The following is a 49,555-nucleotide window of genomic DNA, read 5'->3' as shown; positions in this document are numbered from 1 at the left end:
CAGAAACAGCTGATCCAGATCCCCGGAACGCACATTCACACCCACACCTAATTATCCCCTGACCAGGGAATAAACCGGCTCGACTCACCGAAACGAGACCCAGATTCATGCGACAGCCTGCGCTCTGCTGGTACCACCACCACTACGTCGACACCGGCGGCTGGGCCATCCGCATGATCCACGGCGCACCACACGTCCGAGCACCAGCATGGATCGACCCCACCGGGCAATGGCGACCCACCAGAACCTGGCGACCCACCAGCACCGCACGCGGCAAACCGAGACGACGCGAATGAACACGCGCCCGGGGCAACGGCCGCACGGCACGGCGGGCGCGCAGGACGTTCCCGCGTCATCCGAACGCGAACCTCGAAGCACTGTGACGTGCTGATCAAGAATCTCAAGCTGCACGGCGCCGGCCGGCCAACCCTTCGGAGCGCTCCCGCAGGGAGAACTCCGCCGATTTCGCACGCTCGACGGGGAGGTGCTGGGCGCGCGATCGCACCAACGAGGTCCATCCGATGATGAGGGCCTCTGGATCCATGAACGCCACCGCTCGCACGGTCAAGGCGACGAAGAGCACCGCGCCGGCAGCCCGAGCGCGATTCCGAATGCAGAGAGGGCCGCACCTCGCGGAGCGATGCCGGGTCAGAGCTCGAGGCCGACCAGCACCGGCTCCGGCTGCAGCAGCACACCGAACTCCGCCTGCACCCTGCCTTGTACGAACGATGCGAGTTGCGCGATCTCGAGCGCGGATGCCCCGCCGCGGTTCGTGATCGCCAGGGTGTGCTTGCTCGAGATGGCGGCTGCCGATCCGGGCAGCGCGAACCCTCGCGAGATGCCTGCCTGCTCGATGAGCCACGCGGCGCTGAGCTTTACGCCGGGACCTTCGGCCGATTCGGCCCGGGCCCGGTGACGTTCACGGTCGGCCGCCGCTTCAGCTAGCAGCCCGACCGTCGTGCTCTCATCCGCCGTCGAGCCGTCGAGCGCCGCCACCAGATCAGGCTCCTCGGGCGCGAGCGGCCAGCGCGGAGCACCCGCCGGCAACGTCCGTGCGAATCGCGCGGAGACGATCGGGTTCGTGAAGAAGGAGCCGGCGCTCACCGAGTCCGGATCGTCCGGATCGAGCACCATTCCCTTCGATGCCCGGAGCGAGAGCACGGTGCGCCGTACCTCACCCAGCGACACCCGCGAGCCGACATCCACCGCAAGGGCGTTCGCGAGCTGCCCGTACGCGATCGGCTCGCCAAGCGCTGCGCCGACGTCGGGTCGCTGCAAGAGCTCGAGCTCCACCGCGATCACGACGCCTTCCAGCCCGCGCTTGAGTACAGACGTGCGGTAGCCGAGCTCGAGGTCGGCGGCGGTGAGACGGCGGACGTCCCCGGTGACGGCATCCAGGAAGTCGACCGCGACCAGCACCGACGACAGCTCCTGTCCGTAAGCGCCGATGTTCTGCACGGGTGCGGCGCCGACACTGCCCGGGATGCCCGACAGCGCCTCAATACCCGCCCACCTGTTGCGCACCGCGAGCGCCACGAGCGAGTCCCAGTTCTCGCCTGCCTGCACGCGCAGCCGCACCGCATCCGGGTCTCCGCCGTCGCCGGCCTTCACCCGCTGCACTCCGCTGGTTGCGATGCGGATGACGGTGCCGTCGAATCCCTCATCGGCCACGACGGTATTCGAACCACCGCCGAGCAGGAGCACGGGTTCGCCCGATGCATAGGCATCCGCGGCGAGTTCGATGAGTTCGGCCTCCGTCGCCGCGGTTGTCAGGTGCGGAACGGGACCACCCACCCGCATGGTGGTGAGCGAGGCGAAGGTGGTAACGGCTTCCGTCACGCGAATGAGACCCACGCCTGCGCCTTGCCGAGTACGGTGCGGCCGTCGACCGTCGCGATGACGTCGATGCGTGCCCGGTTATTCTCGGCCTCGACAACGGCCGCCTTCGCCGAAACCGTCAGGGTGGTGCCGTCGTTGCGGTCGACGACTACGGGCCGGGTGAACCGCACCTGATAGTCCACGACCCGCGAAGGATCGCCCACCCAGTCGACCACGGTCTGAATCGCGATGCCCATGGTGAGCATGCCGTGGGCGAGCACGCCGGGCAGGCCGACGAACTCTGCGATGTCGTCCCGATAGTGGATCGGGTTGAAGTCTCCGGATGCGCCGGCGTAGCGCACGAGGGAATCCCGCGTGATGAGATGCTCAGCGTGCGCCACCTCGTCGCCGACGACGAGTGCGTTCAGGTCGGGTGTCGTGGTGGGCATCAGTCCTCTCCTCTCACTACGAGGGTGGACGTGGCCGTGACGACGTGCTGCCCGGATGCGTCGCTGATCGCGGTCGCAGCCGTCACCATCGAGTTGCCGCCGAGCGTCTTCACCTCGGTGACGGTGAGCTGCGCGGTCAGCTCGTCGCCGGCGACGATCGCGCGCGAGTACTCGAATCGCTGGTCGCCGTGCACCACTCGCCCGAAGTCGATTCCGGCATCCGAGTCGCTGAGAAGCTGCGCCAGCGTGCGCTCCTGCACCACGATCGGGAACGTCGGCGGCGCCACGACGTCAGCGTGGCCGGCGGCTCTGGCTGCCACAGGATCAAGGTTGATCGGGTTCGTCGCAAACACCGCTCGTGCGAACTCCCGCACCTTCTCCCTTCCGACGAGATACGGCTCGGTCGGCGGGTAGGCGCGACCCTGAAGGGCGGGGTTCACTGGCACGCAGTTCATTGTACGGATGCCCTGCTTCCGCCCGGCGCGACCTGCGCGTGCGGAGGCAGAGCGCGTAACCGGCAAAGAAGAAGGACCCCGGCTGATGCGCCGGGGTCCTTCGAGGTCTGTCAGTGCGAGATGCCTACTGGCAGCTGTCGCACTGCAGAAGATCCATCGGGTCGACGGGAACTGCGTAACCGCCGACGCTGTCGTTTTCGTAGTCCATGATGACCTCCCCTGAAGTATGTCTTCCCGGGTTCGTCACCCGGCCGCTCGGTGCTTTCCCCCCGCGGTGTTCACCACTATATAACGTGAATCACACGATTGTCATTCCACTAGATGTTGTGTTTTCTCGATTCGGCCCGATTCAGTTCCCAGGCTAGCTCGGACCCCCGTCATTTCGCGGCGAAGCGTCGATTGCGAGGGTCGCGGACGAGCGGATTCGACGGCGTGTCGGCGTGGCGTGGCATGGCTCGAGCGACGGCCAGCCGCACATGGTCCGCCGAGTCCGTACCCCCCGGTTAGGGGCATCACGAAGGCTGTCGGCCCGTTCACAGGCCGCGTACATTTCTAGACAACGTTCTGGATTCGGGAAGAGCCGTGGAGACTGTCGAGGCACAAAAGCCCGCACGATTCCTCCGCCTGCTGCTATGCGGGCTCGGGGTCGCGGGTGGTCTCGTGCTGCTCGGGCTCGCGTTCGGTTCGCACTCCGCCTCTGCGGATGAGCCCGGCACAACGCCCTCATCACCTGCAGCTACCAGTACGAGTTCCGGTTCCGGTTTGCTGGGCACCGTCGGCTCTGTTCTCGGCGCAGTCACCGCTCCCGTCTCCGACACGGTCGGCGCCGTGACCTCCACCGTCTCGAACGTCGTGGACCCGGTGACGCAGTCGCTTCCGGCTCCCGTGCAGCAGGTCGCGCAGCCCGTGACGGATGCCGTAACCACCGTGACGCAGTCCGTCTCGGTCACGCAGATCGTCGCCCCTGTCACCGGCGCAGTCGACCAGGTGGTCGGCTCGGTCCCGGTCGTCGGACCCACGCTCAGCGCGACGCTCGGTTCGCTCACCGGTGCGACGGCACCCGTGACGGGAACCGTCGACGGCACGGTCGGGGATGTGGGCGCGGTGACCGGTACGGTTTTCGGCCCACCTGCTCCCGGCTCCGGCCAGGGCGTTCCCCCAGTCAGCACCGTCGGCTCGTCCACCGGCTCCCAGACGGGTTCGCCGTCGGCTGTGACCACCCTTTCGGGCGCGGCGACGACCGGCACCTTGGCGACCTCGTCCAGCAACGCATTGCAGGCATCCTCCTCCTCGTCGTCGTTCGCGACGCAGCAGGCCGGCGCTTCCGCTTCCGGCACTGAGGCTTCTCGGCCGTCCACTCCAGGTGGCGATCCAGCCGCTCCAGGCGCTCCAGGCACTCCAGCTGGCGGCTCCGCGACAGGCAACGGCATCGCATCCGGCGGTGGTTCAGGGGGCGGCTCTGCCTTCAGCTCCGCGCCCGAGTTCGAGCTCTCCGGCCTCGAAGCGGGCTTGAGTTCTGCGCCCCCCGGCGACGATCGACTTCCTTCGACACCTACCTACGAGACCGACTCCACCCCTGATTGAGCGGATCCGCTCCGCCTTGCCCTTGCCCGGCATCCTGCCGATGCTGCGCGGGCGACCGGCGGAAGACGGCATCCTTTCGTTCCTGTCTTGACGTGTCTTCGACACACGTCGCCGGAACGAGTCACCCACTCTTTCAGGGAGTTTTCAACATGAACAAAATCGTGTCGAGAGGGCTGTGGTTCACAGTCATCCTCGGCGGACTTTCACTGGCGGGCATCGGAGCCGCGAACGCGGCAGAGCCCTCCACGAGCGGCAACGACGGAGCAGGCTCCGGCGACGTGCTCGGCATCAATCTCAGCGCTCCGATCACGCTGGCGGGCAACGCCATCAGCGGTGTCGGCGACGCACTCACCAACGCGGGGACGACCTCCGTCTCGACGGCACCGACCGCTCCTGCGCCGACGGCGCCGGCGGCCGCGACGGCGACGGCGACGGCGACGGCGACGAACTCATCCACCCCGCCCGCGTCCACGGCTCCGGCACCGGTGACGACCTCCGGGAACGGTGGCATCGCATCCGGTGACGTGGTCGGAGGCACGGTGAGCGTACCGGTCACGATCTCCGGCAACGCGATCAGCGGCGTCGGCGACTCCAGCACCACCGGCCCCGCCACGACCGTCCAGACGCCCACGTCCGCTCCGGATTCCACCGGTTCCTCCGGTGCGACCACGAGCGGCAACGGGAGCGTGCTGGGCGGCGCTGTGGCACCGGTGGCAGTGAACGCGCCGATCACGATCAGCGGCAACGCGATCAGCGTGCTGGGCGACTCGAGTTCCGACAAGGCGGATACGTCGACCAGTACCGGGGGCCCCGTTGTCACCGCCACGCCGAGCACCACGAGCGGCAACGACAGCCTGCTGGGCGGGCTGCTTCTGCCGATCGGGGTGAACGCGCCGATCACGGTCTCCGGCAACGCGATCAGCGTCGCCGGAGACTCCCGCACCGCGAACGCTGCGACGACCACGACGACCGGTCAGACTGCGGGAGCTGCCGGCTCCGGCGGAACCACGTCGGGCAATGACGGCGTGCTCAGCGGAATCCTCGGCGTTGTCGGGGCGAACGCTCCGATCACAGTGTCGGGTAACGCGATCAGCGGACTGGGCGACTCCACCACGACAGCTCCCACGACCACCGTGAACAGCGGCAGCGGGAGCAGCACGGGTCAGGCAACGGGCGGCACGACCTCCGGCAACGACAGCATCGGCGGCGGCCTTCTGGCCGACATCGGCGCGTCGGCACCGGTCACCGTGAGCGGCAACGCCATCAGCGGCTTCGGCGACTCCACGACGACCGATCCCGCCACCACGGTGAGTACCGGCAGCGGGTCGACGGCGCCGGCCGGTGACAGCACCTCCGGCAACGGAAGCCTGCTCGGCGGGCTGCTTGCCCCGATCGGTGCGAACGCACCGATCACTGTTGCAGGCAGCGCGATCAGCGTGATCGGGGACGCCACCAGCAACAATGCCAGCACCACCGTCTCAGGCGGCAGCGGAACCAGCGGGACCACCTCCGGTAACGGCGGCCTGCTGGGCGGCATCCTGGCACCGATCGGAATCAACATCCCGATCACGGTCAGCTGCAACGCCGTCAGCATCATCGGCGACGCCGGCACAACCGGATGCCAGACCGTTGTGAACCCCGGAACCCCGGGCACCCCCGGCACCCCGGGAACGCCTGGAACACCGGGCACCCCCGGCACCCCGGGTACCCCGGGTACCCCCGGCACTCCGGGCACCCCCGGCACGCCTGGCACCCCTGGAACCCCGGGCACGCCCGGCACCCCGGTGTCGTACGTGACGCCTGTGTCGTCGGTGCAGGCATCCGGTAACGCCATGAGCCCCAGCACACTGGCCGACACCGGATCCGATCTGCTGGGCGCTCTGGGCGCCGCGCTCCTTGCCCTGCTCGCGGGGCTCGGCGCGTTGCTGTTCACGCGCCGGCGCGCTGCCAGGGCATAACCGCAACTAACGAGAACACACGCGGCGTGCGCCGCCGCCCGGCCTACGTGCCGGGTGGTGGCGTCCGCCCGCCGTGTGCGCTCGACGTAGCCGGTGAGCCGGGCCGCTGCGCCGGAACGGCGCACCCGGCGTTATGCGTGAGCCGTCCAGACCGTGTTGCGACTCGCATCCGGCCGGTCACGCTGTGACGGTGATGCTTCAACGGCATCACCGTCGCCGTCATGCCTGGATGACCGCGAGAACGTTACCCGCCGGGTCGCGGAACCACGCGATATCGGGGCCCCACTCGGGGTTTCCCGGACGCGCGATGCCCTTGGAATCGGTGGGGAATTCCGCATCGGAGTAGATCTTGGTCTGCACGCCTGCCGCGTTCAGCTCGTCGACCGCGGCATCGATGTCGTAGACCACGAAGTTCAGGATGGTGAACGAGGCCGGCGTGTGGTTGGGCTTGGCGTAGACGAAGACCTCGGCACCGCTCGGAAGGGTGAGATGGATGCCCATGTCACCATCGCTCTCGACCTGGAGCCCCAGCGTGGTCGCGTAGAACTTCCGCGCCGCGTCGAGGTCGTCGACGCTGAATCCGCTGAACGAGTCGATCGCTGTGAACATGGCACGTCCTCAACACAAAGCCCGATGGGCCTTCAGTTGAGGCTCATCGGGCGGAAACGGGGTAAGCGGGCGAATTGTTTTCGAACGGGCCGCTTGCTCGCCGCCCCCACGGCGAGCAATGAACGACCCAAGAAGAGCTTGGTCCCGCGCCGCGAGCATTGTCAAGCATTGCTGAACGGAGCCGGCGTACCCAGTTCGGGTAGCTCGGAGACGTTCGCACCGATCGGTTGCGCGAACGGAAGCCCGACGTAGCCTGGAGTGGTCGTTAGCTCGTTGTGGAACGCGTCGAAGGAGATGGTGACCATGCGCGCATCGGTGGGCGAGCGCATCCTCATTCGCGGAACGACCGTCGAGGCACCCGATCGGCACGGCGAGATCGTCGAGGTACGCGGGGACGACGGGGCTCCGCCGTACCTGGTGCGCTTCGACGACGGGCACGAGACGCTCGTGTTCCCCGGCTCGGACGCGACGGTGGAGCACCAGGCGTCGTAGCCGGCTACGACCGAAGGTCCAACCAGCGCACCTGCTCGTCGGTGAGCGCGACATCCAGACCCGCCATCGACGTGCGGGTCTCCTCGATGCTGCGCGGACCGAAGAGCGGGAACGTGGGGAACGGCTGAGCGAGCACGTACGCGAGAGCGATCGCGGTCGGCGCGACACCGAGCTCCGTCGCCAGCTGCCTGGCGCGTGCGAGACGCTCGAAGTTGTCGTCGCTGTAATAGCAGCGCACCAGCTCGGCGTCCGAGGTGTCGGCACGGTCGGCCCGTGCGAAGAACCCACGAGCCTGCGACGACCACGGCAGCAACGTGGTGCCGGTGCGCTCGAGCCATTCGCGGTCAGCGACGTCGGTGACGTGCCGGCATCCGGCCCACGGCACATCGAGCGCGTGCGCGAGCCCGAAGTGGTCGCTCAGCGCCGAGAAGCGTTGCTTGCCGTGGGCATCCGCGTAGGCCAGTGCCTCTTCGTACCGCTCGATCGACCAGTTCGATCCGCCGAAGGCACGGATGCGCCCCGCTCGCGCCTGCTCGTCGAGCACGTCGACGAACTCCCCCACCGGGATCTGCTCGTTGTCGCGGTGCATGAGATAGAGGTCGACGTGGTCGGTCTGCAACCTCTCGAGCGTCTCGTCGAGCTGGCGCACGATCGACTCAGGGTCGCAGTGCGGGGTGTGCGCGCCCTTGCCGATGATCACGACCTCGTCGCGAAGCCCGCGATTGGCGACCCACTGACCGAGCAACCGCTCCATCGATCCGCCGCCGTAGATGTAGGCCGTGTCGAACGCGTTGCCGCCGCGCTCGACGAAATCGTCGAACATGGCCGAGGCGTGCCCGAGCGTGGTCTGGTTGTCGACCCCCATGACGAGACGCGACACGTCCTTGTCGAGGCCCGGGATGCGTCCGTAACGCATGGTGGCGTCCGATCGCCTGCTCGGAGCATGCCCGCTTGCCGGCGGGATATCTGCGGTCGGGGCCTCGAATGGATACTGCAGGCCGATCGCGGTGCGCCACTGATCGAGCACGCGCGCATTGCCGAGCGAGTCGGCCCATCCGATGTTCGGGCTCTGCCCTTCCGCGGCGTACTCGGCGACGGCATCCGCCTGCAGCGCGTACTGCCACGCCGGTTCGATGCGAATGGTCTCGGTGCCGTCCGTGCGGCTCAACTCGAGATAGCTCGGATCGGTAGGGCTGGGGATCCATGGCTGAGGCACCACGATGCGGCCCTTCGAGCCCGTGACCACGACTCTGTTCTCGTCTTCCAGGCGCACCCCGCACGTGACGTGCGCTGTGATGCCGGAGCCGAAGACGAGGGATGCCGTGGCCCATTCGTCCACGCCGGTCGCCCCGACCTCGCCCTTCGCCGTGAGCGACACCGGGTCGGCGAAGCGCTCCCCGATCGCTGCGCCCGCCACCCAGCGAGCGGCCGAAACCGGGTACCCGCCGACGTCGAGGATGCCGCCGCCCGCGAGCTCGGCGTTCAGAAGCCGGTGCTCGGGAGGCAGGTCGGCGCGGAACGCGAACGCGGCATCCACGTGCTGCACCTCGCCGATCGCACCCTGGGCGATGAGCTCGGCGAGCCGCACGGTCTGCGGGTGGAAGCGGTACATGTACGCCTCGGCCAGGTACCTGCCGTTGCGGCGTGCGGCCTCGACCACGGCCATGGCGCCGGCGTGGTCGACCGAGAGCGGCTTCTCGCAGACGACGTGCTTGCCGGCATCCAGAGCCTGGATCGCCAGGCGCACGTGCTGGGTGTGCACGGTCGAGATGTAGATGGCGTCGACGTCGGGGTCGGCGAACAGGGCGTCGTAGGACTCGTGGATGAGGATGCCGCCGGGCTCGCTCTCGAACTCGGCGGCGAACGCGCGCGCCCGCTCGGTGTCGCGGCTGGCTACTGCCACCAGGCGGCCCGTGGCGCTGTGCGGCAGTTGCTCGGCGAATCGGTGAGCGATGCCTCCCGGTCCCACGATTCCCCAGCGCACGTGCTGCAGGGCCTCAGCCATGAGTGTTCCTCCGTCGTTCACGATCGTGTTCGGGTGCGCCGGCAACCCGGCGAAGAGATGGCGGTGCACGTCCGTCGGCCAGCGCGGCCGTGAACGTTCACGGTGAGTGAGACTACCAGTACGATTCCGAGCATGGCAAGGGCCGGATCCGGCGATGTGAAGCCGGCGACGATCAACGACGTCGCTGCGGCGGCCGGCGTCTCGCGTCAGACGGTCACGCGTGCCATGAACGACCTGCCCGACGTCAGCCCGGCCACGAAGCGACGTGTGCAGGAGGCGGCAGCCGCGCTCCGCTATCGCCCCAACCGGGCAGCGCAACGGCTCGTGCGCGGCGGCGACGTGACGATCGGCTTCGTCGTCGGCGACCTGCGCAACCCGTATTACCCGGAGCTCGCGACCGAGCTCACACACCGGGCGGCCGAGCGGGACTGGGGTGTCGTCATGACGGATGTCAGCGGTCGCCGCGGCACCGAACGCGTCGAGTCGATCGTGGGCCGCGTCGACGCCGTCGTCGGCCACCTCGCTCGGCGGCACCGGGACCTCGTGACCTCGCGGGTGCCGACCGTGCTGCTCTCCGACGACCCCGTGGAGTCCGGGGCGGGCGTGCGGTTCGAGTACGCGAGCGCCATGAACGACGCCGTCTCCCACCTGGTCGCGAGCGGGCGGCAACGCATCGCGATGATCGACGCCAGCCACGGCCCGTCGCTGCGTTACCGCTTGCTCGTTTCGGCGCTGGAGGATCACGGGCTGAGCGCACAAGCCGTGGTGCCTGCCGCCGACACCCATCAGGGCGGCGTCGCCGCGGTGGCGCAGTTGATGGAGCGCGCACCACAGGTGGACGCCGTGCTGTGCTTCAACGACGTGCTCGCGGTGGGTGCGCTGAAGGGATTCGCGCTGGCAGGCATCCGGGTGCCTGACGACGTCGCCGTGATCGGAGTGGACGGCCTCGACATCGGCACGCTCGTCACACCCGAGCTCACCACCCTCGCGCTCGACACCGCAGAGCTCGCCGCGCACGCGATCGACCTGGTGGACGCCGTGCTCCGGGGGGACACGGGCGAGAGGTTGCACCGGTCGATCGCGCACACGCTGCTCGTACGCGAGTCGGCGTAGCGCGACACATATCGGCCTCGCCTAGTGCGTTACTGCACCGACCAGCCGCCGTCGGACGGCAGCACCGCACCGTTGATGTTCACGCCGTCGTCGCTGAGCAGGAAGGTGATCGACGCCGCGAGCTGCTCCGCGGTCGCCACGGTGGGGATCGCCGCCTGGAACGGCTGCAGGCGCGCGGAGCCCGCCTGGGAAACGTTCGGCGGGAACGGGATACCCGTTGCGACTCCGCCGGGGGCCACCGCGTTGACGCGGATGCCCTGCGGTCCGTACATGAACGCCGCACTACGCGTCAGGCCGATCACGCCGTGCTTCGAGACGGTGTACGCGTTGCCAGAGGCGTTGCCGCGGATGCCCGCCTCCGAGGCGATGTTGACGACGGATCCGCTGCCTGCGGCGATCATCGCCGGCAGCACCGCGCGGGTCAGCTTGAACGCGCCGGTCAGGTTGATCCCGATCACGCGCTCCCACGTGGCATCCGTCGTCTCGTGCAGCGGAGAGAAGTCGTCGTTGACCCCCGCGACGTTGGCGAGGGCGTCGATGCGTTCCCCCGCCGCCGCGACGATGGCATCCACGTCGTCCTGCTTCGTGATGTCACCGACCACACTGATCACCTGAGCCTCGGGCAGCGATCGGGCGAACTCCTCCAGTCGCTCGTCCGACACGTCGACGGCGACAACGCGGCCGCCCTCGCGGGCGACGCGGGACGCCGTCGCACGACCGATGCCCGATGCAGCGCCGGTGACGATGACGGTCGTGCCCGCGAACCGGCCCGGCGTGATCTTCTCCGCCCATCCCGTGCTGTCGGTCTCTTCCGGCATCACGCCGCCGTTGACCTTCAGCACGAGATCGTCGACCACGGACTGCGGCAGCTGACCCTGGCTCAACGCCACGAGCTGCTGAAGCGGCAGGCCCTTGATCGGCGCCAGCGCGGACTCGTCCGCGCCACTGGCGGCGAGCAGCCCGCGCACCAGCGGACCGCCCTCCGGATGATCCAGCCATCGCCCGATCGGGCTGTTCGCGGTCAGCGGTTCGCGGGCTTCTGCCATGGGTTTCTCCTCTTTCATACGGTGGACGGGCGGCAACCCGAGGGTTGAAAGGTCACCCAGCGGTGACGGGCTCTCTCGGCTTCGGAGCGGGTGTGCTCGTCGCCGGCACCCCGTGCAGCGGATGGCTGCGCTCGAGCTTCGCGCCCTCCACGTCGACATCGGGGAGGATGCGGTTCAGCCAGCGCGGCAGCCACCAGGCGGCCCGTCCGAGCAGGTGCATGAGCCCAGGCACGAGCAGCATGCGCACGACGAACGCGTCGAACAGCACCCCGAACGCCAGACCGAAGCCGAGCGGACGCACCATCGAGAGCTCGGAGAACACGAAGCCGCCGAACACCGAGATCATGATGATCGCTGCCGCGGTGACGACGGCTCGGCCGCCCCGCAGCCCGGACACTACGGCTTCGCGCGCGGGCAGTCCGTGCACATACGCCTCGCGCATGCCGGTGACCAGGAACAGCTGGTAGTCCATGGCGAGTCCGAAGAGCACGCCCATCACGATGATCGGAGCGAAGCTCAGCACCGGACCAGGATCGTGCACCCCGAACACCGGGCTCAGCCAGCCCCACTGATATACGGCCGTCATGCCGCCGAACGCGGCGAACAGCGAGAGCACGTACCCGCCCGTGGCGATGATGGGCACGAGCAGCGAGCGGAACACGATGATCATGATGATCAGCGACAGACCGACGACGACCGCGAGGTAGAGCGGGAGCACCCCGGCGAGCTTGTCGGAGATGTCGATGTTGGCACTCGCCTGCCCGGCCACGCCAAGCGTCACTCCCCCGGCGAGCTCGTCGTGGTCGCGCAGCTCGTGCACGAGCTTCTCGGTGGATGCACTGCTCGGGCCGTCCTTCGGAACCACCTCGAAGGCCATGAAGTCGTTCGCCTTCGACGTGCCGATCGGCGCCACCGCCACGACGTCGCTGCGGCCCATCAGGTCGCCGGCGATGCTCGCCTGCGTCGTCGTGACATCCGCCGAGCTCACCGGCTTAGGCAGCGTCGCCGTCACGATTAGCGGCCCGTTCTGCCCTGCACCGAACTCGTGCGCGACCGCCTCGTACGCCTTGTACTGCGTCGAGCTCGTCGACTCGGACGATCCATCCGGTAGGCCAAGACGCATCGAGAGCGCCGGCAGTGCGATGATCAAGAGCCCGACGACGGCCACCACGACGCTCAGCACGGCACGGCCGGTACTCATCGGCCGCACGACAGGGGCGCGGTGCGACTCCTGCCCGACCTGCGCACGCGCCTTCCTGCCCAGCACGCGCAGTCCGAGCATCCCGAGCAACGCGGGCGTGAGCGAGACCGCGACGAGAACGGCAACGAGCACGCACACAGCACCCACGGTTCCCATGACGCTGAGGAACTGGATGCCGCTCACGTTCAGCGCAAGCAGCGCGACGAGCACTGTGGCGCCGGCGAACACGACGGCGTTGCCCGCCGTGCCGTTGGCGAGGCCGATGGACTCGCGCACATCCATGCCGGCCAGCAGCTGCCGTCGATGCCGGTTCAGGATGAACAGGGCGTAGTCGATGCCAACGGCCAGCCCGAGCATGACACCGAGCACCGGGGTGACGGACGACATGTCGACGACACCGGAGAGCGCCATCGAGCCGGCCACACCGACGCCGACCCCGATCAGCGACGAGATCAGCGGCATCACGGCCGGCATCAGGGCGCGCATCATCACGATGAGCACGATCAGCGCGATCACCACGCCGGTGATCTCGCCCGGTCCGATCAGTCCGCTGATCGAGGTGGCGATCTCGGACGAGTAGTTGATGGTCACGCCAGGGATGCTCGCGGCATCCAGTTTGTGCGCGACGGCGGTCTTCACGTCGGCGGGCAGGTTGAACAGGCTGTCCTTGAACTGCACCATGCCGATCGCGGTGCTGCCGTTGCTCGACACGGTCTTGATGTCGGCGGCGGCGTCGAGCAGCCTCTGACCGGCATCCACCTGCTTCTTGGACGCGGCGAGCTTTGCTTCGCCCGCATCCAGCTGTGCCTGTTGCGCCGCGAACCGGGCGGATGCCTGGTCGTATGCGCCCGCCGCTTTCGCCTGGGCGATCGCCGCGTCGAGTTGCTGGGTGCCGGTAGCCAACTGCGCCTGCGCCTGCTGCAGCTGAGCTCGCCCGTCAGCCAGCTTCTGCTGCTGCGCCTCGCGCTGCTGCTGCGTCTGGAACGGATCGACGGTGCTGTCGACGCCCTTCATCCCGCCGACGGACGTCAGCAGCGAACTGATCTGCTGCTTCTGGCCGGCGTCGAGGGATCCCTTCGTGGCCTGGAACACGACAGTGCCGGTGGCGCCTCCGCTTTGGTCCAGCTGCTTCTGCAGCTGGTCGGTGACTCTCGAGGTCTCGGTTCCGGGGATGTTGAAGCTCGTGGCGAGCGTTCCGCCGAACGCGAGGAACGCGCCTCCGGCGAGCACGAGTGCGACTATCCAGCCGATCAGCACGGTCCACGGTCGCCGGGCGGAGAAGAGTCCGAGGCGATTGAGCAGGTTGGCCACGGCGAGCCTTTCTTGTCTCGGGTGCAGGGAGGCGCGCAGCTCAACGATGAACGGTGCGAACGGAATCCACGCTATCCAACACATGTTGGAAAACCGGCAGCTGTTGGAGAACTCTCAGTGAATGCAGGAGTTCTCCGCAGGTCGCGCCGGAAGTCACCGTGGCGAACTCTCATGGCAGAATCGCGGATCATGGATGCCCGCATCGCCCGAACCCGCGCGAGCCTGCAGGACGCGCTGATGGAGCTCGCACGCGAGAAGCCCCTCGACGAGATCACGGTGGCCGACATCGCCGACCGGGCGGGCGTCAACCGCAGCAGCTTCTATCAGCACTACGCGGACAAGGACGTGCTGCTGGCGGATGCGCTCGACGCGGCGTTCGAAGAGACGGGCGCGCGGCTCGCGATGCTGACCGGGCCGGTGTCGGGACCACCGGATGAGATGCGGATCTACCTCAACCACATCGAGAAGCACGCGGCCCTGTACTCGCGGGTGCTCGGCGACCGGGGTTCCGCCGTCGTGACTGCCCGGGTGCGGGACCGGATCGAGCAGGTGGCGATGGAGGGCATCAGCCGCACCGCGTCGTCGGCGTACGGAGGCGTGCCGCTCGAGGTCGTCGCTGCCGGCATCACCGGCGCTGCACTCGGCGTCGTTCGGGCCTGGTTGGAGCGCGATCCGCGGCCGTCGGTGGAGACCGCGGCCGACTGGCTGTGGCAGGTGCTGCTGGGCCCAGGCGGCGCCTGGACGAAGACGGACTAACACTCTCCCGTCGATCGAGGGCCACGCCGCCAGAGTTTCGAGGGCCACCAGATCGCCCGGCCGATGTCGTATGACACTGCGGGCACGAGCAGCGAGCGCACGATCAGCGTGTCCACGAGCACCCCGAACGCGACGATGAACGCGATCTGGGCGAGGAACAAGATCGGGATAACACCGAGCGCGGCGAATGTGGATGCGAGAACGAGTCCTGCCGACGTGATGACGCCGCCGGTGACGGCGAGTCCACGCAGGATCCCTTGCCGGGTGCCGTGCAGTTGCGTCTCCTCCCGCACCCTGGTCATGAGGAAGATGTTGTAGTCGATGCCGAGGGCGACGAGGAACACGAACCCGTACAGAGGTACGGCGGGGTCGGCGCCCGGAAAGTGGAAGATGCCGTCGAACACGTAAGCCGAGACGCCGAGGGAGGCGGCGAACGACACCACGACCGAGAGCACGAGCAGCACTGGTGCGAGGATCGCCCGCAGCAGCAGCATCAGGATGAGCAGGATCACGACGAGCACGATCGGGATGATCGTGTTCCGGTCGTGGATCGACGCGCCGTTCGAGTCGATGGCCACCGCCGTCACTCCCCCGACCAGGATGCCGCCGTCAAGCCGGGTGAGATCGGTCCGCAGCGACCGCACCGTCGACTCGGCGGCATCCGAGTCGGCAGGATGCGTGAGGGTCGCCTGCAGCATCACGTCGCCGTCGACGACGCTCGGCGCAGGTGTCGCGGTGCCGGGCGGGCCGAGCGGCTGCACGCCGTCCTTCGTGACCGGCGCCGTGCCGCTCGGCGAGTCCCCCGCGACAACGGTCACGGACGACACTCCGGAGTGATCGAGCAGGAGGTCCGCCATCGGTTGCAGCTGGGACTCCGGGCCGACCACCATGGCAGGGCTGCCGGATCCGCCCGGGAAGTGGTCCGCGAGCACGCCCTGGCCGTCGCGGGCCTGCGAGTGTCCCAGGATGAGATCGCTCTGCGGAACGCCCTCCGCCTTCAGCTGCAGCAGGCCGGTCGCCACGGCGAGCAGCGCGATCGTGCAGAGGATCCAGATCGTCCGGGGCGCCCGGCGGATCCATCCGGCGACCCGCGCCCAGAGCCCGTGCGCATCCGGCCCGACGACCTGCGGATGCTCTGAGCCGAGCTTCGGCCGCACCGGCCAGAACGCCGCCCGGCCGAACGCGAGCAACAGCGACGGCAGCAGCGTCATGGCCGCGAGGAATGCGAACACGATGCCGATCGCCGCCACCGGCCCGAGCGCCTTGTTCGAGCTGAGGTCGCTGAAGAGCAGGCACAGCAGGCCCACGATCACGGTGCCGGCCGAGGCGACGACGGGACCGAACGCGCCCCGGATGGCCGTCCACGTCGCCCTCCATCTGCTCGTGAACTCGCGCAACGCCTCGCGGTATCGCGAGACGTAGAGCAGGGAGTAGTCGGTGGCCGCACCGATCACGAGGATGAACAGGATGCCCTGTACCTGCCCGTTCAGCTGTACGACGCCCCACTTCGCCAGCCACCACACCACGAGCAGCGCGACGCAGAGCGCGAACATCGAGGTGGCGAGCACAAGCACCGGCAGCAGTGGTGACCGGTAGACGATGACCAGGATGACGAACACGGCAGCCAGTGCCACCGCGAGCAGGATGCCGTCGATGCCGCCGAACGCGGCGACGAGGTCGGCGGTGAACCCGGCGGGACCCGTGATGTACGAGTCCACGCCTTCCGGCGTGCTCGAGTCGAGGTGGGTGCGAAGCCCAGCGACGTGTGCGTCGAGGTCTGAGTCGTCCGCGATCGGCACGAAGACCTCGGCGGCCTTGCCGTCCTTCGACGACACCGGTGGCGACACGCCGCCGTGCACGCCCGGCAGGTCGGCGATCTTCTTCGAGTCGTCCTTGATGGATGCCAGGTCGCCCGTCGTCAGGCCCGACGAACGCTGGTAGACGACGATGGCGGGTACCGCGCTGCTGCCGCTGAACTTCGGCTGCAGGTCGGCGACCTTGGTGGCATCCGCGCTGGCCGGCAGATAGCTGGACTGATCGTTGCTCGAGACCTCGGAGACGCGCCCGAAGTACGGGCCGCCCACACCGGCCAGCGCGAGCCACACCACGATGAGAACAGCCGGCAGCAGGGCCCGGAACCAGCGCGGCGTCCGTCTGTTCTCATCAGTGCTCATAGTCGAGCAATATAGCTAGCGTATCTAGTTATAAGCAAGGCTAGAGCCCTCCGGCTCAACGTGGTACGTCGCCGCGCCATCCTCCCGTCGCCGTACCCTGGGCCTCGATGAGGCGCTTGAAGTTCTCGAGATCCTTCTTCACCGCGTGGCTCGCGACGCCGAGCTTCGCGCCGGCCTGCTCGACCACGCCGTCCGGCTGCCAGTCGATCTGCACGGTCACCCTCGACGTGTCGTCGCTGAGTTTGTGGAAGGTCACCACGCCCGCGTTCGGCGTCTCACCGCCGACACTCGTCCAGGCGATCCGCTCGTCGGGATGCTGTTCCGTGATCTCCGCGTCGAACTCGCGCGTTGCGCCGCCGACCGATACCCGCCAATGCTGGTGCGTGTCGTCGAGCTGGGTGATCTGATCGACTTCGTCGAGGAAGTGCGGGAATGATTCGAACTGCGTCCATTGGTCGTAGGCCGTCGTGACCGGCACCGAAACATCGATGCTCTCCGTGATCTGCGCCATGTTTCCTCCTTTGCGAAGCCTCTAGCCAACGGAATGGATTCAAGACTCGATAGGGGTTGTCAGACGACTGGTCGCCCCCGATGATCCGGGTGGATGCTCGGTGCACGTAAGAGTGGATGGCTAGCCTGGCATGCATCAAGCCCGCCCCTACACTGGCGATATGGGCCAGCCGCGAGACCGTCGGGACGTCGGGTCCGACGCCGTGCTCGACCCGCGCGTGATCGATCCCGACCAGGAACTCGTGAGCCTTGAAGGGCTCGGCGACGAGGAGATCGCTCAGATCGTGCATGTCCTCGCCGCCATGCGCAACTGGCGCGAGGCGGAGCAGGAGCTCAGCTTCCGGTCCAGGAACGAGATGAAGCTGAACGAGACCGACATGAAGGCCCTGCGGTTCCTGGTGGCTGCGAAGAACCAGGACGTCCTCGTCACGCCGAGCGTCCTTGCGGATCACCTGCACATCTCGACGGCGTCGACGACGAAGCTCCTCGACCGCCTCGAACAGGCGGGGCACATCCAGCGAGGCCCCCACCCCACCGACCGTCGCGCTCTTGTCATCAGGATCACGCAGCAGACCCACGAACGGGTCCGCGACAGCGTGGGGCGCATGCATGCACACCGGTTCGACGTCGCCGCGAGCCTCACGTCTCGAGAACGTGAGGTGGTCATCCGCTTTCTGCAACGCCTCGTCGACACGGAGCCTGACCCCACAGGCGATGGCGGGACCGGGCCTGGATAGCCGCTCTCCGCGTTACTACAGCGCCCGCCGGAGCGCCTCGCCCGGCGTGGGCGCGGAGGGAATATACGTGCAGCCGTCGTAGAGCGGCCACACGGCCCAGGCGCCGGCGTCGTTGCGGTACAGGTAACCGAGCACGGTGTCGTGACGCACGATGTTCCACGGCTCGCCCTCTTCGGACTGCACGAGCGTGAACGGCGTGTTGTTCACGATGACGACTTGCGACCCGGGCTGCGGCTGGAAGTTCTCGAGCATGGTGAATCGCATCTTATGCGGTCCACTGGCCCGGGGTGCGCCGAGCCTCAGTCCTCGAAGTCGCCGTACACTCCGCCCCACCCGGGCTCGAGCTCCGCGATGCGAGCCCTGAGCTGCGCCAGCGCGACGCCATCCATCAGCTCGGCACCGTCGGGTTCGACGCTCGAGGTCCAGATCGGACATCCGTCCCCGAGCACGAGTTGTGCGCACTGACGGGTGCCGTCTTCGTCGATGAACGGCACTTCGGCGACTTCGAATCGGTGCAACCGGGCCAGTGATACCGCGTAGGCCAGGACCGCATCGGCGAGTGCGGTTCCGGTGAGTAGTGATCTTCCTGCGATGTTGATGCGCTTCATGATTTCCCAGACGACCGTGCTGTGGGGGCTCGCCGGGGTCTGGGGCGACCTTGCGAATACGTTACGCGCCATCCGCGCGGCCAGTACCCCCTTTACAGATCGAGATCGCGGCTTACGATGCCCCGCGACTCGTCGACACCGGCTCCTCACCGGCTCGCGCTCCCTACACTGTCGATATGCGATCGAAGCGGATGCCGGCGTGAGCGCGCATCACAACCACGGCGCGGATCCCGGGCATGGCGCACGCGAGCACGGCGCACGCGAGCACGGCAGTCGCGCCGCTGTCGTCACCGTTTCGGACCGCGCCGCGGCCGGAACGCGAGCCGACGAGTCCGGGCCGCTGGCCGCGGCGCTGCTGGCCGACGCCGGCTGGCACGCCGAGGTGCACATCGTGCCGGACGAGCTTGACGCCATCGCGGGCAGCATCCGCTCCGCGATCGCAGGAGGCGCGCAGCTCGTGGTCACGACCGGCGGAACGGGACTCGCGCCGCGCGATGTGACGCCCGAGGCGACAACGCCGCTGTTGGATCGCGCGCTGCCCGGTATCGCTGAGGAGCTTCGCCGAGTGGGCTCGGCCGCACTGCCCAACGCTCTGCTTTCGCGAGGCGTCGCCGGGGTGCGGGAGAACGCGCTGGTCGTCAACCTGGCCGGTTCGCCGGGAGCCGTGCGCGATGGAATCCCGGTCGTGCTCTCGGTCGCCGCCCACGTCGTTCAGCAGCTGAGCGGCGGCGAGCACGCCTCGACAGGGCCGACAGATGGTGACCACTCGTGATCGTGCGCGCTGGGCTGTCGGACCAACCGCTCGACGCGACCCTGATCCTGGCAGAGGTCGCCGCGACGGATGCCGGCGCCACCGCCCTGTTCGTCGGAACAGTGCGCGACCACGATCCGGGCGCGGCCGGCGAGGTGGTGCGACTGGAGTACACGGCGCATCCGGATGCCACCGCCGTGCTCGAAGAGCTCGTTCGGGCCCTCGACGCCGAGGGTGTGCGCATCTCGGTCAGCCATCGGATCGGAACGCTCGCGGTGGGCGATGTCGCCATCGTGTGTGCCGTCTCGACGGCGCACAGGGCGCAGGCGTTCGAGATCTGCCGCGAGCTCGTCGAACGCGTGAAGGCCGAGCTGCCGGTGTGGAAGAAGCAGGTCGAAGCGGACGGCTCGTCGTCGTGGGTGGGCCTCGGCCGAACCCTCTGACGCCACGGGTTCCTCCGCGCGAGGGTGCGGGTTCCTCCGCGAACTCAGCCGCCGGCGAACGGCGGGAGCACGTCGACGGTCGCGTCGGCCGGCACGAGATCGTCGTCCGCGAGGCGTGCGCCGTCGACACGGACGGCGCACCGTTCGAGCACGCGCGCGAACTCAGCACCGTGCTCGTCGGCGAGCGCCGCACGCAACTCGCCGAATGTCATGCTCGCGTCGACCTGCTGCTCGTCGAGGCCGGCGGCCTCCGCAGCGCCGGCGAAGAAGCGCACCCTCATGACTCGTCAGCAGCCGCAGCGTGGCGCTGGATCGCGGCGCGCGTCGCGGCGGCAGCGTCGTCCATGGTCATGCCGCCGGCGACGGCGAGGCCGACCAGGTAGGTGGTCAACGGTCCGGCCGGCCGCGTCACGCCGTGTGCGGCGTCGCGGGTGAGGTCGAGCAGCTGCCCGGTCGGCACCCGGGAAGGGTCGAGGCCTAGCGCTCCGGCCAGCTCCGTCACCCACGCATCGAGGTCTGCCGGCGATTCGTTCATTCTTCGATAGTGCTCGATGGCCGGCCAGGTATCAAGGTCGATCGAGGCGCCTACGCGGTCCGGAACGACGCTCAGTCGGCAGGCGGCAAGCATCCGCCGCACGGATGCTCCGGCGACCTCGGGCAGTGCCCCGACGGCTGCCCGCAGCGACTGCGTGCTGTACCGCCCGGCGAGCCACTGCTCGCTTCCGCCGGCATCGCCGAGAATCACGCCGTCGGCGTCGCCGAGCGCTTCCGTCCGCAGGAGCGCGACGATGCGATGGGCCAGTGGAAGGTCGCACGCGAGAACCCAGGTCTCGGCGGGCGCCGGCTCGGGAAGGGCGTTCAGCCCCGCGGCGAGCGCAGCGACCGGCCCGCCGAACGGAGGATCCTCGCGCACCACCGTGACGCCGTCTCGCGCGAGCGCGGACGGGCCGACGACGATGAGGGGCGAGCATCCCTCGACGGCATCGAGCACGTGGTCGAGCAGGGCGCGGCCATCCACCTCCACCGATGCCTTGTCGGCGCCGCCGAGCCGGGACGCCCGGCCCCCCGCGAGGATGATCGCGGCTGTGCTCACGGCGCCGCTTCTCCGGGCGCTGTGTCTCTGGGCGCCGCGTCTGCGGGCGCCGTGTCTGCGGGCGGAGTGCTTCCGGCTACGGCTGGGCGCAGCCATTCGCCGCTCTTGCCGCCCGTCTTGCGCTCCAGCCGGACGCGCTCGATCGAGACCGACTTGTCCAAGCCCTTCACCATGTCGATGACGGCGAGCGCCGCCACGGAGACGGCCGTGAGCGCCTCCATCTCCACTCCGGTGCGGTCGGCCGTGCGCACGGTCGCCTCGATGCGCACGCCGTCGTTCACGATCTCGAGCTCGACCGCAGCCCCGTGCACGCCGATCACGTGGGCGAGCGGAAGCAGTTCCGGGGTGCGTTTGGCACCCTGGATGCCCGCGATGCGCGCGACCGCGAGCACGTCACCCTTCGGCGTCGAGCCATCCCGCAACGCGGTCACGACCGTCTCGGAGCAACGCACGAATCCGGACGCGGTCGCACTGCGCACCGTCGGCTGCTTCTCGGTGACGTCGACCATGCGGGCGGCGCCCCCGGCATCCAGATGCGTGAACGGCTGTGCAGCTGCGCCGCTGGGCTCGGTCATGTCAGCACCATCACGGTCACGGAGTCTCCTTCTTCCACACGCCCGACGTGCGCGGGCACGACGGCGAGTCCCTCGGCTGCGGCGAGCGAGCTCACCAGGTGGGATCCGCTGCCGCCCGCGGATGCCGGCCGCACCGTCTGCTCGTCGTACACGACGGGCAGCACCTGGGTTCGAGCCGGCGGACAGGTCCAGGTCGCACCGGCCGTGCGGGTGACCAGCGGGCGGTCGATGATCGGATGCCCGCCGAGCTTCCGCAGCGCCGGTCGCACGAACATCTCGAACGAGACCGCGACGCTGACCGGATTGCCGGGCAGGCAGAAGACGAGGATGCCGTCATCCATCGTGCCGAAGCCCTGCGGCTTGCCCGGCTGCATCGCGACCGGCTCGAATCCGATCGATCCGACGCCGTCGAGCACGGCTTTCACCACATCGAACGCGCCGACACTGGCCCCGCCCGACAGCACAACGACGTCCGGTCGGGCTTCGCGCCGCAGGTCGTCGAGCACGCGACGCAACTCCGACTCCTTGTCGGGAACGCTGCGCACGCCAACGACGTCGGCACCGGCGGCCCGCAGAGCGGAGGAAAGGAGTACGGAGTTCGACTCCGGGATCTGGCCGCGGCGGGGCGCCTCGGAAGGCGGCACGAGCTCGGATCCGGTGGAGATCACGGCGACCCGCGGCCTGCGGTAGGCGATCACGTGATCGTGCCCGGCCGAGGCGATCGACGACAGCTGCCATGGCCCCAGTTCGGCGCCGGCGGGCACCGAGATCGCGCCGGGCGGTGCATCCTCTCCGGAGTGCCGGATGTGCGCACCGGCAGACGGCTGCGTCGTCACGATCACCCACTCGGGAGCCGTGGCGGAGATCGCGGTGCCGAGGTCGGTGTGTTCGAGCGGCACGATGGCATCCGCATCGCTCGGCACAGGGGCGCCGGTCATGATGCGCGCCGCCTCTCCCGCGCCCAGCGGCGGGTTCAGTTCGGAGCCCGCCGGCACGTCGGCGACGACACGCAGGCGGGCGCCGACCGCGGCATCCGCGCGTCGCACGGCGTAACCGTCCATGGCGGAGTTGTCGAACAGCGGGACCGGCCAGCGCGTGTGCACCGGTTCAGCCAGCACGAGTCCCAGCGCATCCGCCAGGGGGACGCGCTCGGCCGGCAGCGGCCGCGCGGCCGCCAGCACGCGCTCCTTGTGCGCCTCGACGGTGATCACGCTCGCACCTGCGCTCGCATCCACGCGTCGTATCCGCCGTCGAGGATGCGGATGTCGGCATCCGGATGCTCCGCCAGCAGCATGCGCGCAGCGATGCGAGCGCGGGGGCCGGTCTGGCAGAACACGACGACCGGATGGTCGAGCGCGAGCAGGGGGGCATCCGTCGCCACGTGCGACAGGGGCACGGACCGGGCGCCGGGGATGGTGCCTGCGGCAAACTCGTCCGGCTCGCGTACGTCGATGAGGGTGGGGTCGCTCAGTGCGCGGAGGTCGTCCGCCCTGACCCGTCGCACGGCGTCCGGTCGGGCAAAGGTCGGTCGCGGCGTGTCTCTCTCGGGCGTCGTCTGCGGCGTTCCACGTTGAGGGGCGCTCTCGGCGCGCGGCGCGGGCACCAGGGGTACCTCCCGCGTCGTGGCGGTGAGCGCGTCGATGACGAGCATGCGGCCGAGCAGCGTCTCGCCGACTCCGCAGATCAGCTTCACGACCTCGGCGGAGAGGATGCCGCCGAGCTGTCCGCAGAGCGCGCCGAGCACGCCGGCGTCAGCGCATGACGGCGCATCCTCGGGCGCGGGCGGCTCGGGGAACACGTCGCGGAGGTTCACGGGCTGGGTCGCGTCGGCGCTCGTTGAGCCGGACGCGTTCGTCCCCGCTGGTTTGGCGAGTCCGTTCGGCGGGCGCGACCAGAACACGGTGGCCTGCGCATCGAATCGCAGCACCGACCCCCAGACCAGCGGGATGCCGAGTGCGGCGCAGGCATCCGTGACGGCATAGCGCGTCTCGAACGTGTCGCTGCCGTCGACGACGACGTCGTATCCGGTGAGGAGCCGCTGCGCGTTCGCGGCATCCAGATGCTCGCGGATCTCGATGACCGCGGTGTGCGGCGACAGGCCGCGCACGCGCTCGGCCGCGACGGTCGCTTTCGCACGACCCACGTCGGTCGTGCCGAACGCGATCTGGCGCTGGAGGTTCGTGGTATCCACGACGTCGTCGTCGACGATGCCCAGTGTCCCGACGCCCGCGGACGCCAAATAGAGGAGGACAGGCGAACCGAGGCCACCCGCCCCGATCACGGCGACCTTTGCCGCCGCCAGCCGGCGCTGCCCGACGTCGCCGATCTCGAACAGCCGCAACTGCCGCGCCGCGCGCACGCGCTCGTCGGGCGCGAGCACGTCGACGGGCTGCACGAGCGGAGGCAGGACCATGCCTCAACGGTAGCTGTTCGGCTCCGCGCCGACGGCGGTCCGCCGAGCCGCCTTCGACGCTTCGCGTCGTTACGAGCACCCGAGACGACGTCACGGGTCCAGAAGTTCGGAGATCGAGCCATCGGTCTCCGCATTTGCGGAACTAGAATCCAAATCATGACGCGTTTTCGGATCAGCGAGGCCGCCGCCCTGCTCGGAGTCAGCGACGACACCGTGCGTCGATGGGTCGACGCGGGCGAGTTGACGGCCGGCACGGATGACGTGGGCCGGGCGGTCGTCGAAGGTGCGGATCTCGCGCGTCGGCTGACGACATCCGCGAACGGTCCCGGCGACCCGCTGGAGCGTGGCACGAGCGCCCGGAACCGCTTCGTCGGACTGGTGACCGGGGTGACCAGCGACACTGTGATGTCCGAGGTGGAGCTGCAGTGCGGGCCGCACCGCGTCGTCTCGCTCATGTCGACCGAGGCGGTGCGGGAGCTCGGACTCGAGATCGGCTCGCTCGCGACCGCCGTGGTGAAGGCGACCATGGTGATCGTCGAGACACCGCCCGCCACCGAGGCGAAGCCGCGCGGCGCCACGGGCGCGAAGGGCGGCCGGCGATGAGGCTGCCCCGACGAGCGGCGACCGCGACCGCGGCAGTCCTGACGGCTCTCGCGCTTCTCCTGACCGGATGTTCGGCATCCTCCGGTTCCGCCGCCACCGTGAGCGGCGCCTCCACCGGCAAGGCGAGTCCGGGCAAGGCGCTGATCGTGTTCGCCGCGGCGTCGCTGCAGGGCTCTTTCGATGCGCTGGCGAAGAGCTTTCAGAAGGCGAACCCGGAGTATCCGGTCGCGCCGATCCGCTACGACGGATCGCAGGCGCTCGCCACCCAGATCGTGGGCGGCGCGAGCGTGGACGTGATCGCGTTCGCCGATCAGCAGTCACTGGGTCCCGTCACGAAGGCCGGACTTGCAGGCAGGGGCACGAGCTTCGCGACCAACACCCTGCGGATCGCCGTCCCGCCGGGCAACCCGAAGGGCATCCGCGACCTGTCCGATCTGACCAGGCCAGGGCTGAAGGTCGTGATCTGCGCACCCCAGGTGCCGTGCGGAACGGCGTCGCAGACCCTTCTCTCCAACGCCGGCGTGCAGCTCACTCCGGCCAGCGAGGAGACCAATGTCACGAGCGTCGTGACCCGGGTGGAGAACGGCGAGGCGGATGCCGGGCTCGTCTACGCGACAGATGTTGCGGCATCCGGCGGCAAGCTCGACGGCATCACACCGGCCGGCGCGGGCAAGGTCGTGAACAGCTACCCGATCGCCGTCGCGAACAAGGCGCCCTCGCCGAAGGCCGCCCACGCGTTCGTCTCGTTCGTTCTCTCGAGTGCCGGCCAGCGCATCCTCGCGAGGTTCGGCTTCGGAAAGCCATGACTCTGCCGCGCGGTCTCTACGTCGCCGCGCTCGTCGCCCTGGCGTTCCTCGTGCTCCCGGTCGTGGGACTGGTGACGCGCGCGCATTGGTCGACGCTGTGGAGCGACCTCTTCGCACCCGCCTCGCTGACCGCGCTGTGGCTTTCGCTGTGGACGGCCGCCTGCGCCACGATCGTGTGTCTCGTGCTCGGCCTTCCGCTGGCGGTCGTGATCGCCCGGTCGACCACGCGTCTCGCCGGCGTGCTGCGCACCATCGTGCTCATCCCTCTGGTGCTGCCGCCCATGGTCGGCGGTCTCGCCCTGCTGTCGCTGCTCGGCCGGGTGGGGCTGCTCGGCAAGCCGATCTTCCAGTTCAGCGGCTTCAGCCTTCCATATACCAGCGCGGCGGTCGTCGTCGCCCAGGCGTTCGTCGCCCTGCCGTTCCTCGTCATCACCGTGGAGGGCACCCTGCGCACTTCGGGCATCGGACACGAACAGATCGCCTCGACGCTCGGCGCGGGTCGCTGGCGCGTGCTCGGAACGGTGACGATCCCGCTCATCGCCCCCGGCATCGCTGCAGGCACCGCGCTGTGCTTCGCCCGCGCGCTCGGCGAGTTCGGGGCGACCGCGCTGTTCGCCGGCAACGCGCCGGGCGTGACGCAGACCATGCCGCTCGCGATCTACACCGCGTTCAACGGCGTCGGCATCACCCAGGACTCCGCCGTGGCGCTCTCGCTGCTGCTGCTGGTCAGCGCCGCCGTCATCGTGGGCGGGCTGCGCGCCTGGCGAGAAGACGCCGTGCGATGACCGAGCCGCACGGCGCATCCCTCTTCGCCGACCTCGGCGCCTCACGGGGCGGGTTCGCCGTCGACCTGCGGTTCGAGGTGCCAGCCGGCGGATGCCTGGCCGTCTTCGGTCCGAACGGCGCAGGCAAGTCGACCCTGCTTGCCGCACTCGCGGGCCTGCTCCCTCTGCGACGCGGCGAGGTGCGGCTGGATGATCGCGTGCTCGAGCGGGCCGGACGGCTCCGCGAGCGGCCCGAGCACCGGCGCATCACCCTTCTGGAACAGAAGCCTCGGCTGTTCCCGCACCTCACGCTCACGCAGAACATCGCGTTCGGACCACGTGCGCAGGGCGTGACCCGATCGGATGCCCGGCGCGCCGCTCTGGACTGGCTGGAGCGCATCGGCCTCGCTCATCGAGCGGATGCGCGACCGCACGAACTCTCCGGCGGCCAGCAACAGCGGGTGGCGGTGGCGCGCGCGTTCGCCGCGGATCCACGGGTCATCCTGCTCGACGAGCCGTTCTCCGCTCTGGATGCCGAGAGCGCCCCCGCGGTGCGCCGGTTACTGTCCGCGGAGCTCGCGCGAACCGGAACGACCAGCGTGCTCGTGACGCACGAGCTCTCGGACGCCTTCCCCTGGGCCGAGTCCTGTCTGGTGCTCGACCACGGTCGCGTGGTCGACAGCGGATCCCCGCACGACCTTGCGACCAAGCCGGCGCATCCGTTCGCCGCCAGGCTCGCCGGATTCAGCGTCGTGCCCGGCACGTGGCGGAGCGGTTCGCTGCAGGTCGTGGGCGCCTCACTGGGCGGCGTACCGGATGCTCCACTCGCCGAGGGCGCGCAAGCTTTCGGCATCGTCGCACCGCGCGACGTGGCCGTTCGCTTCGGGGATGCCGGCGGCGTGCGCACGAGCATCCGCTCGGTGTCTGCGCACGCCGGCGCACTTCGTCTGGAGACCACGGTGGGCCTCGTCGCGGAGCTCTCGCTAGCGGAGGCACTGGCGGCGTCGGCCGGCCGGATGCCCGAGCCCGGCGATCCGGTATCGGTCACCCCGAGCGCGCTCCGGGTGGTGGCAGCGCCCACCCGTTAGCCTCAGCTCTCGGGCTCTTCCTCGGCTTCGAGGGTTTCGTTCGGGTCGATGGAGGAGTCGTCGGTCTCGGTGGCCCGCATCGCCTCCTGCTCCTCCTGCTGCGCCTCCGCGGCGACCTCTTCTTGGCGGTGCTTCTTGCCGAACATGTTCCGTTCCCGTCGTCGTGTGCTTGCGCGGCGACGAAGCGCCGGACTGAGTCGTGCTCGAGTCGCCTCGCTTTCGACACTATGCCCGTCGTAGCAGCCTCAACAGGGCGTCGCTGCGACGGTGCACGCTGCTTCAGACCAGCAGCGTGGGCGAGCCGTATTCGGCCACGCGTCGGTCTGAAGTGAGGAGTGTGTAACCCTCGGTGCGTGCCTGCGCCACCAGCATCCGGTCGAACGGATCGCTGTGGATGCGCGGCAAATCGCCCACCGCGACAGCATGCGCGCTCGTGATGTCTAGCTCGCGATAGCCGACCTCGATCAAGCCGCGGCGAAACACAGCTGCCGAGAGCTGAAACGATGAACGGCCCAATGCCGCCTTGATCGATATCTCCCAGATCGAGGCGGCACTGAAGATCACCGCATTGTCTTCGTCCTCGAGGAGATCTCGCGCGCTCCGGCTGAGGCGCGGCTCGTCACCGGCCGCCCAGATCAGAAGGTGCGTGTCGAGCAGATACTTCATTCGCGCGACTCCGTGGTCACCGGCTCCTCACCCGCGAACAGAGCTGCGACGTCTTCCGACATCCACTCGTCGAAGTCGTCTGGCACGGAGGGCATGTTCTTGTACCAACCGAGCCTTCGCGGCTGGGCAACCGGCGTGTCCAGCCGCGTGAGCTTCGCGACCGGCCGACCCGACTTGGCGATGATGATCGTTTCACCGCTCGCTGCCGCTTCGACAAGGCGCGAGAAGTGCGTCTTCGCGTCATGGATGTTGACGGTACGCATTCGTCTGCTCCACTGGACTAGATCAAGTGGACTAAGTCTACTCATGGTTTCGCACTACTCCCGTGTGGACGAGAAGCCAAGAACCAGCGGGAACTGAGGCGCGGATGCGACTCTGAGAAGCCCTTCGTCTGCACCCGACGTATCGTGGCGGTGTGGCCAGCGCAGATCAGACTGCTTCGCCGGATGCCGACGTCAACGTTCGCGTGCGCCGCATCTACGATGCGCCCGAGCCCGGTGACGGCAAGCGCGTGCTCGTGGATCGGCTGTGGCCGCGCGGCATGAGCAAGGAACGCGCGGAACTGTTCGAGTGGTGCAAAGACGTGGCGCCGTCACCGCAGCTGCGACAGTGGTACGGGCACGATCCGGAGAAGTTCGACGAGTTCGTGAAGCGGTATCGCGCCGAACTCGACGACCGCGAGCACGTCGAGGCGCTCGATTCACTCCGCAAGCTTGCGCACGACGGAACGGTGACGCTGCTCACGGCATCCAAGCGCGACGACATCAGCGCGGCCACTGTGTTGCAGCAGGTGCTGACTGGAGCGGATGCCTGAGGCCGGGCTCGACCAGCGGTCGACAGCTCAGCCAGTCGCCCTCGAGCGCACGGAGACGCGACCCTCGGCGACGCGCACGTCCCAGACCGGCTCGGGCACGGATGCCGGTCCGCGATGAACGGTGCCGTCGTCCAGACGGAACTCGCTGCCGTGCCACGGACACTGCACGCATCCGTCGACCAGCGATCCCTCGTCGAGCGGTCCGCCGGCATGCGTGCACGTCGCGGACAGCGCGCGAACGACGCCGCCCTGCTTCACCAGCATCACGGGCACATCGCCGGCCGTCACACGCAGCGGTGTGGCTTCCCTCACGTCAGCCTCAGCGGCAACGTCAGCCCACTCCGCTTCCGAGCCCTGGAACGCGGTGTGGTTGATCCCGACGCCGCGCACGAGCGACAGGTGGCCGCCGAGGTACGCCGCGACCGACATCACCCCGAAAGCCAGCAGGCTCAGCCCCATCCCGCGGCCCCTGTGGCCGCCCCGCCGAGACAGCCACGAGACGATCTGCAGCACGAGTGCCGCGTCGTTCAGGAGCGCGTGCACGAGTCCGACCCGCTTCGTCGGGCCGTGCGTGTCCGCCCAGTCGGATGCCCCGGCCATCGCCGTCGGAATCGCGCCGAGGACTCCGAGACCCACCATCGTCTCGCCGAGCGGGCTCCGCGTTCACCGGCAGTGACATCCAGCAGCAGCGCAGCGCTCCAGAACCCGATGGGCACATCGGTGAGCATCGGATGCAACGCATGCCCGAGCCATGTTCCCGAGAGCAGGTTCTTCACCGCCTTGCGCTTCGTGGCTTTCACGACGAGCCCCGAAAGCGGATCGGCGACCGCGTCGAGTGCGCTGGCCCCCTCGATCGCGCTGGTCAGACGGTGCGCGGTTCTGTTCAGTCTTCCCATGCGTCCGGGTCTAGCCCAGACCTTTCCGACGGTCAACGCCTTGGCAGGGCGGATCGGCGCGGCGTCGTCACGCAGGTCGGGATGCTCGTGCCCACCCGGCCATGCTTTCGACCGATACCGCCGGGCGGTGGTGCGAACACGGGCATACCCTGCCGTTATGGCGGACAACGACACGAGGGCGGATGACGCACCCCAGCAGATCGAGGACTGGTCCATTCTGACGGCGGGGCGCCGCTACGAACTCCGCAGCGGCGACGACCGACGGCAGGGAAGGTTCCTGCACCTGCTCGGCGACGACGTCGCGTTGTTCGAGCTGGACGGCAGCGAGGTGTCGGAGCCTTTCGAGCAGTCCGATTGGACGGTCTACCCCACGCCGTGAGCGGGCGCGGCTGCGCGCACCGACCCCATGTAAAGCGTGCTTGACACGCATCCGTCGTGACCGTACAGTCGAGACATGACAAGCGAGCTTGACACGGACGGGGAATCGTCGATCGAACTGCGACGCCTGCGCGCCTTCCGACTGCGCGTGTGGATAGGGGTCGGATGCCTCGTGCTCGCGAACCTCGCGCTCGCCCTGTGGGGCCGCGAAGGCGGCGCGCTGCGGTGGGTGCTGGCCGTACTGCCGCTGCTTCCGATCATCTGGATGGTGATCGTGATCGTGCTCCGCGTTCGGCAGATGGACGAGTACCAGGTGGAGCTGCTCTTCCCCGGACTCGCGGTCGGGTTCACCCTGTCGATGGTGACCGCGCTCACGCTCGGCACGCTGGGTTCTGCCGGAATCGCCGTGCCCACCAGCGGATGGCTCGTCGCGATCGTGGGGATCGTCTCGTGGGAGTTCACCAACCTGCTGGTCGGCGCACCCAAAGCCTGATGGAGAATCTGATCCGCGCCGAGCGCGAGGGTCGCGGCTGGACGCAGGCGACCCTCGCCGAACGCCTGGATGTCTCGCGCCAGACGGTCGTCGCGCTCGAGACCGGAAAGTACGATCCGTCACTCCCCCTGGCGTTCCGCATCTCGCGGCTCTTCGGAAAGCCGATCGAGGAGCTGTTCACGCCGGCAGGTCGCTGAAGAAGCTGCGACACGACGATGGGCCCCGGGCACGGATCCGGGGCCCATCTGCTTCGTTCTCGGGCGCGCCCGAGAGGCTTTGTTACCGCTGCTCCGCTTGCGCCCGCGCGAACAGCAGATACGCGGATGCCGTCCAGGTGTAGGCGCGGTCGCGCAGGCCTTCGCCCGTGACGGCATCGAAGTTCTCCGCGAACCCGGACTTCTCGCAAAGGCGCAGGAAGCGCTCGCGCACAGCATCCGCGAGCTCGGTCTGCCCGGCTCGGCGCAGGCCGTCCTCGACCAGCACCGTCGACGGTGCCCAGATCGGGCCGCGCCAATAGCCGTCAGACTCGTAGTCTTCCGAGTCGACGGGTTCGGTGGCCAGGCCCCACTCCGTCAGGTGCTCGCGGATGCCGTCGGCCAGCACCTCCGCCGTCTCGGTCTCGAGCGCCTCGCCGAGCACGATCGGAAGGAGTGTGAGCAGGCTGCGTCGCTTGGCCTCCCGGCCGTCGGATGCGGCGACCGCGACGTATCCGTCGCCGCGCCAGAGCCCGGCGAGGCCCTCGCGCACCTCGACTTCCGCTTGCGCCCATGCCGAAGCATCCGTCTCATACCCCAGCTCGACGGCCAGGTCGCGAAGAACACGCAGCTGGATGATGAGGAAGGCGGCGAGGTCGGGGGACTCGATGACACGGTCGCGGTCGAAGGTCGTCGCGTTGTCCCACCCGCTGTCGTTGCCGTGCTGGTAGTGAGGCACGGCGTGCCCTGGCACGCGACGGTGGTCGAGCCAGAACCGGCTCCAGGCGGCGAGGCGCCGGTAGGTCTCCGCCAGCTGCGGGTCGATCAGCGATGCCGGCAACGCACGGCGCAGGCCGGTGAACGCCCATCCGTGGATCGGCGGTTTCACGTAGTTGTACAACGCCTCGGAGTGCGTCACAGAGTCGGGGAGCGCACCGGCGTCGGTCTGATGGTCGAACGGCAGCATGAACTGGTCGAAGGCCAGCTCCGGCTGCCCGCCGGCGAGGGCTAGCGCGTTGAAGCAGTGGTCCCAGCTCCACACCTTGTCCATCCAGTGCTTCGACATGAGCACGCCCTCGCGGTCGAGGAAGCCCTCGGGACGCACGGTCGCCGACCACAGCACGTACGAGGCGGCGACCGCAGCCGGCACGGCATGGTCTCGCCACGGCGCGACGGCGTCGAGGAACGCTTCGAACTCCTCGCGCACCGACTCACGGGCTTCGTCGAACGTGGTCAGACTCCGGTACGGCTCGCGTGCCGTCTCGAGCTCTTCGACGACGAGTTCCCATTCGTTCTCGGCGACCGCTTCGACCCAGCGGTCGGCGCTTCCGAGCGACTCGCCGCCCACGACGTGCACCTCGCCTGCGATCACGGTGATGCGGTAGCGCCGGCCCGTCTCGTAGGAGGTGTAGACCGGGGAGCCATCGATCGGATCGGTGAATAGATACATGCCGGTGAAAGGGGTGAGCTCGTCCGCCGCCTCCGCGAACCGCATCCCCAGGCCACGTCCGCGAAAGCGGATGATGTCGGTCGTCTCGAAGACGGCCTCCACGTACCCAGCCGGGGACTCCCAGCGCAAGACGCACGGTGTGGCGGTGGTCGTGGCATCCACCGGATCGCCTGCCAGGGTGGGCACGAGCCGCAGCACGGCGTGCATGCCGGTGGTGTGCGAGACCAGGTGGATGTCGCGCTCCGCGCGGTGGAGGCCCACGACCGGCGAGAGGTCGAGCCACGAGCCCCGCCGGCTGAACGGGATGGCCCGCACGTCGAACTGGTCTTCTCCGGGGAACGCTGCCGGCGCTGGAACGGTTTCGAGCTGGGTCATGGGGCGGTTCAGTCCTTCACTGCGCCGGCGGTGACCCCGGCGGCGACGTAACGTTGGGCCACGATCAGGAGGACCGCGGCGGGAACGGATGCGACGACTGCGGTCGCCATGATCGCGTTCCACTGCTGGTTGTTGTTGCCGATGTATCGGTAGATGCCCATCGTGATCGGCTGCAGCCCTCCACCGCCGTCGACGGTGGAGGCGAAGATGAAGTCGGACCACGCCCAGAGGAACGCGAACAACGACACGGTGACGATCGAGTTGCGGCTCACGGGCATGACGACGGACCTGAACGTGCGCCAGTGCCCGGCGCCGTCGATCTTCGCGGCCGAGAGGAGCTCGTTCGGGATGCCGCTCATGAATGCGGTGAAGATGAGCACTCCGAACGGCACGGCGATGGTCGAGTCGGCAAGGATCAGCCCGGGGATGGTGTCGAGCAGCCCGAGATTCAGGTAGATGACGTAGAAGCCCATCGCCATGACGACGGCCGGGATCATCTGCGCGATGAGCAGGATGAAGCTGAGCGCGCCACCGCCCTTCGGCCGCAGCTTGGCGAGCGAGTACGCGGCGGGCGCCGAGAGCGCCACCGTGAGCACCACCGTGCCGAGGCCGATCACGAGGCTGGTCGCCAGGAACGGGAACTGCTCCGAGAACACCTGCCGGTACCCGTCGAAGGTCGGGTCTACGGGTAAGAGGTTCGGTGGAGACTTGCGCATGTCCTGCGTCTTGGTCAACGAGACGTTGATCATCCAGTAGACCGGGAACAGCATGAGTGCCGTGAACACGACGCCCAGCAGGATGCGCCACCAGGACTTCTGCACGCTCATGAGATATCCATTCGTCGCTGCACGCGGATGTAGATGAGCCCGAACACGACAGCGATGACGATGAGCAGGTTGCCCACAGCGGCCGCCGGAGAGAAGTCGGGAAGGGTCGAGCCGAACCCGAGCTGGTAGGCCCAGATCGCGAAGGTCGTGGAGGCGCTGCCCGGCCCGCCCCGCGTCATGATCCAGATGATGTCGAACACCTTGAGCGTGTAGACGAGGCCGAGCAGGATCGTGATCGCCGACACCGGGCGCAACAGGGGGAACGTGATGCGCCAGAAGCGCTGCCAGCCGTTGGCACCATCGATCGATGCGGCTTCGTAAACATCCGCCGGAATGTTCTGGAGTCCGCTGTACATGATGACGAGATTGAACGGGATGCCGATCCAGATGTTCGCGATGAGCACGGCGACGAGCGCCCAGTGCGGCGATGTCAGCCAGTTCACCGACGGCAGGCCGACGGCGTTCAGGAACGAGTTGATGACCCCGGAGTCGCTGTTGAGCATCCATGACCAGGTGGATGCCGACACCAGCAGCGGCAGCAGCCAGGGCACCAGGAAAAGCGCGCGCAGCACTCCCGACAGCCTGAAGCTGCGGTAGAAGAAGACGGCCAACGCCAGCCCGATGGAGAACTGGAAGACGATCGAGACGAGCGTGAAAACGGCCGTGTTCAGAAGCGCCGGCCCGAAGGTGGGACTCGTGATCACCGCGACGTAGTTGTTGAACCACACCCACGGCGCGCTGCCGTCGACGAACGTGCGCACCGAGTAGTCGCGCAAGCTCATGTCGAGGTTCCGCAGGAGCGGGAACGCGTAGAAGACGAGCAGGTAGACGACCACCGGCGCGAGGAACGCCCACGCGATCAGCTGCGCCCGCCTCTTCTCCTTCGCCCGGCTCGAGCGGCGGTCGATTTGCTGCCCGCCGCTCGGGCGGGGAGCGGCCTTATCGGCCGTTCCCCGCGCGGTCGGGGGTGCAGCTGTCTCGGGTGACATCTGCATCACTGGCATCTCTTGTCTTCCGGGCCCGCGATCACTTCGTCTTGGACGCCGCCGCGGTCTGCGCGGCCTTCATGGCGTCACTCGGCGTCTGCGAACCGGAGAGGGCGTTCTGCACGGCTCCCCACATCTGCTGCGAGATGATCGGGTAGTTCGTGCCGAGGTTGTCGCCGGTCCTGGCCTTCGCCGTCTGCACCGCGTCCACCCACGGCTTGAGGCTCGGGTCCGCGGCCAGCTGCTTCTGCTGCACCGTCTTCGTCGCGCCGATGTAGTTCAGCGTGTTGACCGTGTTCACGACGTTCGTCGAACTGGTGAGGCAGGAGACGATCTTCGCCGACGTCTTGTACCGCGACGAGTCCTTCTGCACGGGAATCGTGAAGAACTCACCGCCGGTGGGCGCTGGAGCCGCCGTTCCGGCCGTCTTCCCTGGAAGCGGAACCACCTTGTAGCCCGCCTGCGCGGCGCTGGCCTTCTGCCAGGTGCCGTTCTCGGAGAAGCCGAAGTCGCCGGTCTGGAACTCCTGCCAGCTCGTCGTCTGCGTGTCGTTGATCACGGAGTTCGGTGCCAGACCCTGCTTCACCCAGTCGGTCCAGAGCTGCAGCGCGGCAACTCCCTGCGACGAGTCGAGCTTCTTCAGGTTCGCGCCCGCACCCCAGAACCATGGCAGGAACTGGAACGAGCCCTCCTCGGTGCCGATCGCCGAGAACGTGATGCCCTTGTGTCCGGATGCCACCACCTTCTGGAGTGCGGCGGTCAGCGTGTCCCAGTCCGTCACGCTGTTGATGTCCACGCCCGCTGCCGCGAGCACCTTGGGGTTGTAGTACAGCGCGAGCGTATTGGCTCCGATCGGAACGCCGTAGGTCTTGCCGTCGATCACACCGGCGCCGAGGATGTTCTGCGCGATGCCGCTGGTCGACAGTCCGTTGTCGGTGGTCGTGGTCAGGATGCCGGCATCCGCCAACGTCGAGACCACCGGGTTGTCGACGAGGAGCACGTCCGGCGAGTTCTTCTGCTGTCCCGCCAGAAGAGCCTTGTTGGTCAGGTCACTCGTGTCGTACGCGGTGCGCTTGATCTTCACGCCCGCGTCGCTGCCGCACTTGTCGATGACCTTCGCCCAGTCCGACGACGCGTTGTACTGCGGGTACGGGTCCCAGAACGTGTAGGTTCCGCCTGCCGAGCTGCCGGATCCTGAACCGGAGCTGCTGCATCCGGCGAGCGCGCCCGCCGTGATTCCGGCCGCGACGACGGCCGCCGCGATGGCACGGACCTTTCGGGTCTTGTCCACGGTATTTCCTCTCTGAAATGTGATCTGTGGTGAGCGGCGTTTGATCCGTGCGCACGCCATCGTGACCGTCAGACAGCTCGAGTGCTGCCCCGGTCGGTGATCTCCGGCGCGACCAGTTCGAGAACGTGGTCACCGGAGAAGTCGGGATCCTGAAGTCGTTCGATCAGGGTTTGGACCGCTGCGCGGCCCAGCTTGTCGGGCGACGATTCCACGGCCGTGTACGGCAGGGAGAACAGCCGCCCGAAGTCTTCGGAGTAGATGCCGACGACGGAGAGGTCGTCGGGCACGCGGATGCCCCGCGTGTGCAGCACGGAGGGCAGCGCGGCGATCATCGCGTCGTTGTGCACGATGAACGCGGTCGCCTCCGGGCGCTCGTCGAGAATGTGGGTCAGCTGCTCGTTCACGCCCGGCTGCTGCGTCTCGCCCGGATAGGAGAACACGCGGATGCCGTGTCGCGACGCCCGCTCGAGTGCCGCGTCGCGGAAGCGCCAGGCATACGCCCCGCCGCGCTCGTACACGTGCTCGTTCGGCGTGATCATCACGACCTCGCGGTGCCCGAGGGCCGCGAGGTGGTCGACGAGCACTCGGCCCGATTCCGCGAAGTCGAGGTCGTAGACGTCGAAGCCCTCGGTTGTGCGCGGTAGTCCGACCATGGCGCCCGGCTGGCGGATCTTGCGCAGCACCGGGAGGCGGTCGTCGTCATGCGCGACGTTGAGCAGCATGACGCCGTCGATCATGTTCGAGGATGCGATGCGCTGTAAGGCATGGGCGCCGTCGGCCTCCGTGACCATCAGAATGTCGTAGCCCGCGGCACGGGCGGCATCCGAGATCGGCAGAACGTACTGCAGCATGGCCGGCGAGAACTCGTCGGGGAGGAACTGCACGAAGAGGCCGAGCACGTGCGTCTGCGATGACGCGAGTGCGCGGGCTCCCGCGTTCGGGGCGAAGCCGAGGTCGGCGATCGCCTTCTCGATCCGGTCGCGCGTCTCCTGCGCGATCGGTCGCTTTCCGGAGATCGCGTACGACACGGTGCTGGCCGAAACACCCGCATGGCGGGCGACGTCTGCCATCGTGGTCATCGTTTCTCCTCATCGTCGAAGCGCGTCGATGCGAGTGTAAACACGTCTACGTACGGCCGCAACTCGCCTGCTGTATTCCCTTGATTTCAGCGGGGATTGCAGCATTCGCAGCGCTGGCGGTGCTCATCATCGATTCATCGATGCGCTTGCGTAGGCCCTTGACGCGCACGATGAGCGAGCGTTACCGTCGTGCTCGGCGCCGCACGGAATACCGAGTGCCAGTTCTCTCCAGAGCAGGAGCAGGAAATGATTCGCACCTCCCATCGATTGCCGGGCAGCGTTGCCGCCGTCGGCGTAGCGGTCGCGCTGGCCGCAGCCGCGCTCGCGACGTCGCCCTGCGCATCCGCCGAGCCCACGGCAGCGAGCACGCTGGTCGTCAGCGCCGATCAGACGTTGCGACCCGTGACTCACGTGGCCTCCGGCTCGCTTTACGGGCTGGCGACAGCGACAACGCCGGCCGACTCCCTTGTCGAGCCGCTGCATCCGAACACGTTCGTGCAGATGGCCCCCGGCGGATCGCAGCTGCCGAACGGGGAGCCCTCCCCCGCCGGCGACGCGCTCAAGGTGGCACCCGAGGCGGCGAAAGCCGGCGCGAAGGTCGTCGTGCGCATGTCGGACTGGTATCCGAACTTCCCGTATCGCTGGGTGAGCTGGCCGGACTGGCTGAACGCCGTCGACACGCAGGTGAAGGCGGTGCAGGCATCCGGAGCCACGAACATCTCGGCGCTGGCGCCGTGGAACGAGCCCGACTGGACGTGGAACGCCGCCGCGGCCGGGCCGTTCAACGACTTCTGGACCCGAACGGTGCGTGAGATCAAGTCGCTCGATCCCACGATTCCGATCCAGGGACCGAGCTACTCGGACAACATCTCGGGAATGAAGAGCTTTCTCGAGAACGCTGTCGCCACCGACACCGTGCCCGACATCATCGCCTGGCACGAGCTGGAGAGCTCGAGCAAGATCGCCGGTGACATCCAGACCGTCACCTCGATCGAGAAGAGCCTGGGCATCACGCCCCGGCCGATCGCCATCGAGGAGTACGCGACCCCGTCGGAGGTCGGCGTACCCGGTGCCCTGGTCGGCTACATCGCGAAGTTCGAGCGTTACGGCGTGAACAACGCGGAGCTCGCGTTCTGGAACCACTACGGAACCCTCGGCGACCTCCTCACCGACACCGGAGGATCGCCGAACGGCGCCTACTGGCTCTACACGTGGTACGGCGCGATGACCGGGAACATGGTCGTCACGACGCCGCCGGCGAACAGCGGGCTGGATGGCGCGGCATCCGTCTCGCCCGACAAGAAGAGCCTGGACGTCATCTTCGGCGGCGGCTCCGGATCGACAGCGGTCAAGGTGACCGGGCTGAAGTCGCTGCACCTAGGTCGCAACGTCGACGTGAAGCTCGAGTACACCCCGTCGAAGGGACGCACCACGGCCGTGGCCGGTCCCATCGCAATCTCGGACACCACCTACCGTGTCTCCGACGATGGCTCGATCACGGTCCCGGTCGCGATGAACGCCAGCTATGGGTATCACCTCGTCGTCTCGAAGTCGACGAAGGCGAGCGGGATCTCCGGCACGTACAGCGTGACCAACGCGAACAGCTCGCTCGCACTCGCACCTTCCGCAACCTCGGGATCGGATGCCGTCGTGCAGGCGGATGCGAACGAGTCCGCCTCCCAGCGCTGGACGATCTCGCCAGCGCTGAACGGCCTGTACACCATCACGAACCAGGCGAGCAGTCTGCGGCTCGGCATCGACGGCACGGATCCGGGGTCCGGGGCAGTCCTGCAGAAGCCGTCGTCGGCATCCGGTCAGCTCTGGCAACTCATCCCAGACGGGGCTGGGCACGACAAGATCGCCAACTATGACAGCGGCCTCGTGCTCGGTGTGGTGGGGCGGAGCACGAACTCGGGCGCCGCGGTGATCCAGTGGGCGGATGGCCAGCTCACCTCCGCGTGCTCGGCTACCGGTCCCCGCACCCCGGGCAAGATCGGCGGCGCGGTCACCCTGTGCGGCAACGGCGAATACGTCAGCATGCCGAACGGCATCCTGAGCGGGCTCTCCGGCGACTACACGATCTCGGCGTGGGTGAACCCGTCGGCAGACACCCAGTGGTCGCGCGTCTTCGACATCGGCACAGGAACAACGGACTACGCCTTCCTCACCGCGAACGCCGGTTCGGCCCCTCGATTCGCGATCACCACGAGCGGTGCGGGAGGTGAGCAGGTGATCAACGGCACGTCACAGTTGCCGCTGAACACGTGGTCGCTGCTCACCGTGACGGTGTCGGGCACGACCGGAACGCTGTACGTGAACGGCACCGCCGTCGGCACGAACACGGCCATGACCGTGCACCCGAGCCAGCTAGGTGCCACCACTCAGGACTGGATCGGACGTTCCGAATACAACGATCCCTATCTGAACGCGGCCGTGGATGACTTCAACATCTACGACCGGGCGCTCACGGCGTCCGACGTGGCGGCACTGGCCGGCGGACAGGCCGGAGCCGGGGATGTTGTGCACTATGCGTTCGACGAGACAGGCGGAGCCACCGCGGACGACTCATCGGGCAACGGCCGTAACGCCACCATCGTGTCGAACCCGGTCTCGACCGGCTCGAACGTGGAGTCGCCCGACCAGCTCTGGACGCTGACGAGGATCTCCGGATAACCGAGCCGGCCGGGGAAGAACCACCGGCATCCGCTGGTTCAGCAAGGTGTGAACGACTTGCTCCGCCGGGCGACCGTCGTCGTCATCGGCGCCGGTCAGGCCGGGCTGTCGGCCGCGTACCACCTGACGAGGCGGGGGTTCTCCAGCGCGTTGGAGAACCCCCGCCTCGAGCGGACGTACGTCGTGCTGGATGCGAATCCCGCGCCCGGCGGAGCGTGGCAGCACCGCTGGCGGTCGTTGAAGGTCGCCACCCTCAACGGGATCTTCGCTCTGCCCGGTTATCCGTCGCCCGCCTTGGATCCTCAAGAGGAGAGCCGTGTCGCCGTTCCGCGATACTTCGCCGGCTTCGAACGGGAACACGACCTCGCGATCCTGAGGCCGGTGGCCGTCTCGTCGGTGCGGCGCGCCGACGACGATCCGGATGGCGACCTCATCGTCAGCACGGACCGCGGTGGGTGGATAGCCCGCGCCGTCATCAATGCGACCGGCACCTGGGACAACCCGGTGCTCCCCCACTATCCCGGCCAGGAGACGTTCCGCCGCCGACAGCTGCACACCCGCGACTACGTCGCACTGGAGGAGTTCGCGGGGCAGCGTGTCGCGGTCGTCGGCGGCGGCATCTCGGCGATCCAGCAGCTCGAGGAGATCTCACGCGTCGCCACGGTCTTCTGGTACACCCGGCGTGAGCCGACGTTCATCGAGGGGCACTTCGAGCCGGAGACCACGGGCCGCGCGACCATCGCCAAGGTGGTCGCCGACGTCGAAGCCGGCCGCCCGACCGGGTCCGTCGTCTCCTACACCGGCCTCGGCTGGACGCCTTACGCTGTCGCGGCGCGAGACCGCGGTGTGCTCGTGCGCCGACCCATGTTCACGCGTATCGAGCCCCACGGGGTACGCGAAGCCGACGGCACCTTCACGAGCCTCGACGTCATCCTGTGGGCGACCGGCTTCAAGGCATCCCTCGATCATCTTTCGCCGCTGCAGCTGCGCAATGAGCTGGGCGGCATCCGGATGCTCGGCACTCAGGTCGCGACGGATCCGCGCATCCATCTCATCGGCTTCGGCCCCTCGCAGTCGACCGTGGGCGCGAATCGTGCGGGGCGGGATGCCGTCCGCGTGCTCGCGAAACACCTTGCGGTCGAGCCTGCCGCCAGTCTCCCGTGATCACCCCTGCCCGCGACCTTTCGCCGCGTGCAGACGTCTTGCCGCGCTGAGCCAGCTCCGCCTCGCGACGGTTCAGCCGTGACCCTTCTTCTTGCCGTTTCCGTTTCCGTGATTCCCCTTCGGCTTGCCAGGGCCCGGAACCACCGGCGGAGTGGGCGTCGGGCTCACGGTGACGACGACCGTGGGCGCAGGAGTGTGCGCGGGTGTCGCCGGATGCTGTCCGGCGCTTAAGAAGGACCACGCGAGGACCGCGCCCGCGAGGACAACAGCAGCGATGACGACCGCGATGGCGACGGCGATGGGCCTCCTGCGCGACGGTGCGACGGCCGGAGGCGCCTCCTCGACGCAGTCTTCGGGCCCCAGGCGAATGGTGGGCGCGTCCGACGAGGAGGGCAGCAGCAAGGTGGGCGCAGCCGTCAGAATCGCGGTCGGCCCGCCGTCTCCTCTCGAGGAGAGCTCCCCTGGGGGTCCCAGCGCGTCGAAGGATGCAGCCAGACGCGCGGCCGCCGGACGCTCGCCCGGGTCCCGGGCCGTCATCGAACGGAGCAGCGCGCCCCAGTCCGCCGAGAGGCCGGCCGGCAGCACGGGATCCCTCGCCAGCCTGGCGACGCTCGACTCCACGGCAGGACCGGGAAACTCGCGATGCCCGGTCAGGCACTCCAGTACCACGAGGCCGAGCGAGTACACGTCGGTCGCCGGGCCTACCTCGCTGCCCGACACCTGCTCCGGGCTGAGGTACCCGGCCGTCCCGAGCACCAGGCCCGCGGTCGTGAGCTTCTCGGATCCGATGAGCTGCGCGATACCGAAATCGACGAGCTTGACAGAGCCGCCGGCATCCTCGATCAGGATGTTCTCCGGCTTCACGTCGCGATGCACGATGCCGCGACGGTGCAGATACTCCAGCGCCGCACCGAGCTCACGGCCGAGGCGGCGCGCGAGATCAGGATCGGCACCCTCGCGTTCGATGCGCCGCCGCAGCGACTCGCCCTCGATCAGCTCCATGACGAGGAACGCCGGCCGACGGTCGTCCGGACCTGCCGGCCATTCCGCGTCGAACAGCGTGGCCAGGTGCGGATGGCTCGCCGCGGCGAGCACGTGCGCCTCGCGCAGCCGGCGCTCCGGGTCGGAGCCGATGGCGCCATCCGCACTGAACACCTTGACCGCGACCGGCCGGCGGAGCTTCTCGTCCCACGCCCGGTAGACGGTAGACATGCCGCCTCTGCCCAAGGCTGCGCCGAGACGGTAGCGGCCTGCCAGCAGCACCGGCTCGGCCGGGTCTGGCTCAGGCATCCGTCTCCTTCCGATCGGCTCTCCACGATACGGGTACGAGGTGGACGTCGTCGCGGATCGTCGTCGGCCGGACCTCAGAGCTCGTACAGGGCATCCTCCGTGCCCGCTGCGCTGTACGAGGCAAGGAGCATGAGCTTCTCGGCGCTTTCGCTGCCGGGGTCGGCATGGTGGATGGCCAGGACGAGACTCCGGACGGAATCGCCGACAATGAGCTTTTCGCGGTTGAGTGTGAGTGGTCCGACGAGCGGATGGTTGAAAGTGATCGGCCAGTTCTGCCTGAGCTGCACGTCGGATTGCGCCCACAACGTGCGGAACCTGTCGCTGGCGAGTGAGAGCTCCCCGACGAGTTCGATGAATCTGGCGTCGTCGGTGTCGGAGCCGACCGAGCGTCGGAAACCGGCGACGAGCCGCGCCGTCGTGTCTTCCCAATCGGGAAACAGGTCTCGCTCGTCCGGGTCGAGGAACATTGCGCGGAGCCGGTTCTCGCCGGGCACCAGACGGGGTGAGAGCGCGGTTGCGAGCGGGTTGGCGGCCAGCACGTCGAAGTAGCGGCCCTCGACGAATGCCGGGAGGTTGATGGATGCGAGGAGCTTGGCGATGCCCTCAGGAACGCTCTCGCGCCTGGGGCGGTGACGCGGCCCGCTGGTCGCAGGCGTGGCGAGGGAGAGCAGATAAGCGGTGCCGGTGGCGTCGAGCCCGTACACGCGGGCGAGGGACTGAAGGATCTGCCGGGACGGGTTCTGGTCGCGGCCCTGCTCCAGGCGTAGGTAGTAATCGACGCTGATGCCCGCCAAGAGCGCCACCTCCGCGCGGCGCAGCCCGGGCACGCGCCGATTTGCGCCTCCCGGCAGCCCGACCTGCTCGGGCCGCACGTGTGCTCGCCGGGCACGGAGGTAGTCGCCAAGCATGTTGTTCTGCTTCGACTCCACGGCTTCATGCTAGGCACGCGGATCGGGCTGGTCGTGACCCTGCGAGTACCACTGTCAGCAGGGTCTACTCATGCGATTCGAGGTCGGGCGAGCATCGAGGGGTCGGTCCAGAGCATTCACGCGAACTCCGTTTCCGGGCAAGCTGAGTCGACACCCCCGTGAGAGTCCGAAAGGAACCTGCATGTCACGAATCGCGTTGATCACTGGCGGAAACCGCGGCATCGGCCGCGCGTCCGCCTATGCCCTCGCCGAGGACGGGACGGATCTGATCATCACCTACCGCTCGAGCCCGCATGAGGCTGAAGCGGTCGTCGCGGAACTGACCGAACGCGGCAGAACCGCCGTCGCCCTTCGCCTCGACATCACCGACGACGAAAGCTTCCCCGAGTTCGGCGAACGACTACGCGAGCTCCTGCACGACCAATGGGACCGCGAAAGCTTCGACATCCTCGTCAACAATGCCGGCTTCGATCGCGTGACGCCGTTCGGCAAGACGGATGCGGCCGCGATCGACGCGCTCTACTCGGTCCACGTCAAAGGCCCCATCCTGTTCACGGAGCGACTCGCTCCGCTGATCGGCGACGGGGGCCGCATTCTGTTCACCTCCTCGGGCCTCACCCGATACGTCGCCAATCCCGCCTACTCGGTCTACGCGTCGATGAAGGGCGCCATCGAGATCTACACGAAGTATGCGGCGAAGATCCTCGGTCCCCGTGCCATCGCGGTCAACGTACTGGCGCCAGGAGCGACGGCGACGGACTTCGCCGGCGGCATCATTCGCGACGACGAGCAATATCGGGCGATGATCACGTCCAACCAGGCTTTCGGCCGTGTGGGCGAACCGCAGGACATCGGCGGCGCGGTGCGTACCATCACCGCGCCCAGCGCCGGCTGGATCACCGGGCAACGCATCGAGGCATCCGGCGGGCAAAGCCTCTGAACACCTGCGCCCCCGCCTGCCCGCGAGAGCGGCTCGCAGGATTCCGGGCATCCGATACGAATGGATGGAGAAATGACTGACACTAGACCGCGACTCGCGCTCATCACCGGCGGAAGCCGTGGCATCGGCCGCGAGACCGTTCTTGCGCTGGCAGCTCGCGGCGTTTCGGTGATCTTCACCTACAACACCGACAGGGAGTCGGCGGACGAGGTCATCCGGGCTGCTGGCACGAAGGAGGCGAAGGTCACCGCGCTCCAACTCGACGTCGCGCAGCTCGAGCAACTGCCGGGTTTCGTCGAACAAGTCGACGCCGAACTCACCGAACGCGGAACCGACAAGCTCGACTTCCTCATCAACAACGCCGGTGTCTGGCACACAGCCTCCTTCGCCGACACGACCGTCGACGAGTTCGACCGGCTCCTTTCGGTCAACGTGCGCGGGCTGTTCTTCACCACGCAGGCGCTTCTGCCGCTGCTGCGCGATGGCGGCCGCATCCTCAACACCTCCTCCGGCCTGGTCCGCTTCGTCTTCCCCGGAAAGGCCGCCTACGCCATGAGCAAAGGCGCGATCGAGCCGCTCACCCGCTACCTCGCCGCCGAGCTCGCCCCTCGCGGCATCCGCGTGAACTCCATCGCGCCCGGCGCTACCGCTACCGACTTCAGCGGCGGCGTCATCCGTGACGACCCCGAGTACCGTGCGCGAGTGGGCGCGATCACCGCGCTGGGCCGGCCTGCCGAACCCGAGGAGATCGCGGCTGCCGTGGCTGCGCTGCTCTCCGATGACATGGCGTGGGTCAACGGCGAACGCATCGAGGTTTCCGGGGGGATGCGCCTCTAGGCATCGAACGCACCGTACGCCCGGCCGCTCGTACCCTCTCGTCAAGACTTGAGGGCCACCTCGAAAACCTCGGAGCTCGGCGACTCCAACTGGGCTTCCGCCTTGACCTGGTCGCGGATCGACGCATTGCTCGATTCCAACCGCCGGAGATCGGCCTCGGTCTCCCAGAAGGAGATGACGAGAGCCTTTCCGTTGTCGCGATCGGTCAGAAAGTAGAAGTCTCGGAAGCCCGAGAGCGTCGGCGCGGCATCGAGTTGCTCGCGTGCGAGCTTCTCGAGCACATCGAGCTTCTCGGCCGGCGTTTGGATGGTTTGCACTCGTGCGAACATGGTCACTCCTCTGTAATGAGACACGATCGTCTCATTTTGATGCGCCTCCGTCCACTGCCGATACACTCTCCTCGCAACTAGATCGAGGACCGTGATGGTGACCAAGAGCGAGACCGTGCGCGGCCGAACGAAAGCCGCGATCATCGACACCGCTGTGAACATGCTCGCCGCGCGGGGCGACGCCGCGAGCATGGACGAGATCGCCAAGTCGGCCGGGATCGCTCGGGCGACTCTTTACCGCTACTTTCCGAATCGCGAGCGGCTGCTGAGCGCGATGGCAGCCGCGACTGTTGATGAGCTTGCGTTGCGCATCGAGGAAGCCCAGCTGGATGCCGTGCCCTTCGAAGAGGGCGTGGCTCGCCTTTCCCGCGCCATCATTGCCACGGGCAGCAAGTTCGTGGCGCTCAATGCCGACAGCGCAACGTACAGGACGACGCATCCCGACTTCGACAGCCGGGTGACAGCACCGATGCGCGCTTTCTTCGCTCGCGGAATCGCCCACGGTGAGTTGAGAGGCGATCTCCCCGCCGACGTTCTACTCGACCTGTTCTCCGGCCTGATCAAAGGGGCGCTCGGTGCAACGGCACGCGGACACCGAGGCATTGAAGAGACGGCGGCCGCCGTCACCTCCGTCTTCCTGGGCGGAGCACGCGTGCCACCGCGATCATGATCGATGAAACGAACAGCGCTTGACGCCGGCGAAGATCGCCTTCGGGTGCGGGCATCACCTTCGGTACCAGCGGAATCCGAGAGGTCATCTCGCGTTCTCGTCTTCGCGCACGGAATCCGGATGCCTCCACCTACGCCGACCTCGTCGGACGAAGCGCTACGGCGTGAGCTCGAGGATGCCTGCCTCTTCGAGGACGGTGATCGTGCAGTCGGCGGACCAGGCGAGGTGGTGGTCGAACGACTCGTCTCCGCTTGACGCGGCACTAGGGTGCCTGCAAACGGATCCTCTTGCGGGCGCTATCGAGTGGATAGGGTCACAGGGTGTCGCTGACCTTGATGTGTGGGCTTTCGTTCTCGGGGAAGAGCACCCTGGCTGGGCTGTTAGCTGATGCCCTGGACGCCGACCTGCTCAGCTTGGACGCTATCAACGCCGAACGAGGGCTCGATGGTGGCCAGGGCATCCCGCTCGAAGAGTGGGCGCGCACGAACGATCTCGCCCAGGCTCGCGCTACCAGCGCTCTCGAAGCTGGGCGCGCTGTCGTCGTGGATGACACGGGATCGCCACGATTCATTCGAGATGGGTGGAGGAAGGTCGCGGCAGAGTCCGCCACGAGTTTCTCGATTGTCTGGGTCCAGATCGACACGGAACGGCAACGGGAACGGCTTCTCGCTAATCGCGTTGCCGCGGGTCGCCACGATGTAACGGATGACGTGATAGCGGCGCACGTGGCCAGCTTCGAGGCCCCGACAGACGAGAACCCTCTGATTGTCGACGCGGACGACACCATGAACCCGGAGACCGTCGCGGAGATCACCAGGAGTATCCGCCAACGCGCTCCCTGAAGGATCCTCTCAACTGCCCCTTCGCGCTCGACGAGACGTAGAACACGGCATCGAACACAGCCGGGCGGCGCACCGGCGACGCGGGCTGCGTGACCTTCACGTGGATGCTTTCTCCGAAATCAACGAGCCCGAACTTCCGCGGCCAACATTCGACGAACAAGCCGGTCGGTTCCTGTCGAAGATCGCCGGAATCACCCTGAACGAGAATTGCTCTTCCTCATTCGACCGATGACGCATCGCCGCATCTACTTTCCATCTTGGCAACTAGATGCTAGTTTGTCCTGCATGGACGAGAACGATCCCAGCGAGGCGGCCGGCCAGGCTGACGATGCCCTCGCCGCCTACCGCGCCTCCAGCCGACCTCCCCTCCCGTTGCCTGCCGCTCTCGTGAGCGCCGTGGCAGCAGGGACGGGTATCGCCCTCCTCGGACAGCCTTTCCAGGGCTTGCCTCGCGCGGGATTCCTCGCGCTGGCCATTGCCCTGCTGCTGATCGCGGGCGCGATCCCCACCGTGATTCGCCATCGGTCGGGGCTGCACGGCTACCGGGGTCAGGTCAGACGCGACAATGTGGTCTTGACCATCTGCACCGTCGCCCTCTTGGTGATCGGGCTGACGGCCACCCCGACCCTCGGCGTGATCTACGTCGGTCTCGGAGTCGTGGCCGCCGTGACCTGGTTCCTCACCCTGCGCACCCGATTCGGCGCCCCCGCTGGATTGCCCCATGGATGACACCGCCGGTCTCGACACCACCCTCAGCTCACCCGTTCGACTGCGCATCGCCGCCTATCTCGCCGGATGCGACACGGCCGATTTCGCCGCCGTTCAGGCCTACTGCCAGATGAGCGCATCCAATCTCTCGAAACAAGTGACAACCCTCACCTCCGTCGGCTACGTCGAGGTACGCAAGGTCGCCTCCGGCCGATACCCCAAAACCACGCTCGCGCTCACTCCCGAAGGCCGCGACGCACTGACAGGGCACGTTGCCCGACTTCGCCACATCGCGGAAGAGGGCGTGGCCAACGGCGAACAGCACCTCACCAAGCCATAAGAGCCGCGCCGTGAAGCTGCCGCCCACGTGCGGGAAGCCGAGTCAGATCGGTCAGGCCCGCGGGCGGCGGAGGGCGTCGAGCATCCGGGCGGGCATCCGGGTCAGTGCTGCCGTGGCTTCGTCCTCGAGGGCGGTCAGGTCGTGGACTTCGTCATCGGTGAGCTCTGCGGCGACGTCGGCGGCTTTGAGGTTGTCGCCGAGGTGGGCGATGGACGTGGTGCCCGGGATCGGCACGATGACCGGGGAGCGGCGCAGCAGCCACGCGAGCGCGATCCTCGTCTCGGGGACGTCGAGTCGGTGGGCTGGTCGACTGAGAGCGTCGAGCTCTCCGATAACGCCCGTGGCGAGCGGGTAGTACGGGACGAACGCAATGCCGTTGCGTTCGCAGGCCTCGAGGACTTCGACCCCTGAGCGATCGATGAGGTTGTACCGGTTCTGCACGGCAGCGATCGGCGCGACCTGCTGTGCCTGGGCGAGCAGTGGAGATGTCGCGCCCGAGATCCCGATGCGGTCGATCTTGCCCTCCTGGTGAAGGTCGACGAGAACGCCGAGGCTGTCTTCGAGCGACACCTCACCGCCGATAGACCCGGCACGTCCCTCGCTGTCGCCCCAGAGCCGCAGGTAGGTCAGGTCGCTCCGCTCGGCGCGGAGGTCGAGGAGGGCGTCCTCGACCTGGGCGCGGATGGTCTCTGGCCGACTGTCGGTGACCCATTCACCGTGCGGGCCCCGTGTCGCGCCGACTTTGTTGCCGATGAGGACATCGTCGCCGAACGGGGCCAGCGCGGCGCCGATGAGTTGGTTCACCGTGCGAGGTCCGTACGCATTGGCTGTGTCGAAGAATCGCACCCCGTGCTCGACGGCGTACCGCAGCAGCGCGATCGCGGTGTTCGGATCGGCAGGCAGGCCGATGACGCGGGGCCCGGTCAGCTGCATGGCGCCGTACCCGAGGCGCGACACGGTCACGTTCCCGAGGCTCAGGGTCGGATCGAACCCAAAGTGCTCGGCCGTGCCGGTCATGGTCTGGGTGCTTCCGTTGGCGCCTTTGCGGCTTCGTCGGCGATGCCGCGAAGCCATTGCGCGAGGAGCGCCGTTTCTGCGGGGGTGAACTGCGGGGCGCGATTCGGAAGATCCCGAAGCAGCGCGCGGGCGGCCCGCTCCGGCGGAATCTTCGTCGGCGGCTGCCCTGTGAGCTGTTCGATCAAGGCGTCACGGATTGCCTTCACGGCCGGATCTGTGATGGGCCGGTGCTGCCGATTCATCTGTGTAACGCATCCGATCGCTGTCGCGGTCGTCACCGACGCTGCCGTGGCGACGTCGATACGCAACAACCCCGCGTCGTGCATGCGAGTCAGAGCGGCCTGCAGGTGCTGGTCGGCGGTCTCCGCTGCGGCGCTGCACCGGCCGGGCGCATACATGAGGGCATACAGAGCCGGGTTGGCGATACCGAACTCGACGTGCAGATCCCAACCGGCGCGGAAGTCCGCAACGAGCTCACCAGTGCGGAGCATGGCCTCCTTGCGGTGCAGGTACTCGGCGAACGCCTGCTCCACGACCACGTCGAGAAGACCCTCCTTCGTCCCGAAGTGGTGGTACAGCGTCGGAGCCGCCACATCGGCCGCTTCGTACAGTTCACGCGTGCTGGGCACCTCCGCAGGCCGGATAGAGAGTAGGTGGGTCGCAGCGTCGAGAAGCCGTGTTCGTCCGGAGGTCATGTACCGACGATACATAATTGGGCAAGCAGAAGCTACCGTGGATATAGATCTCCTGCGGATACTCCGCCGTCTTGCTCGCAAGCCGGACCCACCGAGCATCGACCGCGTGTCGCCTCCACGTGGGCGTGGGCTAAATCCTCCGATGCACGTAAGACCCCTAGGTGAGTAGCGGGCGCGGGGCTTGAGGGTGCGTCTCGTAGCGTGGTGTCACTTCCCGCGGGGTTCTCGTCGTCGTTGACGTAGGAGGGCCATCGTGGGATGACCAGTTGTTTCCGGCAAGAAGCAAAGCGAGATCCCACGATGACCGATA

Annotated in this window: 56 protein-coding genes and 1 pseudogene; 25 read left to right on the top strand and 32 right to left on the bottom strand. The window is 68.0% G+C overall.

What is annotated here, in order from left to right; all coding sequences use genetic code 11:
• Positions 1–648 precede the first annotated feature (648 nt).
• Genes ACYVII_RS17540 through ACYVII_RS17530 form a run of 3 tightly spaced genes read right to left on the bottom strand, consistent with a single transcriptional unit; the run spans position 649 to position 2,713 of the window.
• Positions 649–1,800 (bottom strand): UDP-N-acetylmuramate dehydrogenase, encoded by a 1,152-nt coding sequence (locus tag ACYVII_RS17540; RefSeq protein ID WP_460537516.1) that lies wholly within the window; start codon positions 1,798–1,800, stop codon positions 649–651.
• 35 nt (positions 1,801–1,835) lie between these two features.
• On the bottom strand, positions 1,836–2,267 hold the full coding sequence (locus ACYVII_RS17535; protein ID WP_460537514.1) for a MaoC family dehydratase: 432 nt from the start codon (positions 2,265–2,267) through the stop codon (positions 1,836–1,838).
• A complete protein-coding gene (locus ACYVII_RS17530; RefSeq protein WP_460537512.1) occupies positions 2,267–2,713 on the bottom strand; it encodes an FAS1-like dehydratase domain-containing protein in 447 nt (148 codons plus the stop codon). Before ACYVII_RS17530 ends, ACYVII_RS17535 begins: the two co-directional genes overlap by 1 nt.
• Before the next feature lie 591 nt (positions 2,714–3,304).
• Here ACYVII_RS17530 and ACYVII_RS17525 point away from each other — a divergent pair.
• Both ACYVII_RS17525 and ACYVII_RS17520 read left to right on the top strand, forming a co-directional pair.
• Entirely contained in the window at positions 3,305–4,306 is a 1,002-nt protein-coding gene (locus tag ACYVII_RS17525; protein WP_460537510.1) for a hypothetical protein, read from the top strand.
• A gap of 149 nt (positions 4,307–4,455) precedes the next feature.
• Positions 4,456–6,264: a beta strand repeat-containing protein gene (locus tag ACYVII_RS17520; protein ID WP_460537508.1), complete on the top strand. Its 1,809-nt coding sequence runs from the start codon at positions 4,456–4,458 to the stop codon at positions 6,262–6,264.
• Between the two features lie 219 nt (positions 6,265–6,483).
• On the opposite strand, the gene ACYVII_RS17515 is transcribed toward ACYVII_RS17520, so the two are convergent.
• Positions 6,484–6,873, bottom strand: a complete 390-nt coding sequence (locus ACYVII_RS17515) for a VOC family protein (RefSeq protein ID WP_460537506.1) — start codon at positions 6,871–6,873, stop codon at positions 6,484–6,486.
• 161 nt (positions 6,874–7,034) lie between these two features.
• On the bottom strand, positions 7,035–7,178 hold the full coding sequence (locus tag ACYVII_RS17510) for a hypothetical protein (protein WP_460537504.1): 144 nt from the start codon (positions 7,176–7,178) through the stop codon (positions 7,035–7,037).
• On the opposite strand from ACYVII_RS17510, the gene ACYVII_RS17505 reads away from it, so the two are divergent.
• Entirely contained in the window at positions 7,177–7,365 is a 189-nt protein-coding gene (locus ACYVII_RS17505; RefSeq protein ID WP_460537502.1) for a DUF1918 domain-containing protein, read from the top strand. The two genes, ACYVII_RS17510 and ACYVII_RS17505, sit on opposite strands and share 2 nt — an antisense overlap.
• Positions 7,366–7,369: 4 nt before the next feature.
• Here the strand turns inward: ACYVII_RS17505 and ACYVII_RS17500 are convergent, their stop codons facing one another.
• The gene (locus ACYVII_RS17500; protein WP_460537500.1) at positions 7,370–9,370 is read right to left on the bottom strand and encodes an aldo/keto reductase; all 2,001 of its coding nucleotides are present in this window, start codon (positions 9,368–9,370) and stop codon (positions 7,370–7,372) included.
• Between the two features lie 132 nt (positions 9,371–9,502).
• On the opposite strand from ACYVII_RS17500, the gene ACYVII_RS17495 reads away from it, so the two are divergent.
• The gene (locus tag ACYVII_RS17495; RefSeq protein ID WP_460537498.1) at positions 9,503–10,483 is read left to right on the top strand and encodes a LacI family DNA-binding transcriptional regulator; all 981 of its coding nucleotides are present in this window, start codon (positions 9,503–9,505) and stop codon (positions 10,481–10,483) included.
• A gap of 29 nt (positions 10,484–10,512) precedes the next feature.
• On the opposite strand, the gene ACYVII_RS17490 is transcribed toward ACYVII_RS17495, so the two are convergent.
• Together ACYVII_RS17490 and ACYVII_RS17485 are read right to left on the bottom strand one after the other, a co-directional pair.
• The gene (locus ACYVII_RS17490) at positions 10,513–11,529 is read right to left on the bottom strand and encodes an SDR family NAD(P)-dependent oxidoreductase (protein ID WP_460537496.1); all 1,017 of its coding nucleotides are present in this window, start codon (positions 11,527–11,529) and stop codon (positions 10,513–10,515) included.
• 52 nt (positions 11,530–11,581) lie between these two features.
• Positions 11,582–14,041 (bottom strand): MMPL family transporter, encoded by a 2,460-nt coding sequence (locus ACYVII_RS17485; RefSeq protein ID WP_460537494.1) that lies wholly within the window; start codon positions 14,039–14,041, stop codon positions 11,582–11,584.
• 171 nt (positions 14,042–14,212) lie between these two features.
• Between ACYVII_RS17485 and ACYVII_RS17480 the strand changes: the two genes are divergently transcribed.
• Positions 14,213–14,797, top strand: coding sequence for a TetR/AcrR family transcriptional regulator (locus tag ACYVII_RS17480; RefSeq protein ID WP_460537492.1), 585 nt, complete (start codon positions 14,213–14,215; stop codon positions 14,795–14,797).
• Here the strand turns inward: ACYVII_RS17480 and ACYVII_RS17475 are convergent.
• Together ACYVII_RS17475 and ACYVII_RS17470 are read right to left on the bottom strand one after the other, a co-directional pair.
• Positions 14,794–16,971 carry an MMPL family transporter gene (locus ACYVII_RS17475; RefSeq protein ID WP_460537490.1) on the bottom strand — a complete coding sequence of 726 codons (2,178 nt, stop codon included), beginning with the start codon at positions 16,969–16,971 and terminating at the stop codon, positions 14,794–14,796. The two genes, ACYVII_RS17480 and ACYVII_RS17475, sit on opposite strands and share 4 nt — an antisense overlap.
• Positions 16,972–17,026: 55 nt before the next feature.
• Positions 17,027–17,482, bottom strand: a complete 456-nt coding sequence (locus ACYVII_RS17470; protein ID WP_460537488.1) for an SRPBCC family protein — start codon at positions 17,480–17,482, stop codon at positions 17,027–17,029.
• Positions 17,483–17,642: 160 nt separating this feature from the next.
• Here ACYVII_RS17470 and ACYVII_RS17465 point away from each other — a divergent pair, with 160 nt between their 5' ends.
• Positions 17,643–18,218 (top strand): MarR family winged helix-turn-helix transcriptional regulator, encoded by a 576-nt coding sequence (locus tag ACYVII_RS17465; protein ID WP_460537486.1) that lies wholly within the window; start codon positions 17,643–17,645, stop codon positions 18,216–18,218.
• A 15-nt stretch (positions 18,219–18,233) separates the two neighbouring features.
• Here the strand turns inward: ACYVII_RS17465 and ACYVII_RS17460 are convergent, their stop codons facing one another.
• Complete coding sequence (locus ACYVII_RS17460) at positions 18,234–18,470, bottom strand: hypothetical protein (protein WP_460537484.1); 237 nt, start codon at positions 18,468–18,470, stop codon at positions 18,234–18,236.
• 47 nt (positions 18,471–18,517) lie between these two features.
• Entirely contained in the window at positions 18,518–18,826 is a 309-nt protein-coding gene (locus tag ACYVII_RS17455; protein ID WP_460537482.1) for a hypothetical protein, read from the bottom strand.
• Positions 18,827–19,025: 199 nt separating this feature from the next.
• Here ACYVII_RS17455 and ACYVII_RS17450 point away from each other — a divergent pair, with 199 nt between their 5' ends.
• Both ACYVII_RS17450 and ACYVII_RS17445 read left to right on the top strand, forming a co-directional pair.
• Positions 19,026–19,598, top strand: a complete 573-nt coding sequence (locus ACYVII_RS17450; RefSeq protein WP_460537480.1) for a MogA/MoaB family molybdenum cofactor biosynthesis protein — start codon at positions 19,026–19,028, stop codon at positions 19,596–19,598.
• Entirely contained in the window at positions 19,595–20,020 is a 426-nt protein-coding gene (locus ACYVII_RS17445) for a molybdenum cofactor biosynthesis protein MoaE (RefSeq protein WP_460537478.1), read from the top strand. Before ACYVII_RS17450 ends, ACYVII_RS17445 begins: the two co-directional genes overlap by 4 nt.
• A 44-nt stretch (positions 20,021–20,064) precedes the next feature.
• Here the strand turns inward: ACYVII_RS17445 and ACYVII_RS17440 are convergent, their stop codons facing one another.
• The 5 genes and pseudogenes from ACYVII_RS17440 to ACYVII_RS17420 form a co-directional block, all read right to left on the bottom strand.
• Positions 20,065–20,301, bottom strand: coding sequence for a MoaD/ThiS family protein (locus ACYVII_RS17440; RefSeq protein ID WP_460537476.1), 237 nt, complete (start codon positions 20,299–20,301; stop codon positions 20,065–20,067).
• Positions 20,298–21,113: an NTP transferase domain-containing protein gene (locus ACYVII_RS17435; RefSeq protein WP_460537474.1), complete on the bottom strand. Its 816-nt coding sequence runs from the start codon at positions 21,111–21,113 to the stop codon at positions 20,298–20,300. Before ACYVII_RS17435 ends, ACYVII_RS17440 begins: the two co-directional genes overlap by 4 nt.
• Before the next feature lie 86 nt (positions 21,114–21,199).
• Positions 21,200–21,688 (bottom strand): annotated as a pseudogene (gene moaC / locus ACYVII_RS17430) (cyclic pyranopterin monophosphate synthase MoaC); the annotation flags it as partial.
• On the bottom strand, positions 21,685–22,923 hold the full coding sequence (locus ACYVII_RS17425; protein WP_460537472.1) for a molybdopterin molybdotransferase MoeA: 1,239 nt from the start codon (positions 22,921–22,923) through the stop codon (positions 21,685–21,687). The gene ACYVII_RS17425 and the pseudogene moaC, both read right to left, overlap by 4 nt.
• A complete protein-coding gene (locus ACYVII_RS17420) occupies positions 22,896–24,101 on the bottom strand; it encodes a ThiF family adenylyltransferase (protein ID WP_460537470.1) in 1,206 nt (401 codons plus the stop codon). The genes ACYVII_RS17425 and ACYVII_RS17420 overlap by 28 nt, the downstream gene beginning before the upstream one ends.
• Before the next feature lie 156 nt (positions 24,102–24,257).
• On the opposite strand from ACYVII_RS17420, the gene ACYVII_RS17415 reads away from it, so the two are divergent.
• Genes ACYVII_RS17415 through ACYVII_RS17400 form a run of 4 tightly spaced genes read left to right on the top strand, consistent with a single transcriptional unit; the run spans position 24,258 to position 27,362 of the window.
• The gene (locus ACYVII_RS17415) at positions 24,258–24,704 is read left to right on the top strand and encodes a TOBE domain-containing protein (RefSeq protein WP_460537468.1); all 447 of its coding nucleotides are present in this window, start codon (positions 24,258–24,260) and stop codon (positions 24,702–24,704) included.
• Positions 24,701–25,510, top strand: a complete 810-nt coding sequence (gene modA / locus ACYVII_RS17410; protein WP_460537466.1) for a type 2 periplasmic-binding domain-containing protein — start codon at positions 24,701–24,703, stop codon at positions 25,508–25,510. Before ACYVII_RS17415 ends, modA begins: the two co-directional genes overlap by 4 nt.
• Positions 25,507–26,295 (top strand): molybdate ABC transporter permease subunit, encoded by a 789-nt coding sequence (locus ACYVII_RS17405; protein WP_460537464.1) that lies wholly within the window; start codon positions 25,507–25,509, stop codon positions 26,293–26,295. Before modA ends, ACYVII_RS17405 begins: the two co-directional genes overlap by 4 nt.
• Complete coding sequence (locus ACYVII_RS17400) at positions 26,292–27,362, top strand: ATP-binding cassette domain-containing protein (RefSeq protein ID WP_460537462.1); 1,071 nt, start codon at positions 26,292–26,294, stop codon at positions 27,360–27,362. Before ACYVII_RS17405 ends, ACYVII_RS17400 begins: the two co-directional genes overlap by 4 nt.
• A gap of 2 nt (positions 27,363–27,364) precedes the next feature.
• On the opposite strand, the gene ACYVII_RS17395 is transcribed toward ACYVII_RS17400, so the two are convergent.
• The 3 genes from ACYVII_RS17395 to ACYVII_RS17385 form a co-directional block, all read right to left on the bottom strand.
• On the bottom strand, positions 27,365–27,508 hold the full coding sequence (locus tag ACYVII_RS17395; protein ID WP_460537460.1) for a hypothetical protein: 144 nt from the start codon (positions 27,506–27,508) through the stop codon (positions 27,365–27,367).
• Positions 27,509–27,641: 133 nt separating this feature from the next.
• Entirely contained in the window at positions 27,642–28,028 is a 387-nt protein-coding gene (locus ACYVII_RS17390; protein WP_460537458.1) for a type II toxin-antitoxin system VapC family toxin, read from the bottom strand.
• Positions 28,025–28,291 carry a type II toxin-antitoxin system Phd/YefM family antitoxin gene (locus ACYVII_RS17385; protein ID WP_460537456.1) on the bottom strand — a complete coding sequence of 89 codons (267 nt, stop codon included), beginning with the start codon at positions 28,289–28,291 and terminating at the stop codon, positions 28,025–28,027. The genes ACYVII_RS17390 and ACYVII_RS17385 overlap by 4 nt, the downstream gene beginning before the upstream one ends.
• A 152-nt stretch (positions 28,292–28,443) precedes the next feature.
• On the opposite strand from ACYVII_RS17385, the gene ACYVII_RS17380 reads away from it, so the two are divergent.
• A complete protein-coding gene (locus tag ACYVII_RS17380; protein WP_460537454.1) occupies positions 28,444–28,842 on the top strand; it encodes a DUF488 domain-containing protein in 399 nt (132 codons plus the stop codon).
• A gap of 27 nt (positions 28,843–28,869) precedes the next feature.
• Here the strand turns inward: ACYVII_RS17380 and ACYVII_RS17375 are convergent, their stop codons facing one another.
• Entirely contained in the window at positions 28,870–29,442 is a 573-nt protein-coding gene (locus tag ACYVII_RS17375) for a Rieske (2Fe-2S) protein (RefSeq protein ID WP_460537452.1), read from the bottom strand.
• A complete protein-coding gene (locus ACYVII_RS17370; RefSeq protein WP_460537450.1) occupies positions 29,370–29,738 on the bottom strand; it encodes a hypothetical protein in 369 nt (122 codons plus the stop codon). The genes ACYVII_RS17375 and ACYVII_RS17370 overlap by 73 nt, the downstream gene beginning before the upstream one ends.
• A 157-nt stretch (positions 29,739–29,895) precedes the next feature.
• Here ACYVII_RS17370 and ACYVII_RS17365 point away from each other — a divergent pair, with 157 nt between their 5' ends.
• The 3 genes from ACYVII_RS17365 (at position 29,896) to ACYVII_RS17355 (ending at position 30,806) form a co-directional block, all read left to right on the top strand.
• Positions 29,896–30,117, top strand: coding sequence for a hypothetical protein (locus ACYVII_RS17365; RefSeq protein WP_460537448.1), 222 nt, complete (start codon positions 29,896–29,898; stop codon positions 30,115–30,117).
• A 75-nt stretch (positions 30,118–30,192) separates the two neighbouring features.
• Entirely contained in the window at positions 30,193–30,609 is a 417-nt protein-coding gene (locus ACYVII_RS17360; protein WP_460537447.1) for a hypothetical protein, read from the top strand.
• Complete coding sequence (locus ACYVII_RS17355) at positions 30,609–30,806, top strand: helix-turn-helix transcriptional regulator (RefSeq protein ID WP_460537445.1); 198 nt, start codon at positions 30,609–30,611, stop codon at positions 30,804–30,806. The genes ACYVII_RS17360 and ACYVII_RS17355 overlap by 1 nt, the downstream gene beginning before the upstream one ends.
• 82 nt (positions 30,807–30,888) lie before the next feature.
• Here the strand turns inward: ACYVII_RS17355 and ACYVII_RS17350 are convergent, their stop codons facing one another.
• The 5 genes from ACYVII_RS17350 to ACYVII_RS17330 form a co-directional block, all read right to left on the bottom strand.
• A complete protein-coding gene (locus ACYVII_RS17350; RefSeq protein WP_460537443.1) occupies positions 30,889–32,628 on the bottom strand; it encodes an amylo-alpha-1,6-glucosidase in 1,740 nt (579 codons plus the stop codon).
• Between the two features lie 8 nt (positions 32,629–32,636).
• On the bottom strand, positions 32,637–33,455 hold the full coding sequence (locus ACYVII_RS17345; RefSeq protein WP_460537441.1) for a carbohydrate ABC transporter permease: 819 nt from the start codon (positions 33,453–33,455) through the stop codon (positions 32,637–32,639).
• A complete protein-coding gene (locus ACYVII_RS17340; RefSeq protein ID WP_460537439.1) occupies positions 33,452–34,450 on the bottom strand; it encodes a carbohydrate ABC transporter permease in 999 nt (332 codons plus the stop codon). Before ACYVII_RS17340 ends, ACYVII_RS17345 begins: the two co-directional genes overlap by 4 nt.
• A gap of 31 nt (positions 34,451–34,481) precedes the next feature.
• Positions 34,482–35,732, bottom strand: a complete 1,251-nt coding sequence (locus ACYVII_RS17335; RefSeq protein ID WP_460537437.1) for a sugar ABC transporter substrate-binding protein — start codon at positions 35,730–35,732, stop codon at positions 34,482–34,484.
• 68 nt (positions 35,733–35,800) lie between these two features.
• A complete protein-coding gene (locus ACYVII_RS17330; protein ID WP_460537435.1) occupies positions 35,801–36,811 on the bottom strand; it encodes a LacI family DNA-binding transcriptional regulator in 1,011 nt (336 codons plus the stop codon).
• Between the two features lie 246 nt (positions 36,812–37,057).
• Between ACYVII_RS17330 and ACYVII_RS17325 the strand changes: the two genes are divergently transcribed.
• Together ACYVII_RS17325 and ACYVII_RS17320 are read left to right on the top strand one after the other, a co-directional pair.
• Complete coding sequence (locus tag ACYVII_RS17325; protein ID WP_460537433.1) at positions 37,058–39,484, top strand: LamG-like jellyroll fold domain-containing protein; 2,427 nt, start codon at positions 37,058–37,060, stop codon at positions 39,482–39,484.
• 48 nt (positions 39,485–39,532) lie between these two features.
• A complete protein-coding gene (locus ACYVII_RS17320; RefSeq protein ID WP_460537431.1) occupies positions 39,533–40,648 on the top strand; it encodes an NAD(P)-binding domain-containing protein in 1,116 nt (371 codons plus the stop codon).
• Between the two features lie 72 nt (positions 40,649–40,720).
• Here ACYVII_RS17320 and ACYVII_RS17315 read toward each other — a convergent pair whose 3' ends face one another.
• On the bottom strand, positions 40,721–41,938 hold the full coding sequence (locus ACYVII_RS17315; RefSeq protein ID WP_460537429.1) for a serine/threonine-protein kinase: 1,218 nt from the start codon (positions 41,936–41,938) through the stop codon (positions 40,721–40,723).
• A 74-nt stretch (positions 41,939–42,012) separates the two neighbouring features.
• Positions 42,013–42,867, bottom strand: a complete 855-nt coding sequence (locus ACYVII_RS17310; protein ID WP_460537427.1) for a helix-turn-helix transcriptional regulator — start codon at positions 42,865–42,867, stop codon at positions 42,013–42,015.
• Positions 42,868–43,048: 181 nt separating this feature from the next.
• On the opposite strand from ACYVII_RS17310, the gene ACYVII_RS17305 reads away from it, so the two are divergent.
• Both ACYVII_RS17305 and ACYVII_RS17300 read left to right on the top strand, forming a co-directional pair.
• Positions 43,049–43,807 (top strand): SDR family NAD(P)-dependent oxidoreductase, encoded by a 759-nt coding sequence (locus ACYVII_RS17305; protein WP_460537425.1) that lies wholly within the window; start codon positions 43,049–43,051, stop codon positions 43,805–43,807.
• Between the two features lie 72 nt (positions 43,808–43,879).
• Positions 43,880–44,644 (top strand): SDR family NAD(P)-dependent oxidoreductase, encoded by a 765-nt coding sequence (locus ACYVII_RS17300; RefSeq protein WP_460537423.1) that lies wholly within the window; start codon positions 43,880–43,882, stop codon positions 44,642–44,644.
• Between the two features lie 41 nt (positions 44,645–44,685).
• Here ACYVII_RS17300 and ACYVII_RS17295 read toward each other — a convergent pair whose 3' ends face one another.
• Positions 44,686–45,165 (bottom strand): antibiotic biosynthesis monooxygenase family protein, encoded by a 480-nt coding sequence (locus ACYVII_RS17295; RefSeq protein WP_460537422.1) that lies wholly within the window; start codon positions 45,163–45,165, stop codon positions 44,686–44,688.
• On the opposite strand from ACYVII_RS17295, the gene ACYVII_RS17290 reads away from it, so the two are divergent.
• The 5 genes from ACYVII_RS17290 to ACYVII_RS17270 all read left to right on the top strand — a co-directional run bounded on the left by ACYVII_RS17290 (position 45,164) and on the right by ACYVII_RS17270 (position 47,533).
• A complete protein-coding gene (locus ACYVII_RS17290) occupies positions 45,164–45,643 on the top strand; it encodes a TetR/AcrR family transcriptional regulator (protein ID WP_460537420.1) in 480 nt (159 codons plus the stop codon). The genes ACYVII_RS17295 and ACYVII_RS17290 overlap by 2 nt on opposite strands.
• Positions 45,644–45,763: 120 nt before the next feature.
• The gene (locus ACYVII_RS17285; protein WP_460537418.1) at positions 45,764–45,898 is read left to right on the top strand and encodes a hypothetical protein; all 135 of its coding nucleotides are present in this window, start codon (positions 45,764–45,766) and stop codon (positions 45,896–45,898) included.
• 65 nt (positions 45,899–45,963) lie between these two features.
• A complete protein-coding gene (locus ACYVII_RS17280; RefSeq protein WP_460537416.1) occupies positions 45,964–46,485 on the top strand; it encodes a P-loop nucleotide/nucleoside kinase family protein in 522 nt (173 codons plus the stop codon).
• A gap of 285 nt (positions 46,486–46,770) precedes the next feature.
• Complete coding sequence (locus tag ACYVII_RS17275; RefSeq protein ID WP_460537414.1) at positions 46,771–47,214, top strand: hypothetical protein; 444 nt, start codon at positions 46,771–46,773, stop codon at positions 47,212–47,214.
• Entirely contained in the window at positions 47,207–47,533 is a 327-nt protein-coding gene (locus ACYVII_RS17270; RefSeq protein ID WP_460537412.1) for a transcriptional regulator, read from the top strand. Before ACYVII_RS17275 ends, ACYVII_RS17270 begins: the two co-directional genes overlap by 8 nt.
• A gap of 51 nt (positions 47,534–47,584) precedes the next feature.
• Here ACYVII_RS17270 and ACYVII_RS17265 read toward each other — a convergent pair whose 3' ends face one another.
• Both ACYVII_RS17265 and ACYVII_RS17260 read right to left on the bottom strand, forming a co-directional pair.
• Positions 47,585–48,550 carry an aldo/keto reductase gene (locus ACYVII_RS17265; RefSeq protein ID WP_460537410.1) on the bottom strand — a complete coding sequence of 322 codons (966 nt, stop codon included), beginning with the start codon at positions 48,548–48,550 and terminating at the stop codon, positions 47,585–47,587.
• Positions 48,547–49,245, bottom strand: a complete 699-nt coding sequence (locus ACYVII_RS17260) for a TetR/AcrR family transcriptional regulator (RefSeq protein ID WP_460537408.1) — start codon at positions 49,243–49,245, stop codon at positions 48,547–48,549. Before ACYVII_RS17260 ends, ACYVII_RS17265 begins: the two co-directional genes overlap by 4 nt.
• Positions 49,246–49,555: the final 310 nt, after the last annotated feature.

Source organism: Humibacter ginsengiterrae (assembly GCF_054780115.1).
This window is presented reverse-complemented; position numbering and strand designations above follow the sequence as displayed.

What these genes read in the sequence shown, in the direction of transcription:
- ACYVII_RS17270 (WP_460537412.1), top strand. Translation starts at nt 47,207, where the DNA reads ATGGATGACACCGCCGGTCTCGACACCACCCTCAGCTCACCCGTTCGA.
- ACYVII_RS17515 (WP_460537506.1), bottom strand. Translation starts at nt 6,873, where the DNA reads ATGTTCACAGCGATCGACTCGTTCAGCGGATTCAGCGTCGACGACCTC.
- ACYVII_RS17370 (WP_460537450.1), bottom strand. Translation starts at nt 29,738, where the DNA reads ATGGGAAGACTGAACAGAACCGCGCACCGTCTGACCAGCGCGATCGAG.
- ACYVII_RS17325 (WP_460537433.1), top strand. Translation starts at nt 37,058, where the DNA reads ATGATTCGCACCTCCCATCGATTGCCGGGCAGCGTTGCCGCCGTCGGC.
- ACYVII_RS17505 (WP_460537502.1), top strand. Translation starts at nt 7,177, where the DNA reads ATGCGCGCATCGGTGGGCGAGCGCATCCTCATTCGCGGAACGACCGTC.
- ACYVII_RS17400 (WP_460537462.1), top strand. Translation starts at nt 26,292, where the DNA reads ATGACCGAGCCGCACGGCGCATCCCTCTTCGCCGACCTCGGCGCCTCA.
- ACYVII_RS17375 (WP_460537452.1), bottom strand. Translation starts at nt 29,442, where the DNA reads ATGGCCGGGGCATCCGACTGGGCGGACACGCACGGCCCGACGAAGCGG.
- ACYVII_RS17540 (WP_460537516.1), bottom strand. Translation starts at nt 1,800, where the DNA reads ATGCGGGTGGGTGGTCCCGTTCCGCACCTGACAACCGCGGCGACGGAG.
- ACYVII_RS17365 (WP_460537448.1), top strand. Translation starts at nt 29,896, where the DNA reads ATGGCGGACAACGACACGAGGGCGGATGACGCACCCCAGCAGATCGAG.
- ACYVII_RS17535 (WP_460537514.1), bottom strand. Translation starts at nt 2,267, where the DNA reads ATGCCCACCACGACACCCGACCTGAACGCACTCGTCGTCGGCGACGAG.
- ACYVII_RS17285 (WP_460537418.1), top strand. Translation starts at nt 45,764, where the DNA reads ATGCCTCCACCTACGCCGACCTCGTCGGACGAAGCGCTACGGCGTGAG.
- ACYVII_RS17385 (WP_460537456.1), bottom strand. Translation starts at nt 28,291, where the DNA reads ATGCGTACCGTCAACATCCATGACGCGAAGACGCACTTCTCGCGCCTT.
- ACYVII_RS17330 (WP_460537435.1), bottom strand. Translation starts at nt 36,811, where the DNA reads ATGACCACGATGGCAGACGTCGCCCGCCATGCGGGTGTTTCGGCCAGC.
- ACYVII_RS17490 (WP_460537496.1), bottom strand. Translation starts at nt 11,529, where the DNA reads ATGGCAGAAGCCCGCGAACCGCTGACCGCGAACAGCCCGATCGGGCGA.
- ACYVII_RS17340 (WP_460537439.1), bottom strand. Translation starts at nt 34,450, where the DNA reads ATGCAGATGTCACCCGAGACAGCTGCACCCCCGACCGCGCGGGGAACG.
- ACYVII_RS17470 (WP_460537488.1), bottom strand. Translation starts at nt 17,482, where the DNA reads ATGGCGCAGATCACGGAGAGCATCGATGTTTCGGTGCCGGTCACGACG.
- ACYVII_RS17395 (WP_460537460.1), bottom strand. Translation starts at nt 27,508, where the DNA reads ATGTTCGGCAAGAAGCACCGCCAAGAAGAGGTCGCCGCGGAGGCGCAG.
- ACYVII_RS17305 (WP_460537425.1), top strand. Translation starts at nt 43,049, where the DNA reads ATGTCACGAATCGCGTTGATCACTGGCGGAAACCGCGGCATCGGCCGC.
- ACYVII_RS17510 (WP_460537504.1), bottom strand. Translation starts at nt 7,178, where the DNA reads ATGGTCACCATCTCCTTCGACGCGTTCCACAACGAGCTAACGACCACT.
- ACYVII_RS17420 (WP_460537470.1), bottom strand. Translation starts at nt 24,101, where the DNA reads ATGGTCCTGCCTCCGCTCGTGCAGCCCGTCGACGTGCTCGCGCCCGAC.
- ACYVII_RS17460 (WP_460537484.1), bottom strand. Translation starts at nt 18,470, where the DNA reads ATGCTCGAGAACTTCCAGCCGCAGCCCGGGTCGCAAGTCGTCATCGTG.
- ACYVII_RS17520 (WP_460537508.1), top strand. Translation starts at nt 4,456, where the DNA reads ATGAACAAAATCGTGTCGAGAGGGCTGTGGTTCACAGTCATCCTCGGC.
- ACYVII_RS17465 (WP_460537486.1), top strand. Translation starts at nt 17,643, where the DNA reads ATGGGCCAGCCGCGAGACCGTCGGGACGTCGGGTCCGACGCCGTGCTC.
- ACYVII_RS17345 (WP_460537441.1), bottom strand. Translation starts at nt 33,455, where the DNA reads ATGAGCGTGCAGAAGTCCTGGTGGCGCATCCTGCTGGGCGTCGTGTTC.
- ACYVII_RS17355 (WP_460537445.1), top strand. Translation starts at nt 30,609, where the DNA reads ATGGAGAATCTGATCCGCGCCGAGCGCGAGGGTCGCGGCTGGACGCAG.
- ACYVII_RS17455 (WP_460537482.1), bottom strand. Translation starts at nt 18,826, where the DNA reads ATGAAGCGCATCAACATCGCAGGAAGATCACTACTCACCGGAACCGCA.
- ACYVII_RS17390 (WP_460537458.1), bottom strand. Translation starts at nt 28,028, where the DNA reads ATGAAGTATCTGCTCGACACGCACCTTCTGATCTGGGCGGCCGGTGAC.
- modA (WP_460537466.1), top strand. Translation starts at nt 24,701, where the DNA reads ATGAGGCTGCCCCGACGAGCGGCGACCGCGACCGCGGCAGTCCTGACG.
- ACYVII_RS17290 (WP_460537420.1), top strand. Translation starts at nt 45,164, where the DNA reads ATGGACGAGATCGCCAAGTCGGCCGGGATCGCTCGGGCGACTCTTTAC.
- ACYVII_RS17360 (WP_460537447.1), top strand. Translation starts at nt 30,193, where the DNA reads ATGACAAGCGAGCTTGACACGGACGGGGAATCGTCGATCGAACTGCGA.
- ACYVII_RS17440 (WP_460537476.1), bottom strand. Translation starts at nt 20,301, where the DNA reads ATGAGGGTGCGCTTCTTCGCCGGCGCTGCGGAGGCCGCCGGCCTCGAC.
- ACYVII_RS17475 (WP_460537490.1), bottom strand. Translation starts at nt 16,971, where the DNA reads ATGAGCACTGATGAGAACAGACGGACGCCGCGCTGGTTCCGGGCCCTG.
- ACYVII_RS17405 (WP_460537464.1), top strand. Translation starts at nt 25,507, where the DNA reads ATGACTCTGCCGCGCGGTCTCTACGTCGCCGCGCTCGTCGCCCTGGCG.
- ACYVII_RS17315 (WP_460537429.1), bottom strand. Translation starts at nt 41,938, where the DNA reads ATGCCTGAGCCAGACCCGGCCGAGCCGGTGCTGCTGGCAGGCCGCTAC.
- ACYVII_RS17480 (WP_460537492.1), top strand. Translation starts at nt 14,213, where the DNA reads ATGGCAGAATCGCGGATCATGGATGCCCGCATCGCCCGAACCCGCGCG.
- ACYVII_RS17265 (WP_460537410.1), bottom strand. Translation starts at nt 48,550, where the DNA reads ATGACCGGCACGGCCGAGCACTTTGGGTTCGATCCGACCCTGAGCCTC.
- ACYVII_RS17295 (WP_460537422.1), bottom strand. Translation starts at nt 45,165, where the DNA reads ATGCTCGCGGCGTCGCCCCGCGCGGCGAGCATGTTCACAGCGGTGTCG.
- ACYVII_RS17500 (WP_460537500.1), bottom strand. Translation starts at nt 9,370, where the DNA reads ATGGCTGAGGCCCTGCAGCACGTGCGCTGGGGAATCGTGGGACCGGGA.
- ACYVII_RS17260 (WP_460537408.1), bottom strand. Translation starts at nt 49,245, where the DNA reads ATGACCTCCGGACGAACACGGCTTCTCGACGCTGCGACCCACCTACTC.
- ACYVII_RS17495 (WP_460537498.1), top strand. Translation starts at nt 9,503, where the DNA reads ATGGCAAGGGCCGGATCCGGCGATGTGAAGCCGGCGACGATCAACGAC.
- ACYVII_RS17415 (WP_460537468.1), top strand. Translation starts at nt 24,258, where the DNA reads ATGACGCGTTTTCGGATCAGCGAGGCCGCCGCCCTGCTCGGAGTCAGC.
- ACYVII_RS17275 (WP_460537414.1), top strand. Translation starts at nt 46,771, where the DNA reads ATGGACGAGAACGATCCCAGCGAGGCGGCCGGCCAGGCTGACGATGCC.
- ACYVII_RS17300 (WP_460537423.1), top strand. Translation starts at nt 43,880, where the DNA reads ATGACTGACACTAGACCGCGACTCGCGCTCATCACCGGCGGAAGCCGT.
- ACYVII_RS17350 (WP_460537443.1), bottom strand. Translation starts at nt 32,628, where the DNA reads ATGACCCAGCTCGAAACCGTTCCAGCGCCGGCAGCGTTCCCCGGAGAA.